Annotated in this window: 48 protein-coding genes and 1 tRNA gene (2 of these 49 cut by a window edge); 30 read left to right on the forward strand and 19 right to left on the reverse strand. The window is 69.6% G+C overall.

The annotated features are described in order from the left end of the window. Positions 1-447, forward strand: the 3' portion of a protein-coding gene (locus tag NVS89_RS09055) for a glutamine amidotransferase (RefSeq protein WP_258732288.1). Its footprint begins 294 nt before the window's first position; only the last 447 of its 741 coding nucleotides appear in the window; its start codon lies off the left edge, out of view; the stop codon is at positions 445-447. Between the two features lie 27 nt (positions 448-474). Here NVS89_RS09055 and NVS89_RS09060 read toward each other — a convergent pair whose 3' ends face one another. Continuing rightward, complete coding sequence (locus NVS89_RS09060) at positions 475-1,095, reverse strand: TetR/AcrR family transcriptional regulator (protein WP_258732290.1); 621 nt, start codon at positions 1,093-1,095, stop codon at positions 475-477. Positions 1,096-1,232: 137 nt separating this feature from the next. Between NVS89_RS09060 and NVS89_RS09065 the strand changes: the two genes are divergently transcribed. The 17 genes from NVS89_RS09065 (at position 1,233) to NVS89_RS09145 (ending at position 21,276) form a co-directional block, all read left to right on the forward strand. Then, positions 1,233-2,312: a putative urea ABC transporter substrate-binding protein gene (locus tag NVS89_RS09065; protein ID WP_258732291.1), complete on the forward strand. Its 1,080-nt coding sequence runs from the start codon at positions 1,233-1,235 to the stop codon at positions 2,310-2,312. Between the two features lie 127 nt (positions 2,313-2,439). Continuing rightward, complete coding sequence (locus NVS89_RS09070) at positions 2,440-3,258, forward strand: ABC transporter permease (RefSeq protein ID WP_258732292.1); 819 nt, start codon at positions 2,440-2,442, stop codon at positions 3,256-3,258. Further along, positions 3,259-4,095, forward strand: coding sequence for an ABC transporter ATP-binding protein (locus NVS89_RS09075; RefSeq protein WP_258732293.1), 837 nt, complete (start codon positions 3,259-3,261; stop codon positions 4,093-4,095). A gap of 5 nt (positions 4,096-4,100) precedes the next feature. Then, a complete protein-coding gene (locus NVS89_RS09080; RefSeq protein WP_258732294.1) occupies positions 4,101-5,414 on the forward strand; it encodes an NtaA/DmoA family FMN-dependent monooxygenase in 1,314 nt (437 codons plus the stop codon). A gap of 135 nt (positions 5,415-5,549) precedes the next feature. Then, positions 5,550-6,020, forward strand: a complete 471-nt coding sequence (locus NVS89_RS09085; protein WP_258732387.1) for a flavin reductase — start codon at positions 5,550-5,552, stop codon at positions 6,018-6,020. Between the two features lie 434 nt (positions 6,021-6,454). Next, positions 6,455-7,441, forward strand: coding sequence for an ABC transporter substrate-binding protein (locus NVS89_RS09090; protein ID WP_258732296.1), 987 nt, complete (start codon positions 6,455-6,457; stop codon positions 7,439-7,441). Positions 7,442-7,508: 67 nt separating this feature from the next. Beyond that, complete coding sequence (locus tag NVS89_RS09095; protein WP_258732297.1) at positions 7,509-8,312, forward strand: ABC transporter permease; 804 nt, start codon at positions 7,509-7,511, stop codon at positions 8,310-8,312. 56 nt (positions 8,313-8,368) lie between these two features. After that, entirely contained in the window at positions 8,369-9,220 is an 852-nt protein-coding gene (locus NVS89_RS09100) for an ABC transporter ATP-binding protein (RefSeq protein ID WP_258732298.1), read from the forward strand. Between the two features lie 137 nt (positions 9,221-9,357). Next, complete coding sequence (locus NVS89_RS09105) at positions 9,358-10,440, forward strand: serine hydrolase domain-containing protein (RefSeq protein ID WP_258732299.1); 1,083 nt, start codon at positions 9,358-9,360, stop codon at positions 10,438-10,440. Between the two features lie 57 nt (positions 10,441-10,497). Further along, complete coding sequence (locus NVS89_RS09110; RefSeq protein ID WP_258732300.1) at positions 10,498-11,268, forward strand: SDR family NAD(P)-dependent oxidoreductase; 771 nt, start codon at positions 10,498-10,500, stop codon at positions 11,266-11,268. A 120-nt stretch (positions 11,269-11,388) separates the two neighbouring features. Further along, the gene (hisD, locus tag NVS89_RS09115; protein ID WP_258732301.1) at positions 11,389-12,717 is read left to right on the forward strand and encodes a histidinol dehydrogenase; all 1,329 of its coding nucleotides are present in this window, start codon (positions 11,389-11,391) and stop codon (positions 12,715-12,717) included. A 3-nt stretch (positions 12,718-12,720) separates the two neighbouring features. Next, positions 12,721-13,752 (forward strand): zinc-dependent alcohol dehydrogenase, encoded by a 1,032-nt coding sequence (locus tag NVS89_RS09120; RefSeq protein ID WP_258732302.1) that lies wholly within the window; start codon positions 12,721-12,723, stop codon positions 13,750-13,752. Between the two features lie 2 nt (positions 13,753-13,754). Next, a complete protein-coding gene (locus NVS89_RS09125; RefSeq protein ID WP_258732303.1) occupies positions 13,755-15,059 on the forward strand; it encodes a hypothetical protein in 1,305 nt (434 codons plus the stop codon). After that, positions 15,056-16,201: an alpha-hydroxy acid oxidase gene (locus NVS89_RS09130; protein ID WP_258732304.1), complete on the forward strand. Its 1,146-nt coding sequence runs from the start codon at positions 15,056-15,058 to the stop codon at positions 16,199-16,201. Before NVS89_RS09125 ends, NVS89_RS09130 begins: the two co-directional genes overlap by 4 nt. A 131-nt stretch (positions 16,202-16,332) precedes the next feature. Continuing rightward, entirely contained in the window at positions 16,333-17,883 is a 1,551-nt protein-coding gene (gene glpD / locus NVS89_RS09135) for a glycerol-3-phosphate dehydrogenase (protein ID WP_258732305.1), read from the forward strand. 10 nt (positions 17,884-17,893) lie between these two features. Continuing rightward, the gene (gene glpK, locus NVS89_RS09140; RefSeq protein WP_258732306.1) at positions 17,894-19,393 is read left to right on the forward strand and encodes a glycerol kinase GlpK; all 1,500 of its coding nucleotides are present in this window, start codon (positions 17,894-17,896) and stop codon (positions 19,391-19,393) included. A 251-nt stretch (positions 19,394-19,644) separates the two neighbouring features. Further along, entirely contained in the window at positions 19,645-21,276 is a 1,632-nt protein-coding gene (locus NVS89_RS09145) for a B12-binding domain-containing radical SAM protein (RefSeq protein ID WP_258732307.1), read from the forward strand. Positions 21,277-21,297: 21 nt separating this feature from the next. Here NVS89_RS09145 and uraD read toward each other — a convergent pair whose 3' ends face one another. From uraD to pucL, 4 genes are read right to left on the reverse strand one after another with little or no spacing between them, the layout of a single operon-like run. Continuing rightward, on the reverse strand, positions 21,298-22,185 hold the full coding sequence (gene uraD, locus NVS89_RS09150) for a 2-oxo-4-hydroxy-4-carboxy-5-ureidoimidazoline decarboxylase (protein ID WP_258732308.1): 888 nt from the start codon (positions 22,183-22,185) through the stop codon (positions 21,298-21,300). Further along, complete coding sequence (locus NVS89_RS09155) at positions 22,182-24,962, reverse strand: molybdopterin-dependent oxidoreductase (RefSeq protein WP_258732309.1); 2,781 nt, start codon at positions 24,960-24,962, stop codon at positions 22,182-22,184. The genes uraD and NVS89_RS09155 overlap by 4 nt, the downstream gene beginning before the upstream one ends. After that, positions 24,959-25,783 carry an FAD binding domain-containing protein gene (locus tag NVS89_RS09160; RefSeq protein WP_258732310.1) on the reverse strand — a complete coding sequence of 275 codons (825 nt, stop codon included), beginning with the start codon at positions 25,781-25,783 and terminating at the stop codon, positions 24,959-24,961. The genes NVS89_RS09155 and NVS89_RS09160 overlap by 4 nt, the downstream gene beginning before the upstream one ends. A gap of 55 nt (positions 25,784-25,838) precedes the next feature. Continuing rightward, the gene (gene pucL / locus NVS89_RS09165; protein WP_258732311.1) at positions 25,839-26,678 is read right to left on the reverse strand and encodes a factor-independent urate hydroxylase; all 840 of its coding nucleotides are present in this window, start codon (positions 26,676-26,678) and stop codon (positions 25,839-25,841) included. Positions 26,679-27,038: 360 nt separating this feature from the next. Between pucL and NVS89_RS09170 the strand changes: the two genes are divergently transcribed. The 4 genes from NVS89_RS09170 (at position 27,039) to NVS89_RS09185 (ending at position 31,707) form a co-directional block, all read left to right on the forward strand. After that, complete coding sequence (locus tag NVS89_RS09170) at positions 27,039-27,872, forward strand: SDR family oxidoreductase (protein ID WP_258732312.1); 834 nt, start codon at positions 27,039-27,041, stop codon at positions 27,870-27,872. A 107-nt stretch (positions 27,873-27,979) separates the two neighbouring features. Further along, a complete protein-coding gene (locus NVS89_RS09175; RefSeq protein WP_258732313.1) occupies positions 27,980-28,633 on the forward strand; it encodes a TenA family protein in 654 nt (217 codons plus the stop codon). Between the two features lie 298 nt (positions 28,634-28,931). Continuing rightward, complete coding sequence (locus NVS89_RS09180; RefSeq protein ID WP_258732314.1) at positions 28,932-29,399, forward strand: Ros/MucR family transcriptional regulator; 468 nt, start codon at positions 28,932-28,934, stop codon at positions 29,397-29,399. 370 nt (positions 29,400-29,769) lie between these two features. Beyond that, positions 29,770-31,707 carry a c-type cytochrome gene (locus tag NVS89_RS09185; protein ID WP_258732315.1) on the forward strand — a complete coding sequence of 646 codons (1,938 nt, stop codon included), beginning with the start codon at positions 29,770-29,772 and terminating at the stop codon, positions 31,705-31,707. Positions 31,708-31,765: 58 nt separating this feature from the next. Here the strand turns inward: NVS89_RS09185 and NVS89_RS09190 are convergent, their stop codons facing one another. After that, positions 31,766-32,782, reverse strand: a complete 1,017-nt coding sequence (locus NVS89_RS09190) for an HAD family hydrolase (protein ID WP_258732316.1) — start codon at positions 32,780-32,782, stop codon at positions 31,766-31,768. A gap of 185 nt (positions 32,783-32,967) precedes the next feature. Then, the gene (locus NVS89_RS09195) at positions 32,968-34,581 is read right to left on the reverse strand and encodes an arylsulfatase (RefSeq protein ID WP_258732388.1); all 1,614 of its coding nucleotides are present in this window, start codon (positions 34,579-34,581) and stop codon (positions 32,968-32,970) included. A 384-nt stretch (positions 34,582-34,965) separates the two neighbouring features. Between NVS89_RS09195 and NVS89_RS09200 the strand changes: the two genes are divergently transcribed. Both NVS89_RS09200 and NVS89_RS09205 read left to right on the forward strand, forming a co-directional pair. Continuing rightward, positions 34,966-36,003: a helix-turn-helix domain-containing protein gene (locus tag NVS89_RS09200; protein WP_258732317.1), complete on the forward strand. Its 1,038-nt coding sequence runs from the start codon at positions 34,966-34,968 to the stop codon at positions 36,001-36,003. A gap of 311 nt (positions 36,004-36,314) precedes the next feature. Beyond that, positions 36,315-37,328 (forward strand): zinc-binding alcohol dehydrogenase family protein, encoded by a 1,014-nt coding sequence (locus NVS89_RS09205; protein WP_258732318.1) that lies wholly within the window; start codon positions 36,315-36,317, stop codon positions 37,326-37,328. Positions 37,329-37,343: 15 nt separating this feature from the next. Here the strand turns inward: NVS89_RS09205 and NVS89_RS09210 are convergent, their stop codons facing one another. Continuing rightward, entirely contained in the window at positions 37,344-38,273 is a 930-nt protein-coding gene (locus NVS89_RS09210; protein WP_258732319.1) for a LysR family transcriptional regulator, read from the reverse strand. 154 nt (positions 38,274-38,427) lie between these two features. Between NVS89_RS09210 and NVS89_RS09215 the strand changes: the two genes are divergently transcribed. From NVS89_RS09215 to NVS89_RS09225, 3 genes are all read left to right on the forward strand, one after another. Further along, the gene (locus NVS89_RS09215; protein ID WP_258732320.1) at positions 38,428-39,381 is read left to right on the forward strand and encodes a choline ABC transporter substrate-binding protein; all 954 of its coding nucleotides are present in this window, start codon (positions 38,428-38,430) and stop codon (positions 39,379-39,381) included. Positions 39,382-39,466: 85 nt separating this feature from the next. Next, complete coding sequence (gene betC / locus NVS89_RS09220; RefSeq protein ID WP_258732321.1) at positions 39,467-41,005, forward strand: choline-sulfatase; 1,539 nt, start codon at positions 39,467-39,469, stop codon at positions 41,003-41,005. Positions 41,006-41,098: 93 nt separating this feature from the next. Next, positions 41,099-42,478, forward strand: coding sequence for a flavin monoamine oxidase family protein (locus tag NVS89_RS09225; RefSeq protein WP_258732322.1), 1,380 nt, complete (start codon positions 41,099-41,101; stop codon positions 42,476-42,478). A gap of 58 nt (positions 42,479-42,536) precedes the next feature. On the opposite strand, the gene ytpR is transcribed toward NVS89_RS09225, so the two are convergent. From ytpR to NVS89_RS09255, 6 genes are all read right to left on the reverse strand, one after another. Further along, a complete protein-coding gene (ytpR, locus tag NVS89_RS09230; RefSeq protein ID WP_258732323.1) occupies positions 42,537-45,056 on the reverse strand; it encodes a YtpR family tRNA-binding protein in 2,520 nt (839 codons plus the stop codon). A 3-nt stretch (positions 45,057-45,059) separates the two neighbouring features. Next, positions 45,060-45,296 (reverse strand): hypothetical protein, encoded by a 237-nt coding sequence (locus NVS89_RS09235; RefSeq protein WP_258732324.1) that lies wholly within the window; start codon positions 45,294-45,296, stop codon positions 45,060-45,062. A gap of 21 nt (positions 45,297-45,317) precedes the next feature. Beyond that, positions 45,318-46,418 carry a phenylalanine--tRNA ligase subunit alpha gene (gene pheS / locus NVS89_RS09240; RefSeq protein WP_258732326.1) on the reverse strand — a complete coding sequence of 367 codons (1,101 nt, stop codon included), beginning with the start codon at positions 46,416-46,418 and terminating at the stop codon, positions 45,318-45,320. A 205-nt stretch (positions 46,419-46,623) separates the two neighbouring features. Beyond that, on the reverse strand, positions 46,624-46,992 hold the full coding sequence (gene rplT / locus NVS89_RS09245; RefSeq protein ID WP_258732328.1) for a 50S ribosomal protein L20: 369 nt from the start codon (positions 46,990-46,992) through the stop codon (positions 46,624-46,626). A 31-nt stretch (positions 46,993-47,023) separates the two neighbouring features. Then, complete coding sequence (gene rpmI, locus NVS89_RS09250; protein WP_258732330.1) at positions 47,024-47,224, reverse strand: 50S ribosomal protein L35; 201 nt, start codon at positions 47,222-47,224, stop codon at positions 47,024-47,026. Between the two features lie 257 nt (positions 47,225-47,481). Beyond that, a complete protein-coding gene (locus tag NVS89_RS09255) occupies positions 47,482-48,384 on the reverse strand; it encodes an SH3 domain-containing protein (RefSeq protein WP_258732331.1) in 903 nt (300 codons plus the stop codon). Between the two features lie 296 nt (positions 48,385-48,680). Between NVS89_RS09255 and NVS89_RS09260 the strand changes: the two genes are divergently transcribed. Then, the gene (locus NVS89_RS09260) at positions 48,681-49,487 is read left to right on the forward strand and encodes an undecaprenyl-diphosphate phosphatase (protein WP_258732332.1); all 807 of its coding nucleotides are present in this window, start codon (positions 48,681-48,683) and stop codon (positions 49,485-49,487) included. Between the two features lie 101 nt (positions 49,488-49,588). On the opposite strand, the gene NVS89_RS09265 is transcribed toward NVS89_RS09260, so the two are convergent. Then, positions 49,589-50,545, reverse strand: coding sequence for a complex I NDUFA9 subunit family protein (locus tag NVS89_RS09265; RefSeq protein ID WP_258732389.1), 957 nt, complete (start codon positions 50,543-50,545; stop codon positions 49,589-49,591). Positions 50,546-51,076: 531 nt separating this feature from the next. On the opposite strand from NVS89_RS09265, the gene NVS89_RS09270 reads away from it, so the two are divergent. After that, positions 51,077-51,161: transfer RNA gene (locus NVS89_RS09270), tRNA-Leu, on the forward strand. 167 nt (positions 51,162-51,328) lie between these two features. Here the strand turns inward: NVS89_RS09270 and NVS89_RS09275 are convergent. The 3 genes from NVS89_RS09275 to NVS89_RS09285 form a co-directional block, all read right to left on the reverse strand. Continuing rightward, positions 51,329-52,906: an FAD-dependent monooxygenase gene (locus NVS89_RS09275; protein WP_258732334.1), complete on the reverse strand. Its 1,578-nt coding sequence runs from the start codon at positions 52,904-52,906 to the stop codon at positions 51,329-51,331. A 97-nt stretch (positions 52,907-53,003) separates the two neighbouring features. Then, entirely contained in the window at positions 53,004-54,659 is a 1,656-nt protein-coding gene (locus tag NVS89_RS09280; RefSeq protein WP_258732335.1) for a Na/Pi cotransporter family protein, read from the reverse strand. A gap of 123 nt (positions 54,660-54,782) precedes the next feature. Continuing rightward, complete coding sequence (locus NVS89_RS09285; RefSeq protein WP_258732336.1) at positions 54,783-56,153, reverse strand: MFS transporter; 1,371 nt, start codon at positions 56,151-56,153, stop codon at positions 54,783-54,785. Between the two features lie 111 nt (positions 56,154-56,264). Between NVS89_RS09285 and NVS89_RS09290 the strand changes: the two genes are divergently transcribed. Beyond that, the gene (locus NVS89_RS09290; protein ID WP_258732337.1) at positions 56,265-57,170 is read left to right on the forward strand and encodes a LysR substrate-binding domain-containing protein; all 906 of its coding nucleotides are present in this window, start codon (positions 56,265-56,267) and stop codon (positions 57,168-57,170) included. Positions 57,171-57,191: 21 nt separating this feature from the next. Here NVS89_RS09290 and NVS89_RS09295 read toward each other — a convergent pair whose 3' ends face one another. Continuing rightward, a protein-coding gene (locus NVS89_RS09295; RefSeq protein ID WP_258732338.1) for a DUF1810 domain-containing protein crosses the window boundary here: on the reverse strand, positions 57,192-57,205 show its end. The gene runs 421 nt beyond the window's last position; only the last 14 of its 435 coding nucleotides appear in the window; its start codon lies beyond the right edge, outside the window — the gene reads right to left on this strand; the stop codon is at positions 57,192-57,194.

Here is a 57,205-nt window from a genome sequence, read left to right on the forward strand (position 1 = left end):
GGCGCGCGGGTGGCGCCCCATCCCGAGGGTCTGGTCGAGATCGGCTACTACCCGATCCGCGCCACCGGGGCGGCCGAGGCGCTGCTGGCGCCGCCGCCGGACGCCGAGGCCGACCTGTGTGAGCTCTGGCCCGATCACGTCTATCACTGGCACCGCGAGGGCTTCGAGCTGGCCGAGGGGGCGGAACTGCTCGCCGCCGGCGAGACCTTCCCGAACCAAGCCTTCCGCTACGGGCCGGCCGCCTACGGGATCCAGTTCCACCCCGAGGTGACGCACCAGATGATGTGCCGCTGGACCGTGCGCGGCAGCGAGCGGCTCAGCCTGCCCGGGGCGCGTCCCTCGCGCGCCCATTTCCTCGACCGGCTGCAGCATGACGGGCGCATCCGCCTGTGGCTCGACGCCTTTCTCGACCACTGGCTGGCGAGCGGGCGCGTCTCGCCGGCCTGAGCGGCGAGCGGGCGCACCGGGCCGGATTCAGGCCGCGTCCGGCTGGGGCGTGAGCATCAGGTCGAGGAACTCACCGAGATCGCGCACGTCCTCCTCGATCCGGTCGTCGCGGCGGCTCGCCGAGGCGTGGAAGATGCCGTCGAGCATCAGGCCGATGCGCCGCGCGGTCTTGGCGGTGTCGGTCGGCCGGAACAGCCCGGATTCGATGCCCCGCCGCAGCGCGCCCTCGAGCAACACCTTCTCGCGGGCGTAGAAGCCGGCGATCATGGCCTCGATGGCGGGGTCGCTGGTGCCCGCGCTCGCATAGTCCGACATCAGCTTCACCATCAGCGCGGTGGTGGGGGCGAAGCTGATATGGGCGTCCAGCCAGGCGTTGATCTCGTCGCGCGGGTTGCCGGTGGCGACGCGGCGCTGCTCGTAGCCGGCGACGAGCTGCTCGATCGCGTGGCCCAGCGCGCAGCGCACCAGGTCGTCCTTGTTCTCGAAATAGTGGTAGAGCAGCCCGACATTGATGTCGCACACCATGGCGATGTCGCGCACGGTGACGACCGAATAGTGCCGCTCGGCGAACAGCCGGAGCGCTTCCTCCAGGATCATTTCCCGACGCTCGGCCGGGTTGAGGCGCCGCCTCGCCGCCTTCGCGGTCATTGTGTCTCCTCCGTAGAACTACGGAATTTTTGCCTTGCCTGTATGCTATGCATGCCCATTTGTTGGGCTTGCAGTCGATATTAAGTCACCGTTTAATAGCCTGGTCCAGCCCAATTCAGCGACCAGGAGCTGCCCCGATGAAGCGTATCTTTCAGGCCGCGGCCCTCGCCGTCGGCCTCGCCGCCGCGACCTTTGCAGGTTCGCTTCCCGCAGATGCCGCGCCGAAGAAGAGTTTCAAGCTCGCCTACACGGTCTACATCGGCTTCATGCCCTTCGCCTATCTCAAGCAGTCGGGCATCATGAAAAAATGGGCCGACAAGTACGGCATCGATGTCGAGCTCATCCAGACCAATGACTATGTCGGGGGCGTCAACCAGTTCATCGCCGGCGACATGGACGCGGTCGGCGTCGCTTCGATGGACGGGCTGACCATGCCGGCGGCCGGCGGCGTCGATACTTCGGTCTTCCTCATCACCGACTATTCGAACGGCAACGACATCCTCATGTCGAAGACCGCCAAGAGCGTGAAGGATCTGGTCGGCCAGGACGTCTACCTGCTGCAGTATTCGGTCTCGCACTATCTGCTGAACCGCGCCCTGCAGATGAACGGCATCGAGGACACCTCCTCCGCCAAGGCGGTGAACATTTCCGACGCCGATATCTCGGCCGCCTATGTCTCGCAGGACACTGTGAAGAACGCGGTCTCCTGGAAGCCGCTGACCGAGGACATGGAGAAGGTGCCGGGCACCACGGTGCTGTTCGATTCCTCGAAGATTCCCGGCGAGATCATGGACGTGTTCATCGCCCATACCGCGACGCTGAAGGACAACCCCGAATTCGCCAAGGCGGTGATCGGCGCCTGGTACGAGGCGCTCGGCATCCTGAAGGCGGGCGGCCCGAAGGCGGACGAGATGCGCGCCATCATGACCAGCGCCATGGGCACGGATGCGAGCGGGCTGCAGTCGCAGATCGACACCACCCACTTCTTCTACACGCCGACCGAGGCCTACGACTTCCTGACCTCGCCGGACAACGAGAAGATCTGGGACAACATCCGCACCTTCTGCTTCGACCAGGGCCTGTTCGGCCAGGGCGCGACCAGCGTGGATTCGATCGGCATCGAGGTCGCCGACGGCAACGTGCTGGGCGACAAGGGCAACATCAAGATGCGGATCAACGCCAGCTTCACCAAGGAAGCGGCCGACGGCAAGCTCTGAGCGCGCCCAAGGCGCGGCGCCGGCGCGGCTCCTCCCGCGCCGGCCTGCCCGATCCCGACCGACGTAACCGCCCGACCCGTCCGTCTCCGGCCCCCTCGGCCCGCATTCCGGCCCGGAAGGCATGACCATGCGCCGCATCATCAACTACGCGCCCCGTCCGGGCGTGCGCATCATCCTCGCCGCCCTGCCCTTCATCGCGGTGCTGGCGATCTATGTGCTCGCCTCCAATGCGCGCCTCGCCGTCGAGCCGAACGACAAGCTCATGCCGGCGCTCGCGACCTTCTGGGCGACGCTGGTGCGCATGGCGACCACGGTCGACGTCGCCACCAAGACCTACCTGTTCTGGTGGGACACCTGGCTCAGCCTGTGGCGGCTGTTCCTCGGGCTCGGCATCTCGGCGCTGGTGGGGCTGGTGCTCGGCATCGTGGTCGGCTTCATCCCCTATCTGCGCTCGACCTTCGAGCCCTTCTTCGCCGCCTTCTCGCTGATCCCGCCGCTGGCGGTTCTGCCGATCCTGTTCATCATCTTCGGCCTCGGCGAGGTGTCGAAGATCGTGCTGATCGTGTTCGGCATCGCCCCCTTCATCATCCGCGACGTGATGCTGAGGGTGGCCTCGCTGCCCACCGAGCAGATCGTCAAGGCGCAGACGCTCGGCGCTTCCACCTGGCAGATGATCTCCGGCGTGGTGCTGCCGCAGGTGATGCCGCGCCTCATCGATTCGGTGCGGCTCTCGCTCGGCGCGGCGTGGCTGTTCGTCATCGCCGCCGAGGCCATCACCGCGGAGGGCGGGCTCGGCTACCGCATCTTCCTGGTGCGGCGCTATCTCGCCATGGACGTGATCCTTCCCTACGTCGCCTGGATCACCCTGCTCGCCTTTCTCATGGATTACGTGCTGCGCAGGCTCTCCGCCGCCGCCTATCCGTGGGACAAGATCAAGGCGGCCTGAATGACCAAGATCGTCATCGACAACGTCTGGAAGGAATATGACGACCGGGTCGTGCTGGAGCGCGTCAACCTCGCGCTCGACGACCACGAGTTCCTCGTCATCATCGGCCCTTCCGGGGTCGGCAAGACCACGCTGCTGCGCCTGCTGCTGAGCCAGGAGACGCCCACGCGCGGGCGCATCCTGATCGACGGCGAGCCGATCGCCCCCGAGCCGACCGCCGATCGCGGCGTGGTGTTCCAGCGCTATTCGGTGTTCCCGCACAAGACCGTGCTGGGCAACGTGATGCTGGGCCCGCAATGGGCCGCCTCGCCGGTGCTCGGCCGGCTGTTCGGTGCGCGTCGGCGCGCGCTCGAGGCGCGGGCAATGGGGCTGCTGGAGCGGGTCGGCCTCGCCGATTCGGCGGACAAGTACCCCGCCCAGCTCTCCGGCGGCATGCAGCAGCGCCTCGCCCTCGCCCAGGCGCTGATCATGAAGCCGAAGGTGCTGCTGCTCGACGAGCCGTTCGGCGCGCTCGACCCGGGCACCCGCAAGTCGATGCACGAGCTGGTGCACGAATTGTGGGAGGAGAACGAGATGACCATCGTCATGGTCACGCACGACCTCTCCGAAGCCTTCCTGCTGGGCACCCGCGTGATCGCGGTCGACCGCCCGCGCACCGACCCGCAGGCCCCCGAGCGGTTCGGCGCCACCATCGCCTCCGACTTCGAGGCCAAGATCCGCGCCGTGCGCGACTCCCACCGTTTCGAGAGTGAGCGCGAGAAGCTCCGCCTCACGCTCGTCTCCTCCCACGACCTGCCTGCGGATGGCCCGGCCGTCCGCGCCCTTGTGAAGGACTGACGTCAATGGCCGACAAGCGCTTCCATCTCGCCTGGTTTATGAACTTCACGCCCGACGAGTGGCGCGAGCCGTTCGGCCAGGGCGGCTATCCCTGGGACGGGCAGTTCTACATCGACATGGCGCAGTCGATGGAGCGCGCCTGCTTCGATCTCATCATGATCGAGGACAAGCTGATGGTGCCGGAGACCTATGGCGGCTCGCGCGACCTCTCGCTCAAGCACGCCATGATGGTGCCGAAGGCCGATCCGGCGCCGCTCGCCGTCGCCATGGGCATGGCCACCAAGCATCTGGGCGTGGTCGCCACCATGTCGACCATGGCCTACCCGCCCTTCATGCTGGCGCGCCTGTCCTCGACCATCGACAGCCTGACCAAGGGCCGCTTCGGCTGGAACGTCGTCACCTCGGCCGAGGACCTGATGGCGAAGAACTTCGGCATGGACAGGCTGCCCGCGCGCGAGGACCGCTACGCCATGGCGGACGAGTACATGGACGTGGTCGGCAAGCTGTTCGAGAGCTGGGAGCCGGACGCGGTGGTGCTCGACCGCAAGAACGGCGTCTATGCGGACGGCTCGAAGATCCACACCGTCGACCACAAGGGCAAGTACTACCAGGTGCGCGGGCCGCTCAACACCGTGCCCTCGCCGCAGCGCCGCCCGGTCTACCTTCAGGCCGGCGCCTCGCCGCGCGGGCGCGACTTCGCCGCCCAGCACGCGGACGCCATCGTCTCGGTGGCGAACGGGGTGGAGGGGATGAAGGAGTTCCGCAGCGACATCCGCGCCCGGGCCGAGAAGTTCGGCCGCAACCCGGACGACATCAAGGTGTTCTTCTGCATCTGCCCGAGCCTCGGCGAGACCGAGGAGGAGGCGCAGGCGCGCTACCGGAACGTCACCATGTCGGACAATTTCGTCACCGACGTGCTGATCTCGATTTCCGCCATCACCGAGATCGACTTCGCGCAGTTCGAGCTCGACAAGCCGCTGCCCGAGAAGCTCGTCACCAATGGCGAGTCCGGCACGCTCGACAAGTTCCAGCAATGGGGCTCGGGCAAGACGCTGCGCCAGCTCGCGGCCGATGGCGGCGGCGGCCTCGTCTCCTCCATGGAGCTGATCGGCACGCCGGCGCAGGTGGCTGAGAAGATGGGCGCGGCGATGGCCGAGGTCGGGGGCGACGGCTTCCTCATCACCACGCCGGTGCTGCGGGTCTCGCGCCGCTACATCACCGAGATCTGCGACGGCCTGGTGCCGGAGCTGCAGTCGCGCGGGCTGGTGCGCACCGAATACAAGCACCAGCTCCTGCGCGACAATCTGCGGGAATTCTGACGCCGCCCCATAGCCGCTTAGCCGGCTATCTGACGGAAGGGAGAGATGGACATGGTCCCGTCTGTTCAGGACGACGTCCCCGGCCCGGCGCCCGGGCGGATCGCCGGGGTGACGCGCCAGCAATATCGTGACGCGATGGCCCGGCTCGGCGCCGCGGTGAACATCGTGACCACGGACGGCCCGGCCGGGCGCCACGGCTTCACCGCCTCGGCGGTGTGCTCGGTGACCGACACGCCGCCGACCCTGCTGGTCTGCCTCAACAAGGGCAGCTCGGCGAGCGCGGTGTTCCACGCCAACGGCGTGCTGTGCGTGAACACGCTGGCGGCGGGGCACGAGGCGCTCTCCAACCTGTTCGGCGGGCGCACCCCGCCCGCCGAGCGCTTCGCAGCGGCGCAGTGGAAGGTGGCCGCCACCGGCGCGCCGATGCTGGTGGACGCGGTTGCGGCCTTCGACTGCCGGATCGTGCGCACGGTCGAGGTCGGCACCCATGACGTGCTGTTCTGCGAGGTGGTCGGCCTCGCCGAGGGCGGGGTCCCGCATGGCCTGATCTATTTCAGCCGCCGCTACCACGCCATTCGCGGCGGCCATGGCGGCGGGGAGGAGTGAGCCGTGTGGAGGCTCTCCGGGCCGCCACGCGCGCCGGGCGTAAAGATCAGGCATGCAACCGCGTGCGAGCTTACCTTGGCGGGAAAAATCCCCACGGCTGTGCGGTTTGAAGCTTACGTGCCGGGCGTGTGTGTGACACCAGAACGGGCGAGCATCGCCTAAAACATAGGCGTGCCTGCATAGTGGATTTGGCATAGCGTCAGACGTTGTTCCGTGTCGGTGGCGCATGACCGGAAAAGGAACCTAACCATCTGTAATCAGGTCGGTTTCGCGGTGCTAAGGATAGAAACAGTCGCGATGCGCGCGAAACCGCACCAACGCCCCGCCTCCGCCCCGGCCGATGCCGAGATCGGCAGCCGCAGGGCGGGGTGCTTTCACAAGGCGCCTGCGCGCCGGTTCGCTGCCCAGCGTCCTATTCCTCAGGGAGACCCATCATGCTGACTAAGAGCCTGCGCCGGTGCCTTGCCGGCGCGTTCACCGGGGCGGTCATGGCCGCGGCGGCGGCGCAGCCCGCCTCCGCCGGCAAGATCTCGATCGGTCACACGATCTGGGTCGGCTACGGGCCGCTCTACCTCGCCAGGGAGCTCGGCTACTTCAAGGACAACGGCGTCGACGTCGACTTCCAGGTGGTCGACGATTCCGCCCTCGCCATGGCGGCCCAGGCGGCCGGCAAGCTCGACGGCACCGCCACCACGCTGGACGAGATCCTGAAGTACCGCTCCGACAAGTTCTGCTTCAAGGCGGTGGCGCTGTTCGACGAGAGCCATGGCGGCGACGGCATGGTATCGGTGAAGGAGATCAACTCGCTGGACGACCTGAAGGGCAAGACGGTCGCCCTGAACGAGGGCTCGACCTCGCAGTTCTGGTTCTCCTACCTGCTGAAGAAGCAGGGCATCCCGCTCAAGGACGTCGAGGTGCTCAACATGAGCGCCGATGCCGCCGCGGCCGCCTTCATCGCCGGCCAGGTGCCGGTCGCCGTGACCTGGGAGCCGAACCTCACCCTGGTGAAGACCAAGAACGCCGGCAAGGTGCTGATGGACAGCGCCGCGACGCCGGGCGTCATCATCGACGTGCTGGAGATCTCCTGCTCGGTGCTGAAGGACCGTCCCGAGGACGTGAAGGGCTTCATCGCCGGGCTGCAGAAGGCGGTTGACTACATCAAGACCAACCCCGACAAGGCCTATGCCATCATGGCCAAAGGCGTCGGCGGCTATCTCACCGACCCGAAGGACTTCGCCGACGCCGCCTCGGGTGTGAAGTTCTACGATAAGCAGATGACGATCGACTATTTCGGCACGCCGGAGAAGCCCGGCCCGGCCGCGGACGTGATCAAGCTCGGCAACGAGATCTGGACCGACCTCGGCAAGATCAAGACGCCGATCACCTACGACCAGATCATCGACCCCAGCTTCACCCAGTGATCGCCGCCGGGGGCGCGCGCGAGGTCGCGCGTCCCCGGTTCCGATCCCGTGCCGGATGCGAGTTGCCATGGCCCGCAAGCGTTCCATCATCGACCTCTGCCTGACGCCCAAGGCCGAAGTGCCGGGCCCGCTGCGCTATGCCGTCGCGACCTTCGTCTGGGTGCTGGTCATCGCCATCTGGTCGATCCTGACCTATGGCGGCATCATGCAGGACATCTTCCTGCCCTCGCCGACCGCGGTGATGGGCGCCTTCTTCCGCCTGTTCGAGGACGGCACGCTCAGCCAGCACATCTGGGCGAGCCTGCAGGTGGTCCTCATGGGCTTCATCATCTCTTCTATCATCGCCGTGCCGCTCGGCCTGCTGATGGGCACGTTCCGCGTGGTGCAGGCGGGGCTCGAGCCGCTGGTGAACTTCATCCGCTACCTGCCCGTGACCTCCTTCGTGCCGCTGTTCATCCTGTGGATCGGCATCGGCATCGAGCAGCGGGTCACCGTCATCTTCTTCGGCACCTTCTTCCAGCAGCTCGTCATGATCGCCGACGTCTCGCGCGGCGTGTCGAAGGACCTGCTCAACGCGTCCTACACGCTCGGCGCCTCGCGGCGCGACGCGCTGCTCCACGTGCTCACCCCGGCGGCGCTGCCGGGTATCATGGACACGCTGCGCGTCACCATGGGCTGGGCCTGGACCTATCTGGTGGTCGCCGAACTCGTCGCCGCCTCCTCGGGCCTCGGCTACATCTCGATGAAGGCGATGCGCGGCTTTCAGGTCGACGTGATCTTCCTGGCCATCGCGGTGATCGGCCTGCTCGGCCTGTTCACCGACCTCATCTTCCGCCTGATCAGCAACCGGCTCGTCGGGTGGGCGAACTGAATGGGCCGGCCGTTCGCGGACTACCTGAATTTCCTACCGACCAGCGAGGCAATGCCATGAGCGTCGCGAATGTTCTGCGCGAGGAGCCGGTGCCGGCCGTCACGCCCGGCGAGGCGCCTGCCGCCAAGGCGCCGCCGCTCCTGCGCATCAAGGACGTGCGTCTCGAATACACCACCAAGACCAAGACCGTGGTGGCGATCGACAACATCTCGATCGACGTGCCGGACAACCAGTTCGCCGTCATCGTCGGCCCCTCGGGCTGCGGCAAGTCGAGCCTGCTCTATCTCGTCGCCGGCCTGAACGAGCCGACCTCAGGCGAGATCCTGCTCGGCAATGAGGAGATCGACGGGCCGGGGCCGGACCGGGGCATGGTGTTCCAGTCCTACACGCTGTTCCCCTGGCTCACCGTGCGCGAGAATGTCGAGTTCGGACTCAAGCGCCGCCACGTGCCGGCGGCCGAGCGCGAGGACATCGTCAACCGCTACCTCAACGAGACCGGCCTCGCCGCCTTCCACGACGCCTATCCCAAGCAGCTCTCGGGCGGCATGATGCAGCGCGTGGCGATCGCCCGCGCGCTCGCCAACGACCCGAAGATCCTGCTGATGGACGAGCCCTTCGGCGCGCTCGACAGCCAGACCCGCAACTCGATGCAGAAGCTGCTGCTGCGGGTGTGGGAGCAGCACAAGAAGACCGTGCTGTTCGTCACCCACGACATCGACGAGGCGATCCTGCTCGGCGACCGCATCTATGTGATGACCGCCCGCCCGGGCCGGCTGAAGGAAGAGGTGGTGGTGCCGATCGCCCGTCCGCGCAACATGGACATGGTGATGGACCCGTCCTTCATCGCCGTGAAGCGGCGGATCCTCGAGCTGCTCAAGAACGAGATCAAGGACGACGACGAGCATTGAGGCGCGCCGCGCCGCCTGGGGGCGGGCGGACCCAGCAGGGGGCCGGTGCTCCCGCGCCGTTTCCCCGTCCTCTTGCTCCGCCCGCGCGGCCGCCGCACAGTCGCGGCGGTCCCCCGATCCGGTACGCGGCGAAAGCGATGACCGACAATGCGCAGACCGGGCTCCCGCCTTCCGCGACGGGCTGGGAGCCGGCGCCGGCCGACACCCGCGCCCGGGCGGCGGCGCGGCTGTCCGGCCTCGCGGCGCATTTCGAGGGTTGGGCGGACGCCAATCTCCACGGCGTGGTGATGGTCCATCGCGGCAGGCTGCTCTACGAGCACTATTTCACCGGCGAGGACCGCGCCTTCGCCCGACCGCTCGGCCGGGTCGCCTATCATGCAGGGCTGCGCCACGACCTGCGCTCGATCACCAAGAGCGTCGTCTCGCTGCTGGTCGGTATCGGCGTCGGCGAGGGCTGGATCGGCGATCTGGACACGCCGGTGCTGGCGCTGTTTCCCGAGCCTGCCCGCCACGCGACGCCGGAGAAGGCCGCCATCACGCTCCGGCACCTGCTCACCATGTCGGCCGGCCTCGCCTGGAACGAGGATCTTCCCTACAGCGACCCCGCCAACAGCGAGCGCCGCATGATCGATGCGCCGGACCGCTGCGGCTATGTGCTGGCGCAGCCGCTGGTGCGCACGCCGGGTGCCGCCTATCGCTACAATGGCGGCCTCACCCTCTTGCTGGCCACGGCGCTGGAGCGCGGCTCCGGCCGGACCATCGACGCGCTGGCGCGCGACCTGCTGTTCGCCCCGCTCGGCATCGCGGATGTGGAATGGCACCGCTATGACGACGGCGCGGCCAATCCGGTGTCGGGCCTGCGGCTCGTCCCGCGCGACGTGGCGCGGCTCGGCGAACTGGTGCTGCGCGGCGGCCGGTACGCGGGCCGGCAGGTCGTGCCCGAGGGCTGGATCGCCGAATCGACGGCGCCGCAGATCCATGGCGAAGGGCTCTATTTCTACGGCTTCCACTGGTGGCTCGGCCGTTCGCTGGTCGCGCGGCGGGAGATCCGCTGGATCGCCGGCATCGGCTATGGCGGCCAGCGCCTCTACATCGTGCCGGAGCTCGACCTCGTGGTGGCGGTGACCGCCGGCCTCTATGACGAGCCGGTGCTCCAAGGCATGGTCGGCGACGTCGTCCTGCGCCGCTACGCGCTGCCCGCCGCACTGGAAGCGGGGTGACGCGCCGTGCTTCGCCCCGGATCCCCCTTTCCCGACCTTCGAGCCGATCGGTAGACCATGACCCGACCCTCCCTGTTCGATCTTGCCGGCCGCAAGGCCCTGGTGACCGGCGCCAGCCGCGGCATCGGCCGCCGGATCGCCGGCGCGCTCGCTGCCGCCGGTGCCGATGTCGCAGTGGCCGCGCGCGGGCTCGACGCGCTCGCCGACACGGCAAGCGACATCGCCGCGCTCGGCCGCCGCGCGGTGCCGCTGGCGCTCGACGTGACCGACGCCGAGCGCTGCCGCCTCGCGGTGGAGGCGGCGGCGGGCGAGCTGGGCGGGCTCGACATCCTCGTCAACAATGCCGGCATGGAGCAGGTCCGCCCCTCGCTGGAGGTGGACGAGGCGCTGTGGGACGCGATCCTCGACACCAATCTCAAGGGTGCCTTCTTCTGCGCCCAGTCCGCCGCCCGGCTGATGAAGGGGGCGGGCGGGGGGGCGATCATCAATCTGTGCTCGCTGACATCGCAGGTCGGCATCCCGACCGCCGTTCCCTATGGCTCGTCCAAGTCCGGCCTGCTCGGCATGACGCGCGCGCTGGCGGCGGAGTGGGCGGGGCTCGGCATCCGCGTCAACGCCATCGCGCCGGGCTATTTCCGCACCGCCATGACCGAGGTGTTCTACGAAGATGCCGGCTGGCAGGACGCGATGCTGGCCAAGATCCCGATGCGCCGCTTCGGCGAGCTGGCCGATCTCGACGGCATCGCGGTGTTCCTCGCCTCCGACGCCTCGGCCTACATTACCGGCCAATGCTTCCCGGTGGACGGCGGCTTCCTCGCCTCGATCTGAGGAACGGAGCCGGGCCGCGCCTGCCGATTGGGCAGCGGGAGCGACAAGTTTGGTCTCCCCTCGCCGTGATTAAGACTATACATATTTCCGTCCCGGATGAGGCGGCTGAGAGGTTCTGTCATGACCGACATCTGCAATTTCCACGAGCTCGCCACCATGGACGCGGCCGCCCGCGCCGGCCTGCTTAAGCGTTCGGAGACCGACCTCTCGACCTTCATCGAGAAGGTCCGCCCGATCGTCGAGGCGGTACGCACGGAAGGCGACGAGGCGCTGGCGCGCTTCGGCCGCGAGCTCGACAGGGCCGACGTCACGGCCGACCGGCTGAAGGCCAGCGAGGCGGAATTCGACGAGGCGTTCCGGCTGGTCGCCCCCGAGGTGATCGAATCGATCGAGTTCGGCATTTCCAATATCCGCAGCTTTCACGAGGAGCAGGCGCCCGAGCCGATGTGGCTGAAGGAGGTGCGCCCCGGCGCCTTCGCCGGCGACCGCTGGACGCCGATCGAATCCGCCGCGCTCTACGTGCCGCGCGGCAAGGGCGCCTTTCCCTCGGTGACGATGATGACCGCCGTGCCGGCGAGCGTCGCCAAGGTGCCGAACATCTCGATCGTGACCCCGCCGACCGAGACCGGCGGCGTCGACGCCGCGACCCTCGTCGCCGCCCGGCTCGCCGGCGTCGAGACGGTCTACAAGTGCGGCGGCGCGCAGGCGGTGGCGGCGGTCGCCTACGGCACGCAGACGGTGAGGAAGGCGATCAAGATCGTCGGCCCCGGCTCGCCCTGGCTGGTGGCCGCCAAGCGCCTGCTCTCCGACATCATCGACACCGGGCTCCCCGCCGGCCCCTCGGAGGCGATCATCTTCGCCGACGGCACGGTGAACGGCGCGGTTGCGGCGCTCGACCTGCTGATCGAGGCCGAGCACGGGCCGGATTCCTCCGCCTATCTCGTTACCCATTCGCGCGAGCTGGCGGAAGCCGCGCGCGCCGCCCTGCCCGGGCATTGGGGGCGGATGAGCGAGCAGCGCGTCGCCTTTTCGAAGGCGGTGCTGAGCGGCAAGTGCGGGGGCATCGTGCTGACCTCCTCGCTGGAGGAGAGCTACGACTTCGTCAACGCCTATGCGCCCGAGCACCTCGAGATCCTCTCCACCGACCCGTTCGCGCATCTGGGGCGGATCACCGAGGCGGCGGAGGTGCTGATGGGACCCTATACGCCGGTGACCATCGCCAATTTCACCCTCGGCCCCAATGCCGTGCTGCCGACCAGCCGCTGGGCACGCACCTACGGGCCGCTCTCGGTCACCGACTTCCTCAAGCGCTCCTCGGTCGGCTACGTCACCGGCACCGCCTATCCGGAATTCGCCGGCCACGCCCGCCGGCTCGCGCGCTATGAGGGCTTCTCCAGCCATGAGAACGCGGTCTCCGGGCTGCGCGACGACCTGCTGAAGGGCGGCTGAGGCATGAAGGCGGTCCGGCTCCACGGCGCGGGCGACCTGAGGGTCGAGGAGGTGCCGCCTCCCGGCACGCCGGCGGCCGGCTGGGTGCGGCTGAAGGTCGGCGCGGCCGGCATCTGCGGTTCGGACATCCACAATTTCCGCACCGGCCAGTGGATCACCCGCGCGCCGTCCATCGCCGGCCACGAGCTGACCGGGGTGGTGGTCGAGACCGGCGCGGGCGTCGAAGGCTTCGCGCCGGGCGACGCGGTGGTGGCGGATTCGCGCTTCTGGTGCGGGGATTGCCCGGCCTGCCGGGCGGGGCGGCATCATCTGTGCGAGAAGCTCGGTTTCGTCGGCGAGGCATGCGATGGCGGCTTCGCGGAGGAGGTGGTGCTGCCCGCGCGGCTGCTGCTGCCGGTTCCGGCCGAGCTCGCCCCGGCGGTGGCGGCGATGGCCGAGCCGCTGGCGGTGGCGCTGCACGCGGTGCGCCGGCTGGCGCCGCAACCGGGCGAGCCGGTGCTGGTGGTGGGCTGCGGGCCGATCGGCGGGCTCGCGGCGCTCGTCCTCGCGCGGGGAGGCGACGGGGTGCCTCATGACGGGCCGGTCCTCGTCGCCGACCGCAATGGCGCGCGGGCGGCTCTTGTGGCGGAGGTGACCGGCGCGCAGAGCGTCGCGCTCGACGCCGGCGACCTCCGCGCGGCGCTGGACGGCCGGCTTCCCGCCGCCTCCATCGAGGCGACCGGCAGCCCGGCGGCGCTCTCGGCCTTGACCGGGGTGATGGAGGGCGGCGGACGGGTGGCGCTGGTCGGCATCTATCACGGCCGTCTCGACCTCGATCCGAACCGGATGGTCGAGCACGAATTGTCGATGATCGGCTGCCACGCCTTCACCGACGAGCTGCCGCAGGCGGTGACGCTGCTACCCGCGCTCCAGAGCGACCTCCTGCGCCTCGTCGACCGCGAGATCGGCCTCGACGAGGTGCCCGCCGCCTATGAGCGGCTGATCGCGGGTGAGGCGGACGGGCTCAAGACCATCATCCGCCCGGGCCGGCCGTGAGCATGTCGAGCCGCACCGCGCAGATCCGCGCGCTGGCGCAGCGCGACCCGGCACTCGCCGAGGCGCCGCTCGCCGCGCTGCTGGCCGACCTGTTCGGCATCGCGCCGCGCAACGTGGCGATCAATCTCGACCGCTACAGCCTCAACTCGCTCAACGGCTTCTTCGAGACCGATGCGGAGGCCTTCTTCTTCAAGTTCCATCAGGAGGAAGGCGAGGAGGCGATGGCCGGCGAGTATTACCGTGCCGACATCCTCGCCCGCGCCGGCCTTCCGGTGGACCAGCCGGTGCATGTCTCGGCCGAGCCCGGCGAGCAGATCCTGGTCTATCGCCGCCGCGACGAGCCGCGCTTTTCCGACGTGCTGCGCGCGCTCGACATGGAGGACGACCCGGCGGCGCGGGCGGTGGCGGTGGAGGCCGAGCGCGGGCTCAGCCGCGCCCTCATCGCCACCTATCGCGCCAGCCTGCATCCCGTCACGGCGGGGGAGGTGGCGGCCGAGCCGATCCACCGGCTGTTCCACGAGCGGCTGGTCACGCATGGCGCGGCGGGGGAAGCCTATCCCGGCGGGCGCTACCGGGAGTTCTATCTCGGCCGCCGCTTCGCCTTTCCCGGCCTCGCGCTCGACTGGGCGGACCTGTCGACGCGGCGCTTCACCGTCAACGGCGTGACCTATGCCCGTACGCTCGGCGAGCTGTTCGACGCGGCAGAGGCCCGCCTGCGCCCGGAGCGGCTCGCCGATGCCGGTGGGGTGGTCGCTCATGGCGACGCGCACAACGCCAATGTCTGGTTCACTCGTGGCGACAGAAACGGCGAAGCGGGCGCGCGGCTCTCCTTCTTCGACCCGGCCTTTGCGGGGGAGAACGTGCCGGCCCTGCTGGCCGAGGTGAAGGCGACGTTCCACAACGTGTTCGCCCATCCGTTCTGGCTCTACGACCCGGACCTCGCCAGCACGCGCTTTTCCGCCGCTGCGCGGCTCGCCCCGGGCGAATTGATCGTCGAGACCGACTGGGCGCCGAGCCCGGTGCGCGCCGATCTCCTCGCCGTGAAGGCGGACGAGGTGTGGCGCCCGCTGCTCGCCGAGCTCGCGGCCCGCGCCCTGCTGCCGCCCGACTGGCGCGAGGTGATCCGCCTCGCCCTGTTCCTGTGCCCGACGCTGGTGATGGATCTGCGCGCCGGCGCGCGCACCCACACGCCGATCTCCTCATTGATCGGCCTGTCGGTCGCGGTCATGGTCGGCTCCCCGCCGCTCCAGGGCGCGGACGCCGTCACCCGTTTCCTCGACCGCATCGACCCGGACCTGCCCCGATGAGCCTCATCAATGTCGACGACGCCCGCGCCATCGCCCGGCGCCGTCTGCCGCGCATCTTCTTCGATTATGTCGACGGCGGCGCCTTCGCCGAGGACACGCTGCGGGCCAACCGGGAGGATTTCGGCCGCTGGACGCTGGTGCAGCGCGTGCTCAACGACATCTCGGTGCGCGATCTCTCGACCGAGTTCCTCGGCACCCGCCACCCGCTGCCCTTCATGCTGGGGCCGGTCGGCTTCCTCGGGCTCTACGCCGCGCGCGGCGAGATCGCGGCGGCGCGGGCCGCCCATGCCGCGGGCATCCCGCTGTGCCTGTCGACCTTCTCCATCGCCTCGCTGACCGAGCTCCGGGCGGCGACGCAGGGGCCGCTGCATTTCCAGCTCTATGTCATGTCGGACCGTGCCATCGGCGAGGAGCTGATCGCGCAGGCCCGCGCGGCCGGGGTCGATACGCTCTACCTCACCGTCGACACCGCGATCACCAGCGTGCGCGAGCGCGACCTGCGCAACGGCTTCCGCTCGCTCACCCGGATCACGCCGGGTCTCGCCCTGCGCCTCGCCACCCGCCCCGGCTGGTGCGTCGAGATGCTGCGCGCGGGGATGCCGGAGGTCGGCGCGGTCAAGCACCGGCCCGAGTTCGGCCGGGGCGCGCTGGAGCAGGCGAGCAACCTGTCGCGGCGGATCGACACCCGCCTGTCCTGGAAGGATGTCGACTGGCTGCGCGCGCGCTGGGACGGCAAGCTGGTGCTGAAGGGCGTGCTCGCGCCCGAGGACGCGATGACCGCCCGCGCGACCGGCGTTGACGCGATCGTGGTCTCCAACCATGGCGGGCGCCAGCTCGACGGTGCCTCCTCCACCATCGCCGCGCTGCCGGCGATCGCCGACGCGCTGGGCGGCGACCTCGACATATTGTTCGACGGCGGGGTGCGGCGCGGTGCCGACATCGTGAAGGCGCTCGCGCTCGGCGCCTCCGGCGTACTGCTCGGTCGGGCCTATGTGTTCGGCCTCGGCGCCGCCGGGGAGGCGGGCGTCGCCCGCATGATCGCGCATCTGCGCGAGGAGGTGGACATCACGCTGGCGCTGATGGGGCTGACCTCGATCGACGCGCTGAAACGGCTCGGGCGCGCGGCATTGAACCCGCGCTGACGCGCGGCGCGCTTTTCCGAAAGCAGGGAAGTTTCGTTCGAAGCATTGAAAAGCGTCATTCGACGCGTATAGCCTCCGCCCGAGGCGGGAAACGAAAGCGTTGCCGTCGGTCCAGCCTGCGGAGACGCCGTGTGACCCGTCAAGCCACCGATCCGATCTACGACATCGCCATCATCGGCGGCGGGGTGAACGGCTGCGGCATCGCCCGCGACGCCGCCGGGCGGGGCGCCTCGGTGGTGCTGTTCGAGCAGGGCGACTTCGCCGGCGCGACCTCCTCGGCCTCCACCAAGCTGATCCATGGCGGGCTGCGCTATCTCGAGCAGTACGAGTTCCGGCTCGTGCACGAGGCGCTCGCCGAGCGCGAGGTGCTGTGGAAGATCGCGCCGCACATCATCGGCCCGCTGCGCTTCGTGCTGCCGCACCACAAGGGGCTGCGCCCGGCCTGGCTGCTGCGGCTCGGCCTGTTCATCTACGACCATCTCGGCGGGCGCCGGCTGCTGCCGGCGACGCGCACGCTCGACCTCTCGAGCGACGTGACCGGCCGGCCGCTGCGCGAGGGCTACCGGCGCGGCTTCGAATATTCCGACTGCCGGGTCGACGACAGCCGCCTCGTGGTGCTGAACGCGCTGGACGCGGCCGAGCGCGGCGCCGACATCCGCCCGCGCACGCGCGTCGTCTCCGCCCGGCGCGAGAGCGAGTTCTGGCGCATCGAGGTGGAAGCGGGCGGCATCTCGCAGCTCGTCCATGCGCGCGTGCTGGTTAATGCGGCGGGGCCGTGGGTGCACCAGGTGCTGAGCGAGGTCGCCGGCGTCAGCTCGCCGGCCGAGGTGCGGCTGGTGCAGGGCAGCCACATCGTGGTGCGCAAGCTCTACGACCACGACCGCGCCTACATCTTCCAGAACCCGGACGGGCGGATCATCTTCGCCATTCCCTACCATGACGATTTCACGCTGATCGGCACCACCGACCGCGACTTCGGCCACACGCCCGGCGCGCCGGTCGCGAGCGCGGAGGAGATCGCCTATCTGTGCGCCGCGGCCGACGAGTATTTCCGCGCGCCGGTGAGCCCGGACGACGTGGTGTGGGCCTATTCCGGCGTGCGCCCGCTCTATGACGACGGCGCCTCCAAGGCGCAGGAAGCCACGCGCGACTACGTGCTGGAGCTCGACGACGCCGACGGCCAAGTGCCCGTGCTCTCGGTGTTCGGCGGCAAGATCACCACCTATCGCCGGCTCGCCGAGCACGCCATGCGCAAGCTCGCGCCGTTCCTGCCCGCGGCCTCGGCCCGGCCCTGGACCGGGGGTGCGCCGCTGCCGGGCGGGGATTTCGGCGTCGAGGACCGGGCGCGGCTGGAAGGCCAGCTGCGCCGCGCCCATGCCGGGCTCGACGAGCGGCTCGCGCGCCGGCTGGTGCGCAGCTACGGGACCCGGGCGATGCGCATCCTCGACGGCGCGCGCACGCCCGGCGACCTCGGCTCCGTGTTCGGCGCCGACCTGACCGAGGCCGAGGTGCTCCACCTCATGCGCGAGGAATGGGCGCTGACCGCCGAGGATGTGCTCTGGCGCCGCACCAAGCTCGGCCTGCATTTCTCGGCCGAGGAGACGGCGGCGCTCGAGGACTTCATGCGCAGGGCGGGGGAGATGGCCGGCTCCCCGCCCGCGACGCGCAGCGTTCCGGCATGAGTGCCTTTGCATGAGCAGCCATATTCTCGCGATCGACCAGGGGACGACCTCCTCGCGCGCCATCCTGTTCCGCCCGGACACCAGTATTGCCGCCGAGGCGCAGCAGGAATTCGCCCAGCACTTCCCCTCCTCGGGCTGGGTCGAGCACGAGGCGGAGGACCTGTGGAACACCACGGTCTCCACCTGCCGGCAGGCGATCGCCGAGGCGGGCATCGGCCCGGCCGACATCGCCGCGATCGGCATCACCAACCAGCGAGAGACGGTGGTGGTGTGGGACCGGCAGAGCGGGCGGGCGATCTACCGCGCCATCGTCTGGCAGGACCGGCGCACCGCCGCCCATTCCGCCCGGCTGAAGGGGGAGGGGCACGAGGAACTGGTCACGGCGCGCACCGGGTTGATCCTCGATCCCTATTTCTCGGCCACCAAGATCGGCTGGATCCTCGATCACGTGCCGGGGGCGCGCAAGCGCGCGGAGCGCGGCGAGCTCGCCTTCGGCACGGTGGATTCCTGGCTGCTGTGGCGCCTCACCGGCGGCAAGGTGCACGCCACCGACATCACCAACGCCTCGCGCACCTCGCTGTTCAACATCCATGAGGGCCGCTGGGACGACGACATGCTGGCGCTGTTCGGCGTGCCGCGCTCCATGCTGCCGGAAGTGAAGGAGTGCGCCGACGATTTCGGCGAGACCCTGCCGGAGCTGTTCGGCGGGCCGCTGCCGATCCGCGGCGTGGCTGGCGACCAGCAGGCGGCGACGATCGGCCAGGCCTGCTTCGAGCCCGGCATGATCAAGTCGACCTACGGCACCGGCTGCTTCGCCCTGCTCAACACCGGCGAGACCGTCGTCGCCTCGGCGAACCGGCTGCTCAGCACCATCGCCTACCAGATCGACGGGCGCCGCTGCTACGCGCTGGAGGGCTCGATCTTCGTCGCCGGCGCCGCGGTGCAGTGGCTGCGCGACGGCATCGGCATCATCGCCAGCTCGGCCGAGAGCGAGAAGCTGGCGGAGGCCGCCGATGCCGGCCAGCACGTCTATCTGGTGCCGGCCTTCGTCGGGCTCGGCGCGCCCTATTGGGAGCCGGAGGTGCGCGGCGCCATGTTCGGCCTCACCCGCGCCACCACCAGCGCCGAGATCGCGCTGGCGACGCTGGAGAGCGTGTCCTACCAGACCGCCGACCTGATCGACGCCATGCACGCGGACTGGCAGGCGTCGGGCGCCGGCGCGGCGCCGACGGTGCTGCGCGTCGACGGCGGCATGAGCGCCTCGAACTTCTTCGTGCAGCGCCTCGCCGACATCATCGCCGCCCCGGTCGACCGTCCGGTGGTGCGCGAGACCACCGCGCTCGGCGCGGCCTATCTCGCCGGCTACAAGTCCGGGATCTTCCCCGCGCCCGAGCATTTCGCTGACCTGTGGCGGCTCGAACGGCATTTCACCCCGTCCATGCCGGCGGTGACGCGCGAGCGCAAGCTGGCCGGCTGGCGCGACGCGGTGTGGCGGCTGACCATGGCGTGAAATCGCCCATTCGCGGGATGCTGAAGCGCGGAACGCGCGCGCGTGGCGAATCGATAGAGGTAATTAGATACGCCGACGTGATCGGCCGGCTGCTCTATAATGGATCGCAACAACGGCAAGATTATACAATTTCGGACGCAGGGTTTGGTAATTGTCTGACCTAGCGTCATCAGGGGGCTGGTGTGATGGACGTGGTTTGCGCAGAGGCGGATGCGGCTTCCGGCCTCGGCGGCGGGACGGCGGAGGCGTCTGTGCGCCGTCTGAAGGTCTGCCTGATCAATCCCCGGTTCGAGATTTCCTTCTTCGGCATGCAGCACGCGCTGCCGATCCTGCCGGGCGAGAGGAAGGCGATGATGCCGCCGGGCTCGCTGCCCCTGCTCGCGGCGCTGGTTCCGCCCGAGCACGAGGTGACGATCATCGACGAGAACGCCGAGGAGATCGATTTCGAGCGCCTGCGCTCCTATGACGTGATCGGCCTCACCGGGATGATCGTGCAGCGCCAGCGCATGGATGAGATTCTGCGCACCCTGCGCGAGACGACGGACGCGCTTTTGTGCGTCGGCGGGCCCTATGTGACGGTCGACGAGACGCATTTCGACGGGCTGTGCGACGTCGTTTTCCTGGGCGAGGCCGACGAGACCTGGGGCGTGTTCATCGCCGATTACGCGGCCGGGCGGCCGACGGAGCGGCGCTACAAGCAGGCCGAACCGACCAACATGGAGACGGTGCCCTGCCCGCGCTACGACCTGCTCGATCCCAAGCACTACGTGTCGGTGGCGATGCAGTTCTCGCGGGGCTGCCCGTTCCTGTGCGAATTCTGCGACATCATCGTGATCTTCGGGCGCAAGCCTCGCCTGAAGAAGGCGGCGCAGATCACCGCTGAACTCGACCGCCTGAAGGCGCTTGGCACCAGGGCGGTGTTCTTCGTCGACGACAATTTCATCGGCAACAAGAAGCTCGCCGCCGCCATGCTGCGCGAGCTCGTCGACTGGCAGGTGGCCAACGGCTACCCGATGACCTTCTCGACCGAGGCGAGCATCAATCTGGGTGACGAGCCGGAAATACTGGACCTGCTCTGGAAGGCGAATTTCCGCTCGGTCTTCATAGGTATCGAATCGCCGCGTCCCGAATCCCTGCTCGAGACCAAGAAGGTGCAGAACGTCCGCGGCGATTCCATCGACGCCAAGCTCGACCGCGTCCGCGATGCCGGCATCGTGGTGCAGGCCGGCTTCATCGTCGGCTTCGATAATGATGACGCCCGGGTGTTCGACGAGCAGTTCAACTTCATCCAGCGCAACGCGATCGGCATTTCCGTCGTGTCGATCCTCTCGCCGATCCCCTCCACGCCGCTTTACGAGCGGCTGGAGAAGGAGGGCCGCCTCATCGACGACGACGACATGGTCTGGTTCCAGCCCAAGGCGATGTCGCTCGACGAGCTGAAGCAAGGCTACATGGATCTGAACCGGCGGCTGTTCGATCCGTATGCCTTCTTCGAGCGGATCTACGGCAATCTGAGCCGCTCGCCCTCGTTCCGGCAGCGCTATGTCGAGCGCGCGGGCGGCCGGCGCACGCCAACGCTCGGCCAGCGCCTGGCCTATGGCAAGATGGTCGGCAACGTCACCTGGCGCCTCGGCAAGGCTCTGGCGGCCAAGGGGTGGCTCGGCAAGCTCTCCGTCGCCTATGCGCGCATCTACTGGACCTACAACGCGCCACACCGGCCCGACCGGCTGCCGCTTCTGGATTTTGTCTCCATGTGCGCGCGCCACTGGCACCATTTCGTCCTGTCTAACGAAACCGTGTCCTATTGGGGTCGCGCGGGCTTCAAGCGCGACGAGATGGCCGAGGCCGCCCCCCGTCAGCTGGCGGCGGGGGCCGAAGCGTAGACGCTGCCATGGTCGGCGCCGTCAGCTTCCACGATAGGTCGCGTAGCTCCAGGGCGTCACCACCAGCGGGACATGGTAGTGGCCTTCGGGATCGTCGATGCCGAAGCGGACAGGCACCTGCCCGAGGAAGGGCTGGTCCGGCAGCGCCAGCGCCCGCGTGCGGAAATACTCGCCAATGTGGAACACCAGCTCGTAGCTTCCCACGCGCAGCGGCGCGCCCGAGAGCAGCGGCGCGTCGGTGCGCCCGTCGGCATTGGTGAGCGCCTCGGCGAGCCGCGCCCGGCCGGAGGCACCGACCTCGAACAGTTCGATGCGCACATGCTGGGCCGGCCCGCCCTTGTGGGTGTCGAGCACATGGGTCGACAGGCGCCCGGCCACCGCCGGCATGCCGGGCCCTTCCACCCGCTCGACGAGGCGCAGCCGGGTGATATGGCCGATCTCGGTGAGGGCGGCGGCGAGCTCGGCCTCGGGGTCGTGGCCGAGCCGGCGCTCGAAGACGTCGAGCACCGCGTCGCGGGTCAGCCGGCGCACGCAGACCACGAAGGGAAAGCCGAAACGCGAGCGATAGGCGGCGTTGAGGGTCTCGAAGCGGGCATATTCGGCGTCCGACAGCCGGTCGAGCCCGAGCCCGGCCTGCTCGGCGACCGAGGCCGGCGCCATGTCGCCCGCGCGCGCCGCCTTGCCGGCGAGGTCGGGATGGGCCGACACGAAGGCCACCTGCGTCTCGCGCGAGGCGGCCCAGATCGGAGCCATCAGCGCCTCGTGCAGCGCCGTCACGCTGGCGAAGGGGCGCTCGCCGCTGGCCGCCGCCGCGACCCAGGGCGCGTGCTCGAAGATGCCGTCGAGGGCCGCGACGAAGCCGGCCTCGTCGAGGGCGTTCAAGGTGTCGAGGCTGAGGCGGTCGCTCACGGCGTGTCCTTCCGGTCGGCAGGGGGCGCGGCAGAGGGCGGGGCATGGGGCGCGGCGCTGGCCTGCTGGTCGGGCAGCAGGGCGTAGAGCGTGTCCGCCTTGAACGGCGTCGCCCGCAGCCGCACCCCGGTGGCGTCGAAGATGGCGTTGGCGAGCGCCGGGGCGACGGGATTGTAGGGGCTCTCGCTCATCGACTTGGCGCCGAGCGGGCCGATGCTGTCATGGGTGTCGGCGAAGAACACCTCGGTCGGCGGCACGTCGGCGAAGGCGGGGATGTGGTAGCCGCGGAAGGTGGGGTTGGCCACCGCGCCGGCGGCGTCGATGGCGAGGTCCTCGAACAGCGCGGCGCCGAGCGCCTGCGCCACCCCGCCCTCGACCTGGCCGCGGCACTGCATCGGGTTGATCACCACGCCCGCATCCGCGCCGTGGACCGAGCGCAGGACACGGATCTCCCCGCTCCGCCGGTGCACCGCGACTGCGAAGCCCTGCACGTTGAAGGCGACCGAGCGGGGCGAGCCGGCGGCGTTGCCCACGGCCTCGAGTGGCGCGAGGGTGGCGAGCGGCACGCGCTCGGGGCCGGCGACGACCACCTCGTCCTCGATGCGGCACGCGCCGGGCGCGACGCCGGTGCGGGCGGCGGCGGCCTCGCGGATGAGCACGGCCAGCGCCTGCGCGGCGCGGCGCGTCGCTTCCCCCGCCACCACCGTGCCGGTCGAGCCATAGGCGCCGGTATCGTGGCCGACATGGTCGGTGTCGGACTGGCGCAGCCGGATCCGCCCGGCCGCGGCGCCGAGCAGGGTGGCGGCGATCTGCCGGTGCACGGTGCTGGTGCCGTTGCCGAACTCGGCGGTGCCGGTGCTGAGCACGTAGCCGCCATCGGGCTCGAGCCGGAGACGGGTCTCGGCGACATGGCCGCGCGGGGGGATGGTGTCGATCATCGCCGCCGCCATGCCGTGCCCGACCATCCATTGGGGCCCGGGCGATTCCAGCGGACGCTCGAGCGCCGCCTCGACCTGGTCAAGGCACTGGTCGAGCCCGTAGCTGCCCATCTTCACGTCGTGCGGGCCCGCATCGTGGGAGGTCATCGGGTCGTTCGGACCGATCGCGTTGAGGCGGCGGAAGGCGAACGGGTCCATGCCGAGCCGGCGCGCCACCTCGTCCATCGCCGATTCGACCGCGAAGATGGTCTGGCTGAGCCCGTAGCCGCGAAAGGCGCCGCTCGGCAGGGTGTTGGTGTAGACGGCCATGCCGTCGACGCGCTTGTTGGGGCAGGAATAGAGCGCGATGCATTCCCCCGAGGCGTGGAACAGCACGCCCGCGCCGTGATTGCCGTAGGCGCCGGTGTTGGAGACCATGCGCATGGCGATGCCGGTCAGCCGTCCGTCGCGCCGCGCGCCGATCTTCAGCGTGACGCGGAACGGGTGGCGCGAGGTCGAGGCGGCGAACTGCTCGCTGCGGGTGTATTCCAGCTTCACCGGCCGGCCGGTCTTCAGCACGGCGAGAGCGACGATGTCCTCGGTCAACATCTCCTGCTTGCCGCCGAAGCCTCCGCCCACGCGCCCGGTGATGACGTGCACCTCGTCGCGCGGCAGGCCGAACAGGGTGGCGAGCGCGTCGCGGGTGAGGAACGGGGTCTGCGAGCTGGTGCGCAGGGTGAGGCGCCCCTCGTCGTCCTGCCAGCCAATGGCGCCGTGCGTCTCGAGATGGGCGTGCTGCACGCGCTGGGTCTCGTAGGTCGCCTCGTGGACGATGTCGGCCTCGGCGAACCCGGCCTCGACGTCGCCGACCCCGCCATGGACCTCGGCGACGACGTTGCGGGCGATGTCGGCGATGCGCGAGGAGGCGTCCTTGTCGCCATGCACCCGCGGCGCGCCCGGCGCCATCGCGGCGTCGGGGTTGAGCACGGCGGGAAGGATCTCGTAATCGACCTCGATCAGCGCGCGCGCGGCCTCGGCGACGGCTTCGCTGGTCGCCACCACGGCGGCGACGCGCTGGCCGGCGAAGCGCACGACGTTGTCGAGCACGCGCGTGTCGTCGACGTCGTCGGTGGGGTGGTGGTGGCGCGCGGTGGAGAACAGCCGCGGCGGGGCGTCCTCATGGGTCAGCACCGTGACCACGCCCGGCAGGGCGCGCGCGGCGGCCGCGTCGATGGCGCGGATGCGCGCATGGGCGTGCGGGGCGCGCAGGATCTTCATGTGCAAGAGGCCGGCGAGCTCGCCTTCCGGCAGCACGTCCATGGTGTAGCGGGCGGTGCCGGTGATGATGTCCGGGCCGGCGGGGGCGGGCAGGCTGCGCCCGCTGGAGCCGCCCGGCCGGTCCTCCTCGACGCTGGCGACGCCGGCCAGAGCGTCGGCGATGGCGCGGTAGCCGGTGCAGCGGCACAGATTGCCCTTCAGCGCGTTGGGCAGGTCCTGCTTCTGGGCCTGGTTGAGCGCGGCGGCGGTCATCACCATGCCGGCGGTGCAGAAGCCGCACTGGAAGCCCTGCGCGTCGAGGAAGGCGCGCTGCATGGGGTGCAGTTCGTCCGGCGCGGCGCGCTCGGGGGCGGTGGCGGCGATCCCCTCGATGGTGATGACGGTGCGCTCGTCGGCGCGATGGGCCGGCACCAGGCAGCTATGCACCGGCCGGCCGTCGAGATGGACGGTGCAGGCGCCGCAATCGCCGGCGTCGCACCCCTTCTTGACGCCGAGCCAGCCGAGCTCGCGAAGGAAGGTGCGCAGGCACTGGCCGGGCCGGGGCGCGGCGTCATGGAGCTTTCCGTTGACGAGAAAGCTCAAGCAGCAGCCTCCATCAGTTCCTCGCGGATCTCGTCGGCGAGCAGGTGCGTCATGTGCCGGCGCCAGTCCGGCCGGCCGTGCACGTCGTCATAGTAGAGCCCATCGGCTATGGCGTTGTCGATGGCGTCGGCGAGGGCGGCGCGATCGGGAAGCGCGGCGAAGTCCAGCCGGACCGGCCGGCGGGTGGCGGCCGTCACCGTCAGCGAAAACGCGCCCTCGCGCGCCTGCGTGCCGATGAGCAGCACGCCCGAGCGGCCGAGCGGGGTGAGCGATGCGCGCCGGAACGCGGCCCGCCGGAGCAGGCTCGCGGTGGGGATCTCGATCGCCCGCAGCACCTCGCCCTTGCCGAGGGCGGGGTCGAGGGGGCCGCGCACGAAATCGAGCACCGGCAGGCGCCGCTCCGTCCCGTCCGGCCGCCAGATCACGCAGACCCCGTCGAGCGCGGCGGTGAGCGAGATCATCGGGCCGGCGGGCAGGGAGAGGCAGAGATTGCCGCCGACGGTCGCCATGTTCCAGATCTTGAACGAGGCCAGGAAGGCGCGGCAGCACTCGGGGATCAGCCGCGCCGCCGGCCAGGCGGGTGGCGGCTCGAAGCCGTAGAGCGTGGCGACGGTGCAGGTGGCGGCGATGACGAGGCCCTGCTCGCCGGCCTCGAGTGCGGGCCAGCCGAGATCGGCGAGGTCGATCAGCCGCTCGACACCGGGCTGCGGCTCGGAGAACAGCCAGGTGCCGCCGGCGAGCCAGGCATCGCCCGGGCGGAAGCCGGCCAGCTCCGCGCGCCCGTGCGGCCTCACCACTTCCCTGACCGAATTGAGGTCCATGAACCGCCCGATGCCGTTCGCTGTGGGAAGCCCGCTCCCGTGCCTCCCGTGTCTCTCAGCCCCGGCCGACGGTGCAGGCGATCTGGCCGTGCGGCTCGTCGGTCGGCGTGAACACCTGCCCGTCGAAGGCGCGCCCGAAGGGCGACAGGTCGATGGGCAGATAATGCTTGTTGGGGCAGGCCATGGAAATCTCCGCGATCTCCGGCACCGCCGCCAGCACCGCCTCGCCCATCAGATACATGGTGTTCTGCACCCCCGGACTGTAGGTGGTGGCGAACACCTTGAGCGCGGCGTCGAACACGGCGGCGTTCGCGTCCGCATAGGAGGCGGGCACGGACGACCACGTCCACCCGGCATCCATCGCGGTCGCGAACATGCGGTCGGCGGTCGGCTTCAGCGTCGTCACCTCGTCGGTCCAGAAGTTCTCCCAGCCGGACTGGGTGGTCTTCAGGAAGGTGAAGCCGAGAATGCCGGAGGAGAGAGTGCTCGCCTCGCGGGTGGCGACAAGCTTGACCAGCGGCCGGCCATTGCCGTCGAGCGTGAAGGCGTGGTCGTGCGGCGCGCCGTCGATGGCGATCCGCGCCCATTTGGTCTCGGTGGCGGTGACCGTGACACCGGACACGTGGTCGTAGCGGTCGAGGAAGTAGCGGGCGATGATCTGAACGAATTCCTCGTTCTCGGCGCCGACATTGTCGCGGGCGAGGATGTTGATGATGTTCTTCACCGAATCGGTGGCGATGGCGGAGCTGTTGTCGCCCTCGGTGTAGGAGGCGTCGAAGGCGCCGGTCAGCAGCACCTCGACGGTCAGCTCCCGCACCTCGTGGCGCGCGCTGTCCCGCTTGACGCGCATGATGCGCACATGGCCCTTGCCGTGGCTGTTGCGAATGAGCGGCATGACGAACTCCCCGAAACCGATCCCGAACCGAGGCCCGGCCATGCGAAACCGATGCCAGAAGCCGTACCCCCGTAGTCAGGGCCGGCTATTTGGCACGATCTTCGCGGCGAGCGATAGCGCGAAGCGCGTGCCCGGCGCGTGATTGTCCGGCCCGCGATCGCCCGGCCGGCGCGGCGGATGGCGCGGCCGGGGTGGCCCGGTGTAAGCGAGGTCCGTGCGAGCCGGTCCAGGCCGGTCCGTCGTAAGCGGGTGGCGTGCGCCGGGGCGGGGCGCGACACTGCCGGCGACAGCCTTCCCGCCCCCGGCATGCCTCGCCCGAGCCATGCCGCCCGCCTTCCTCCAGCCGCCCGCGAGTGAGCCATGTCCGAAGCCAAGTCCTCAGCCAAATCCCCAGCCGAGCGTACCCCGCCTGCCGCCGCCTCGACCCGCCGGCCCGCCTTCCGCCTCGACGGCCGGGTGGCGCTGGTCACGGGGGCCGGGCGCGGTCTCGGGCTGGAAATGGCGAAGGCGCTGGCGGGCGCGGGTGCGCGCGTGGTGATCAACGGGCGCCGGGCGGCGGCGCTCGATGCGGCGGCCGAGGAAGTCCGGCGCGAGACCGGGGCCGAGGTGGCGGGCCTGCCCTTCGACGTCGCCGACATCGCGGCCGGGCGCGAGGCGATCGCCGAGGTGGCGGGCCGGTTCGGGCGCCTCGACATCCTCGTGAACAATGTCGGCGCCCGCGACCGCCGGCCGCTGAAGGACTTCTCGCCCGAGGAGGCGGCGGCGCTGGTGACCACCGACCTCGTCGCGCCGATGATGCTGGCGCGAGAGGCGGCCGAACTGATGGCGGCGCACCGGCACGGCCGGCTGATCGCCGTGACCTCCATCGCCGGGCAGGTCGCCAACCGGCACGACCCGGTCTACACCGCCTCCAAGGCGGGCCTCACCGGCCTGATGCGCGCGCTCGCGGTCGACTATGCGCGCAGCGGCGTGACCAGCAACGCCATCGCGCCCGGCATGTTCGCCACCGAGACCAACGAATCACTTGTGAAGGACGCCGCCTTCTCCGCCTTCGTCGATGTGCGGGTGCCGGTGGGCCGCTGGGGGCGCCCGCAGGAGATCGGGCCGGCGGCGGTATTCCTGGCCTCGGACGAGGCTTCCTTCGTCAATGGACACGTACTGGTTGTGGACGGCGGCCAGACCGTGCGGATGTGACCGCGGGTCGCCGGCGAAACCCTCGACGCGGGAGAGCGCACGGGCCATAGAACGCCGCGGGTCCGGCCTCGTCCGATCATGCCGGACCGCCGCAGGGAGGAGCCGCCATGACCCGCTTTACCGAGACGCTGCGCGCGGAAAACCAGCAGGACTGGACCGCCGCGCGCGACCATCGCTTCGTCGACGAGATCTTCCGCGGCGCCGTGCCGGCGGACGTCATGCGGCGTTACCTGGTGCAGGACTACCAGTTCATCGACCGCTTCGTGGCGCTGGTCGGGATGGCGATCGCCACCGCCGACCGCTTCGATTCGCGCATCCGCTTCGCCCAGTTCGCGGCGATGATCACCAGCGACGAGAACACCTATTTCGAACGTGCCTTCGACGCGCTCGGCGTGGCCCCGGCGGAGCGCGCGCACCCCGTGATCAGCGCGCCCACGCTCGGCTTCCAGACCCTGATGCGCGACGCGGCGGACAGCGGCGACTATGCCTGCTGCCTCGCCGTGCTGACGGTGGCGGAATGGCTCTATCTCGACTGGGCGGACCGCCCCGGCGCCGTGCTGCCGGAGGATTTCGTACACGCGGAATGGATCACGCTGCACAATAATGAGGGCTTTCGCGCTTTCGTGAACTGGCTGCGCGAGGAGCTCGACCGGGTGGGCGAGGCGGCCGACGAGAAGAGCCGGCAGGCGGCTTCCGCGTTCTTCCGCCGCGCCGTGGCGCTGGAGCGCGCCTTTTTCGACCATATTTATGCCGGATCATGAGCGTGACGCTTCGTAAACCGGTATACAGTCTTTCGTTTGAATTTGCATCCAATTAATCTATGGATTGAATCGGAAAATCCGAGGACGGCGATGTTCTCAAGTGTTTCCGGATGTATCCATTGTCATTGCGGTACCATTAGCGCCGTCCAATTCAACTGCAGCGCGTGGTGAATTGGAGAGGGTCCGGGCCCAGGTAGCGACGTTTTAAACTTGAGCGACGCCCGGTTTCTGCCTGAATATTGATTGACGTTTTAATGAATGATGTTACATCAGGCCATCTCATCAATGGAGGCAATAAATGTCGGAACAGGATAGCGCGTCGGTTGACTATCTGGGGCTCACTGCGGATGTCGTTGCGGCTTTTGTCGGTAACAATTCAGTTCCAGCCGCCGAGCTTCCCGACCTCATTGCCAAGGTCCACGGTGCGCTGCTTCAGCTGAGTGCCCCGGCGCCGGTCGTCGTCGAAGAAGTTCTGAAGCCGGCCATCCCGGTTAAGAAATCCGTGACCCCGGAGTACATCGTCTGCCTGGAAGACGGGCTCAAGTTCAAGTCCCTCAAGCGTCATCTGCGTACCAAATACAACATGACGCCGGAGGAATATCGGGCCAAGTGGAGCCTGCCCAACGACTATCCGATGGTAGCGCCGAGCTATGCCGAGGCGCGCTCCAATCTCGCCAAGAAGATGGGCCTCGGTCAGCAGCGCAAGAAGCCGGTCGCTCCGGCGCCGGCCAAGGGCCGCGGCCGCGCCAAGAAGGCGGCCGCCTGATACCACGCGGATTCAAGCCAAGCAAAAGGGCCATTCCCAAGGGGAATAGGCCCTTTTTCTTTGCCGGTGCCCCGGCCGGAAACGTGCTGCCGTATGTGGGGCGGCGGCACCCGTGCCCGAACCAAGTACCGCGCATCGCGAATACTTGCCGCCCGCCAGTCGTCTCGCCTCCCGGCAGATCCCGCCTTCGACGTTTGCGGAGCCCGTGCGGGGCTATCCGCCGCCCCGGTCGGACACGCCCGAACCCGCCTTGCGCGCCGCGGCGGGATGAGGCGCTGCCCAAAGGTCATCCTTTATTCGCGCAACTCTGGCGAATGTTCTCCCAACGTGGAATGATTCCATAAAAGTTAAACCGCGAGGGGGAGCGGACATGGCAGGCATTCAAGTAACGGCGAGGTTCGCCTCCCTGTTGTTCGGGGCGGCGGTGGCGGGCCTCGCCGGGCCAGTCCTGGCGCAGGACGCGCCGACGGACGATTCCGCGCTGGTGGCGCGCGGCGAATATCTCGCCCGGGCGGCGGACTGCATGCCCTGCCACACCTCGGACCCGAACAAGCCCTTCGCCGGCGGGCTCGGCCTCAAGACGCCGTTCGGCACGCTCTACTCGGTCAACATCACCTCGGACAAGGCGACCGGCATCGGCACGTGGAGCTACGAGGACTTCCGCCGCGCGCTGCATGACGGCATCCGCAAGGACGGCGCCTATCTCTATCCGGCGATGCCGTTCGACGCCTATACCGGCATCACCGAGGACGACCTGAAGGCGCTCTGGGCCTATGTGCGGCGCATCCCGGCGGTGGACGCGCCCAACCCGGAGAACGGCCTCGTCTTCCCCTTCGACGTGCGGCTCGGCATGCTGGCCTGGCGCGAGCTGTTCTTCCGCCCGGCCTTCTTCACGCCGACGCCCGGCAAGAGCGACGCGTGGAACCGCGGCGCCTATCTGGTCGAGGCGCTGGGCCACTGCTCGGACTGCCACAGCCCGCGCGACGTGATGGGCGCGATCAAGGGCAAGGCCGCCTTCACCGGCGCCGAGATCGACGGCTTCTACGCGCCCGACATCGCCTCGGCGGCGCTGGCGCGAAGCTGGACCAAGGATACGCTGGTCGAGTTCTTCAAGACCGGTTCGGCGCCGCACAAGACGCTGGTGTTCGGCCCGATGGCCGAGGTGGTGCGCGACAGCCTCTCCAGGCTCACCGATGCCGATCTCGCCGCCATGGCGACCTATCTGCTCGACAGCCCGCCGCCGCCGGACATGCCCGCGCCGCAGAAGGCCTCGCCCCTGCCGCCCGAGGTCTATGCCCGCGCCTCGAAGATCTTCATCGACAACTGCGCCGCCTGTCACCAGCAGCAGGGCACCGGCCTGCTCGGCGCCATTCCCTCGCTGGCGCACAATCCGGCGGTGACGGCGGCCGAGCCCTATAACGTCATCACCGTGGTGCTGCAGGGCCTGCCGGCGGACGGGCGCTACGGCGCCATGCCCTCCTTCGCCGGGCGGCTCTCGGACGAGCAGATCGCCGAACTCGCCAATTATGTACGCACGAGCTGGGGCAATGACGGCGCGCCCAATGCGACGGCGAAGATGGTGGCGACCTGGCGCGAGACGCAGAAGGTGCCGGATTACGGCACGCAGGCCGCCTCCGCCTTCGACTGCGCCGAGGTCGGCGGCGCGCCGGGTGCCTCCGGGCCGGACCCGAAGGCGGTGGCGGCGATCAGCTCGGTGCTGCAGGGCGGCGATGTCGACGTCGACGCCATGGTCAACAGCTATGAGGCGGCCGCGCCCGACGCCTCGCCGGCGCAGGTGGTGGACGCGCTGATGGCGGCCTACTGCCCGGTGGTTGCCGCCGGCGGCGGGGACGACTACCACAAGCTGGCGAAGCTGCGCCGCTTCACCCTGCAGGCGGCCGCGGCCGCGGCGGCGCCGACCGCTGCCACTCCCTTCCCGCCGGTGCCGGTGGTGTGGGCGGTGCAGGCCGGCACCTCGCTGGTCTCACGCGCGCCGAAGAGCCTCGCCGGCCCGCTCTCCTGCCCGGCCGACAACGGCAAGCTGGTGCCGAAGGCGCTGGTCGCTGACGCGTCCGGGCTGATCGGCACGCCGACCCTGCCGGTCGAGGGCTCGGCCGGGGCGGGCTGGGCGAAGGCGCTGGCGAAGAAGGACCCGAAGGCCCATCTTGCCGCGCTCGCCAATGCGCTCATCATCGCCTATTGCCGCGTGGTCGCCGATGCGCCGGGGCTCGAGGCGGCGCAGCAGCACGACTATGTCGAGAGCTTCGGCCAGCAGGTGATCCAGACCCTGCAGCTCGACCCCTCGTGAACGGGCGGCGGCGGCGGGCGTTCTGCCCGTCGCCACGCTGCGTCCTGCCGGCGCGGCTTTACTGTTCGGGCGGGAACACGGTCTTCCAGTCCGCCGCCATGTCCACCACCGTCCAGTCGTTCGCCTGCGCCGCCTCGAGCGCCTTGTCGAGATGGCCGATGCTGGAATCGCGGTCATAGGCCCATTCGCGCGCCGCGTCGGTGTGGTGGACGATGCCGCAGAATCGGGGGCCGGGCTTCAGGCAGGTATATTGGAGCATCTGCAGGTCGCCGTCGGAATTGCCGAAGGCGAAGATCGGCTCGCGGCCGATATTCATCTGGATGCCGACCGGCTTGCCGGGGCCGTCATCGACGAAGGCGATGTCCGGCAGCTTGACGAGTTCCGGCTTGCCGTCCTTCAGCTCGAACTTCAGCTTGCCCTCGCTGCCGATCACCTGCTCGGGCGGGATGCCGTAGAGCTCCTGGCTGAACACGCGCATGAAGTCGATACCGCCGCCCGAGACGATGAAGGTCTTGAAGGCGTTGGCGCGCAGATAGGCCAGAACCTCCAGCATCGGCTGGTAGTCCATGGCCGAGAACTTGCGGTCCTTCACCGGATTCCTGGCGTCGGCGAACCATTTGGCGACGATGTCGGCGAAGTCGTCCGTCGTCATGCCGGCATGGGTCGCGCCGACGATCTGCGCGACGGCGTGGGTGCCGCCGGCGAGCGCCGTCTTCATGTCACCCTTGAGGATCGAGGCGAAGGGTTCGGTCGTCTGCCATTCGGGGTGCTGCGGGGCCAGCTCCTTGATCCGGTCGATGGCGAAGAAGAGCTGGACGTAGACCGGCTGCTCGGCCCACAGCGTGCCGTCATTGTCGAACACGGCGAGGCGCTGGTCGGCGGGGACGAAATCGGCGCCGCCCTCGGTTGTGACGCGGGTCACGAAGTCGACGATGGCCTGCCTGGTGGCGCCCTCGTTCCAGGAGGGTAGCGGATCGGTGCGCGGCGCGTCGGCCTGCGCGAGGGCGGGCAGGGTGCACAGCACGAGCGCGGCGGCGGCGGCCAGCGCTTTCAGTCCGGCTTTCAGCGATGTCATGGCGGCGTCTCCCCGGCGGAGGGCTCGGGCGGAGGGCCTCTTCGGACGATCGGCCCAGCGACCGGCCCGCATGATCGGTTTGCGGATCGTTGCCGCCCCTTCCCCGTATGCGCACGGGCAGGAGCGGGACGGAAGACGAGCCGGACTCGAAAGCCCGGCTCGATGATGCGTCCGTCCGGCGGGGATCAGTTGCCGGTCGGCAGGCCGATCGAGAAGCCCTGCTCCTTGAGCTGCTCGCGCACGTTCTGGAACATCTGGTAGCGCGAGAGGGTGACCGGGCCGGTATAGACCTCACTCTGCAACTTGCGCGGCGGATAGTCGATATAGGTCTTCATCAGCTTGGCGATGGCGTCGTTGATGGAGACCAGGGCCCAGGTGCGCTCGGTGAAGTTGTTCATGAAGATGTCGTAGCGCTCCTGCGGGTCCTGCATCAGGTCGTAGACCTGAGGCACGGTCGCGGCGTACTTCTCCGGACCCTTCCAGCCGGAATTGGTGTCGACCGACAGGCCGCCGGTCTGCTGGCCGTTGTCGCCGCGCAGGTTGAACACCGCCTTGAGGTGGCCGACGCGCGCCGCACCCGGGGTGAGCTCGTTCTCGGTGAAGTAGAACCAGGACTTGCGGGTGGGTTCGCCCTGGCCGGTCCACACCGGCATCATGTCGTAGCTGTCGAAGATGATCGGCTTGCCGTCGCGATCATCCTTCGGCAGTTCCTTGAGGCCGGCCGCGGTGGCGAAGGTCTTCATCAGGTCGAGGCCGCCGACGATCGCCGAGCTCTTCGAATTGGGCTTCACATGGCCCGGCCAGCGCACCATGGCGGGCACGCGGCTGCCGCCTTCGCGGTCGGTGCCCTTGGTGCCGCGGAACGGGGTGTAGCCGGCATCGGGATAGACGTCCTGCCACGCGCCGTTGTCGACCGTGTAGAAGACGATGGTGTTGTCCTTCAGGCCGAGCTCGTCGAGCTTCTTCAGCACATCGCCGATCCGGGTGTCGAGCTCGACGACGGAATCGGCGTATTTCGACTTCGACAGCGACTTATGCTCGAAGTCGGGATGCGGCATGTTGGGCTGGTGGTTCTTCATGAAGTTGACGTTGATGAAGAACGGGGTGTCCGGGGACTTGGCGGCGTCCTCCAGGAACTCGGTGGCGGCCTTCTCGACATAGGCGTCGAGGAAGGGGATGCCGACGACGCCCTTCTCCGGCGTGTCGACATACTCGCCATTGACCTTGAAGTCCTCCTTGGCCGCCTCGCCGGCATTGCCGGACAGCGCGCCGCGCGTGACCCGCTGGAACATGGCGCGGTCCTCGTCGCTCATGTCCGGGAACCACTTCGGGTCGGCATAGGTGTAGGCGTTGAGATGATAGAGGAAGGCGTACTTCATCACGTCGTAGCCCTGTGCGTTGGGCAGCGCGTAGTCCGCCTCGCCCAGGTGCCACTTGCCGGTGAAGTAGGTCTTGTAGCCCGCCGTCTTGAGCACCGAGGCGAGCGTCCATTCCGCATGCGGCAGGCCGCCGCCCTGGCCCTGGAAGGCGACCGTGGTCATTCCCGAGCGGTTCGGGATGCGGCCGGTCTGCATGGCCGCGCGGCCGGGCGTGCAGCTCGGCTGGCCGTAGAAGGAGGTGAAGAGCATTCCCTCATCGGCAAGCTGGTCGAGATTCGGGGTCGGCATGCCACGCTCGGCGCCGCCGAGATAGGAGCCGAGGTCGCCATAGCCGGTATCGTCGGAGACGATCAGGAGAATATTGGGCTTGCGGCTCTCCTGCGCCGTGGCGACGCCGCCGACGCCGAGCGCGATCGCCATCGCCAGCACTAGTCGTTTCATTGAGGCCCCCTTCATTTGGGTTCGCGTTTCACTTCCCGGCGGCGCCTGTGGGCCGCCCTTTGCGGCGCCGATGCGGCGCCCGGCTTCGTCGGTCCGGCTGGGGGGGCGGTACCCGGGCCCCGCATTCCCCAACTGACGGGACGGCCCGGCATCGCCTGCCGGTGTCTTGCCGTCGACCTTCTCGAACGATTTTCGGTGAAAGAGCCAGAGATGCTGGCTGATACCTCCGGCTCGGGTCCTTCAACGGTGGACCAACACTTCACCGCAACAGTAATTTCCCGGATCGCCCGGGCGGTTAAGGTGCCGCAAGAGTAAGCTTGGTATATGTGAGGCGCTTGTCATTTCGCGTCAGGCAGGGGGGCCATGGCCTATTCGCGATCCTTCACCCTCGTCCGCGCCCGGGGTTTCGGCGCGCTGCCCGATCTGCTGGAGCAGCGCGCGGGCGAACGGGCGATGCTCGGCGTATTCGAGAGCGAGGGGCTTCCGATCGCGCTGAGGGACCAGCTCGACACGCCGATGCCGATCGGCGCGATGATGGGGCTGTTCGCGCGCTCGGCCGGCCTCCTGGGCCAGAGGACCTTCGGCCTCGACGTCGGCGCGCACATGTCGCATGACGGCTACGGCCTGTGGGCGCAGTACAGCAGCCAGGCCGCGACGCTCGGCCGGGCGCTGCAGCGGAGCGTGATCTCCAGCAGCGCGCATCTGAGCGGCTGCCGGCTGGAGCTGGTCCCGGAAGCCGGCCGCTATGTCTGGCGCTTCGTCACGCCGCGGTTTCCCCTGCGCATGATCGAGCATTCCGACCACGTGCTGCCGCCGATGCTGAATCTGGTGCGGGTGTATCTCGGCGAGACCTGGCGGCCGGAATGGGTCGAGGTGAACTACGCCCGCGACCCCGACGCGGGGAAGGTCGAGCGGCGGCTCCAGATCCCGATGCGGTTCGAGGGGCCGGGCGTCGGCTTCGTGCTGCGCCCGGAGGATCTGACGCGGCGCCGGCCGGTGCATGTGCCGCCGCCGCGCCGGGCGATCACGCTGCGGGACGTCGAGGCCGACGTGACGCTGAGGAACGCGCCCGAGCCCGCGCGCGCCCTGTCGGCGGTGATCGCGCTGCGGCTGCTCGACGGCGCCAGCGACATCGAGGGCGCGGCGCATCTGGTCGGCATCAGCGTGCAGTCGCTGCAGCGCCGGCTGCGCCAGCACGGCTACACCTATCGCGAGGTGCTGGACCTGGTGCGGCGCGACCGCGCGGTCGGGCTGCTCACCGAGACCCAGCTCTCCGTGCTCGAGATCGCGCTGGCGCTCGGCTACGAGGACCACGGCAACTTCACCCGCGCCTTCACCCGCTGGCTCGGCTGCACGCCTAGCGCCTTCCGGCGCATGCGGTGCTTCGATCCGCTGATCTGAGCACCTGTCCCTATCCGGCGAGGGTGGCCGGCCCGCCCGTCATTCCGCCGCCTTCATCCTCGCCCGTGCCGGGGTCGGCGACGGGGCGGTACGGGCGCCGATCGTGCCGCGCCTGCTGCCCCTCGATCCTCAGGGAGAGCCGCCCCCGTTGCCGCCGGGCGAGGATCGATCAGGATGCCGACTTGATGGCATTCGGACTATGCGTTTCCCTTCTCGAACCGCGCCCGCCATCTTGCCCGCCATCCTGCACCAGACCCGCAGCCGCGCCGCCTCGCGGGCCGCTGCCCATAAACCTTGCGAAGGACTGAGCGATGAAGGCCATCGGCTTCTACGAACCCCTGCCGATCGACGACGAGCGCGCGCTGGTCGAGATCGAGATGCCCATGCCGGAGCTGCGCCCGCGCGATCTGCTGGTCCGCATCGAGGCGGTCTCGGTCAACCCGGTCGACGTGAAGGTGCGCGCCAGTGCCGTTCCGCCCGCCGGGGAGCCGCGCATCCTGGGCTTCGACGCGGTCGGCGTGGTCGAGGCGGTCGGTGCCGAGGCGCAGCTGTTCAAGCCGGGCGACGCGGTGTTCTATGCCGGCAGCATCGACCGGCAGGGCACCAATGCCGAGTTCCATGCGGTGGACGAGCGCATCGTCGGGCGCAAGCCCGCGACGCTGACCAGCGCCCAGGCGGCGGCGCTGCCGCTGACCTCGATCACCGCCTGGGAGCTGCTGTTCGACCGGCTGCGCGTCTCCTATGGCGTGAAGGCGCAGGACGGGGCGATCCTCATCGTCAACGGCGCGGGCGGGGTCGGCTCCATCCTCACCCAGATCGCCCGCCGGCTCACCGGCCTCACCGTCATCGCCACCGCCTCGCGGCCGGAGACGATCGACTGGGTGAAGGAGATGGGCGCGCATCACGTCATCGACCACCGCCAGCCGCTCGACGAGGGGCTGAAGGCGATCGGCATTCCCGAGGTGCAGTATGTCGCCGGCCTGACCGCGACCGAGCACCACCTGCCGGCGATCGTCAACGCGCTGGCGCCGCAGGGTGCGCTGGCGCTGATCGACGATCCCAAGGTGCTCGACGTGGTGCCCTTCAAGCGCAAGAGCCTCGCCCTGCACTGGGAGCTGATGTTCACCCGACCGCTGTTCCAGACGCCGGACCTGATCCGCCAGCACCGCCTGCTCAACGAGGTGGCCGCGCTGGTCGACGAGGGCCTGCTGCGCACCACGTTCAAGCACGAGATCGGCCCGATCAGCGTCGACGGCCTGCGCGAGGCGCACAGGCTGCTGGAGAGCGGGCGCAGCATCGGCAAGGCCGTGCTCAGCGGGTTCTGAGCGCCCGGGAGTACGTCACTTTGCCGGCTTACCAAATCGGGTGGGGCCGGCATCGGCCTTCACCTCGCGCTCGATCCAGTCGATCAGGTCGCGCGCGGCGGGCGACGGGTCGGGCCCGGGGCGCAGCCAGTAGCCATGGTCGGCCCGCAGCAGCGGCGGGCCGATGGCGACCAGCGTGCCGTCTGCCAGCGCGCCGTCGATCAGCCCCGACCAGCCGAGCGCGACGCCCTGGTCGGCGATCGCCGCCTGTACCACGAGCCCATAGGTGTTGAGGCTGAGGTCGCTGGCGCTCGGCCCGCGCGCGAAGCCGGTGGCGGCGAACCAGTCGCCCCAGCCGAACCAGCGCGGGCGCGGCGTGCTCTCCAGATGCAGCAGCGGCACCGCGCCGATCCGCATGGGCTGCTCGGCGAGGCCGTGCCGCGCGGCGAAGCGCGGCCCGCACACCGGCACCACCTTCTCCTCGAGCAGCTGGACCGCGTTGGCGGGAAAGTCCGAGCGCGTGCCGAACAGCACCGCGACGTCCTCGGCATCGTCGCCGCTCGGCTCGGCGGCGGCCGAGGCGATGACGTGGACCTCGGTGTCGGGGCGCACCAGCCGGAAGGCGGCGACGCGCGGCATCATCCAGAACGAGGCGAAGCCATAGTCCGTGAACAGGCGGACCACCGGGCGCCGGCTCATGCGGCGGATGGCGCGGGCGGCGCCGTCGAGCTCGGCCACCGCCCCGGCCGCGGCGCGGTGCAGCGTCTCGCCGGCGGGGGTGAGCGTGCTGCCGCGATGGCCGCGCATCAGCAGCGGCGTGCCGAGCTGCTCCTCCAGCATGCGCACCGTGTAGCTGACCGCGGGCTGCGACAGGCCGAGCTCCTGCGCGGCCCGGGTCAGGCCGCCGAGCCGGCCGACGGCCTCGAAGATGCGCAGCCAGGCGAGCTCGAGAGGGCGCTCAGACATAAAGACGCTCTATGCCGGACATCCAAAATTGGCGACTTCACAGCATTTGACATCTAGATGTCTGATGAAGGCAAGATCAAGGGGAACGAAATGGCCGCACAAGCGCCGGACCCTTGGCCGCGACAAGCCTCTCCACCCTTCCAGAGGTCCCACGATGAATCGCTCCCTTCTGGCGGCCGCCGCCCTCTCCCTCGCCGTGCTTTGCCCCGTCCTGCTCGCCGCCCCCGCGCGGGCGGACGCGCCCTCCTGCAAGACCGTGCGCATGTCGGACCCCGGCTGGACCGACATCACCTCCACCAACGCCATCGCCGGCGCGCTGCTCGGCGGGCTCGGCTATGAGCAGGACGTGAAGACGCTCTCGGTGCCGATCGGCTACGAATCGATGAAGAACGGCAATATCGACGTCTTCCTCGGCAACTGGATGCCGGCGCAGCAGAAGTTCATCGACGCGCTGGACAAGGCCAAGGCGGCGGACGTGCTCGCCACCAACCTCAAGGGCGCCAAGTTCACCCTCGCCGTGCCGAGCTATGTGGCGGAAGCGGGCGTGAAGGACTTCAAGGATCTCGCCGCCCACGCCGACAAGTTCGGCAGCGCGATCTACGGCATCGAGCCGGGCGCGCCGGCGAACCAGAACATCCAGAAGATGATCGACGCCGACGATTTCGGCCTGAAGGGCTGGAAGGTGGTCGAATCGGGCGAGCAGGCGATGCTGGCCCAGGTCAAGCGCGCCACCAACGGCAAGGACTGGATCGTCTTCCTCGCCTGGGCGCCGCACCCGATGAACGCGAATTTCGACCTGACCTATCTCTCCGGCGGCGACGCCTATTTCGGCCCGAATTTCGGCGGCGCAGACGTGCGCACGCTCGCGCGCACCGGCTGGGCCGGCGAATGCCCGAACGCGGCGAAGCTGTTCAAGCAGCTTACCTTCGACCTGCCGATGGAGAACGCGATGATGGGTCTCATCCTCGACGACGGCAAGGAGCCGGCGGCCGCCGCTAAGACCTGGCTGAAGGCGCATCCCGACGTGCTCGGCCCGTGGCTCGAGGGCGTCACCACCTTCGACGGCAAGCCCGGCCTGCCGGCCGTCAAGGCCTCGCTCGGCCTCTGAGCCGACGCCGAGCGCCGGCGCCTCGCGATCGACGGGGCGCCGGCTCCGGCCGGCTTCCCCCGTCCGTCACATGACGTTGCGTGCCATGACAGCCCCGATCGACGTTGCGACGTGCCGTCCGAACATCCTCATCCTGATGGTGGACCAGCTCAACGGGACGCTGTTCCCCGACGGGCCGGCCGGCTTGCTCCACGCGCCGCATCTCAAGGCGCTGGCCGCGCGCTCGGCGCGCTTCGCCAACACCTATACGGCGAGCCCGCTCTGCGCCCCGGCGCGGGCCTCCTTCATGTCCGGCCAGTTGCCGAGCCGGACCCGCGTCTACGACAATGCGGCCGAGTTCACCTCGGACGTGCCCACCTATGCCCACCACCTGCGCCGCGCGGGCTACCACACCGCGCTGTCGGGCAAGATGCACTTCGTCGGGCCGGACCAGCTCCACGGCTTCGAGGAGCGGCTGACCACCGACATCTACCCGGCCGATTTCGGCTGGACCCCGGACTACACCAAGCCCGGCGAACGGATCGACTGGTGGTACCATAATCTCGGCTCGGTCACCGGCGCGGGCGTGGCGGAGATCACCAACCAGCTCGAATATGACGACGAGGTCGCCTACCACGCCGGCCGCAAGCTCTACGACCTCGCGCGCGGCCATGACGAGCGCCCCTGGTGCCTGACGGTGAGCTTCACCCACCCGCACGATCCCTATGTGGCGCGCCGCCGCTTCTGGGACCTCTATGAGGACTGCCCGGCGCTCGATCCGGTGGTGGCGCCGATTCCGTTCGAGGAGCAGGACCCGCACTCGCAGCGGCTGATGCTGGCGAGCGACCATGCGGCGAGCCATGTGACGGGGGAGGACGTGCGCCGCTCGCGCCGGGCCTATTTCGCCAACATCTCCTATATCGACGAGAAGATCGGCGACCTGCTCGACATCCTCGAGCGCTGCGGGATGGGCGAGAACACGATCGTCGCCTTCGTCTCCGACCATGGCGACATGCTCGGCGAGCGCGGCATGTGGTTCAAGATGAGCTTCTTCGAGGGCTCGGCCCGCGTGCCGTTGATGATCGCCGCTCCGGGTCTGCCTGCCGGGCGGATCGACGCGCCGGCCTCGACGCTCGACGTGCTGCCGACCCTCGCCGAGCTCGCGGGCATCGACCTGTCGGGCGTGATGCCCTGGACCGATGGCGAGAGCCTCGCCGGGGTGGCGCGCGGCACGGATGTGCGCGGGCCGGTGCCGATGGAATATGCGGCGGAAGGCTCCTACGCGCCGCTGGTGGCGCTGCGCGACGGGCCGTGGAAGCTGGTGCTGTGCGATCTCGACCCGCCGATCCTCACCCATCTCGCGGACGACCCCCATGAGCGGGTCAACCGCGCTGATGACCCCGCCTGCGCCGGCGTGCTGGCCGATCTCGCCGCGCGCATGCGCCAGCGCTGGGATCTCGCCCGCTTCGACGCCGAGGTGCGCGCCAGCCAGGCGCGCCGGCACGTGGTCTATGAGGCGCTGCGCAATGGCGCCTATTACCCGTGGGATTTCCAGCCGCTGCAGCGCGCCTCCGAGCGCTACATGCGCAACCATATGGACCTCAACATCCTCGAGGACGCGCAGCGCTTCCCGCGCGGGGAGTAGCGCCGGCCCCGGCGCGTCACGCTCCGACGAATGGCGTCGTTTCCGCCCGCGCGGGTGATTCCACCGGGCGGGAAAATTCTCTAGCGTGGCGGCATGAGTGAACGAGCCATCCGCGCCGCGCGCGCCCTCCCCGGACCCCTGAGCCGTCGCCGCTTCCTGGCCGGCGCCTCCGCCGCGCTTCTTGCCGGCCCCGCCCTCGCGCAGTCGGGGGCGACCGATGTGGATGTGGCCATCGTCGGCGGCGGCGCGGCGGGAATCGCGGCCGCGCGCCGGATCGCCGGCTCCGGGCACAGCTATGTGCTGCTGGAGGCCGGGCCACGGCTCGGCGGGCGCGCGCGCACGGTCGAGGCGCTGGGCATGGAGGTCGATCTCGGCTGCGGCCTGCTGCCGCGCGATTTCCATCCGCTGCTCGCGGCGGCCGACGCTGCGGGCGTCGCCGTGACCGACCTGTCCAACGGGCCGCGGCTCTATGTGGAGGGGCGCGAGGCGAAGGAGAGCGACTACGACCACTTCCTCGCCGCGCTCGGGCAGGCGCGGCGCGACATCCGCGCGGCCGCCGATGCCGGAAAGGACGTCGCCGTCGCCACGGTGATGCCCAAGCCCGAACCCGGCTCGAGGTCGGGCCCGTGGGAGGCGACCGCCGCCGACATGCTCGGCCCGCTCGGCTGCGGGCGCGGGCTCAATACGCTGTCGACGCTCGATCTCGCCCTGCGCACGCCGCCGGCGGGGAACGCCACCAGCCCGGTCGGCGTCGGCGCCATGCTGCAGACGCTCGGCGCATGGCTGAACCTGCAGACCGACGCGCCGGTGACGCAGATCACCCATGGCGGGCGGGTCCATGCGCTGCGGGTCGAGGGCCAGCGCGGGCTGATCCGCGCGCGGGCGATCATCCTCGCCGTGCCGGCGCCGGTGATCGCGGCGGGCGCCATCAAGTTCAATCCCGCGCTGCCCAGGCGGCTCGCGCAGGCGTTCGACGACTGCCCGGCGGGCGCGCTCGAGCAGGTCGCGTTCCTGCTGCCGGGAAATCCGCTGCGGCTCGAGGCGGACGAGCGCATCCTGCCGCGCGCGGGCAAGGTGCCGGCGCTGCTGCGCGGCCGGGTGAACGGCACCGATTTGCACATCCTCACCTTCGGCGACGGGCCGGCGCGCGAGATCGCGGCGAAGGGCAAGGAGGCGGGACTGCGGCTCGCCCGCGCCTTCCTCGGCGAGGCGTTCGCTCTGGCGCCGGAGACCGTCACCGAGGTCGCCTGCTCGGCCTGGACCGCCGATCCGCTGATCCGCGGCGCCATGGCCGCCGCGCGGCCGGGCAAGGGCGCCCAGCGCCGGCTGTTCGAGGACCCGGTGCAGACGCGCATCTTCCTCGCCGGCGAGTACACCTCCACCGATTCCTGGGGTTCGCTGGCGGGAGCGTGGGAGTCGGGCGAGGTGGCCGCCGCCAAGGCGCTGGCGCTGCTCGGCGACGGGCCGTCCTGAGGCGGACGCGCGGGGCGCCCGCCCTCCGGCGTGCGGGCTGAGCTTCCGGCCCGGCGGCTCAGCCGCGCAGGGTGGCGCCGGTCTTCTTCGTCACCTCGGCGACGATCTTCGCGGCGACCGCCTCGATCTCGGCATCGGTCATGGTCTTCTCGCGCGGCTGCAGCGTGACCGAGAGCGCGACTGACTTGGAATCGGCCTCGATGCCCGGGCCCTCATAGAGGTCGAACACGTTCACCGCCGTGATCAGCTTGCGATCGACGCCGGCGGCGGCCTTCACCATGTCGCCGGCCGCGACCGAGCGCGGCACCAGGAAGGCGAAATCGCGCTCCACCGGCTGGAAGGCGGCGAGCTCCAGCAGCGGCTTCACCCGCGTGGGCTTGGCCTTCGGGGTCGGAATGCAGTCGAGCAGCACCTCGAAGCCCACCAGCGGCCCTTCGACATCCATCGCTTCCAGCACCGAGGGGTGCAGCTCGCCGAAATGGCCGATGACGTTGGCGCCGAGGCGGAAGGTGCCGGAGCGGCCGGGATGGAACCAGTCCGGCGCGTCGGCCGAGATCTGGAGGTTCGCCACCGGCGCGCCGCAGGCCGCGAGCACGGCGAGCGCGTCCGCCTTGGCGTCGAAGGCGTCGACCGGCTGGGCCTTGGCCGACCAGTGGCGCCCGGCGCCCACCGGCTTCGCCAGCGCACGGCGCAGCCCGGTGGCGGCGGTGAACTGGTCCTGAGGGCGGTCGCCCTTGAACACCTGTCCGACCTCGAACAGCGCGCTGTCGCCGAGCCCGCGGTCCGCATTGGCCTGGCTTGAGCGCACGAGGCCGGGCAGCAGGCTCGGGCGCATGTCCGACAGGTCGGAGGCGATGGGGTTGGCGAGCGCGAGCTCGGGCGCGCCGCCGCCGAACAGCTCGGCCTGGAGCTTCGGCACGAAGGACCAGGTGACGGCCTCGACGAGGCCGCGCGTGGCGAGCGCGCGCTTGGCCTTGCGGGTGCGAAGCTGCAGCGTGGTGAGAACCGGCTTCAGGGCGTTCTCGTCGCGCTCGAAGGGCAGCGAGGGCACGCGGTCGAGGCCGAGGATGCGCACCACCTCCTCCACGAGATCCGCCTTGCCCTCGATGTCGCCGCGCCAGGACGGCGGGGTGACGTCGACCGTGCCCGAGCTGCCGGAGACCTTGAAGCCGAGCCGCGTGAGGACGTCGATCTGTTCGTCGTCCTCCGCCGCGAGGCCGGCGAGCCGGTCGGTGAGCAACAGCGGGAAGGCGATGGTGCGGGCGGTGTCGGGGATCGCGCCGGCGAGCTCGATCTCGGAGGCTTCGCCGCCGCACAGGTCGAGGATCAGCTTCGTCGCCAGCTCCAGGCCGGGAACGGTGAAGGCGGGGTCGATGCCGCGCTCGAAGCGGAAGCGCGCATCCGAGTTCAGCCCCAGCTTGCGGCCGGTGGAGGCGATGTTGATCGGCTCCCACAGCGCGGATTCGACCAGCACGTCGGTCGTCCCCTCGTCGCAGCCCGATTCCTCGCCGCCCATCACGCCGGCGAGCGATTCCACGGCACGGGCGTCGGCGATCACGCACATGGTCTCGTCGAGCGCGTAGGTCTTGCCGTCGAGCGCCAGCAGCGTCTCAGCATCAGGGAAGCCCACCCAATAATGGTTGGGATTCTCGGGATCAATCTTTACGGGATGGCCTAGGTCGATCCATTCGTTCGGATCGTCTGTAAAAAACTCATCGTATCGAACAGAGCTCTTCGCCCTGCGCACGACCAGATTGCCCTGGACCTTGCCGGCGTCGAACACGTGGAGCGGGCGGTTCTGGTCGAAGGTCAGCAGGTTGGTGACGTCGACCAGCGCGTTGATCGGGCGAAGGCCGATGGCGCGCAGCTTGTTCTGCAGCCATTCGGGCGAGGGGCCGTTCTTCACGCCGCGGATCAGGCGCAGCGCGAAGGCGGGGCAGGGCGCACCGTCGGCGATCGTCACCTTGACCGGGCAGGGGAAGGCGCCGGCCACCGGCGCGATCGCGTCCTCCACCAGCCGGCCGAGGCCGGCGGCGGCGAGGTCGCGGGCGACGCCGTGCACGCCGAGCGCGTCGGCGCGATTCGGCGTCACCGCGATCTCGATCACCGGATCGTCGAGGCCCATCCAGTCGACATAGGGAACGCCGACGGGGGCATCCTCGGGCAGGTCGATGATGCCGTCATGATCCTCGGAGAGCTCGAGCTCGGCCGCCGAGCACAGCATGCCCCGGCTCTCGACGCCGCGGATCGAGCCCACGCCGAGCGTGATGTCCTTGCCGGGAATGTAGGTGCCGGGCGGGGAGAACACGCTCTTCATGCCGGTGCGCGCGTTCGGCGCGCCGCATACCACCTGGACGGGCTCGCCCGCGCCGGTGTCGACCATGCACACGCGCAGCTTGTCGGCGTTGGGGTGCTTCTCGGCGGAGATGACATAGGCGATGGAGAAGCCCTTGAGCTTGGCCGCCTTGTCCTCGACGCCCTCGACCTCCAGCCCGATGCGGTTCAGCGCATCGAGGATGTCGTCCAGCGAGGCGGTGGTGTCGAGGTGCTCCTTGAGCCAGGAGAGGGTGAATTTCATGGCTTATTTGAACCCGTAGGTCTCTCTGAAGATCTCAAAAAGCTGTTTTGCTGCTTCCTCGCCAAACTGAATTGTTTGGCTTTGCTTTCCCGGATTCTCGCGGTCATCCGAGCCGTGCGTGTCGATCTGAACAATGGAGGTCGCATTCGCTGTGTCAAAGACCTTCACGACCGCCACGACCTCTGTCGGTTGAAGCTTTCCCTTGGCATCTGCACGCGCAATGGATTTTATCCAAGCCATTTCCGCCTCCAGCCCAGGGACTCAGTTCGACAGCCCGCCGGCCAGCGTCGGGAAGTCGAGCGGGCGGAAGCCGTAATGGGAGAGCCAGCGCACATCGGCCTCGAAGAAGGCGCGCAGGTCCGGCATGCCGTATTTCAGCATGGCGATGCGGTCGATCCCCATGCCCCAGGCGAAGCCCTGATACTCGTCCGGGTCGAGGCCGCAATTCCTCAGCACGTTCGGGTGCACCATGCCGCAGCCGAGGATCTCCAGCCAGTCGCTGCCCTCGCCGAAGCGGATCTCGCCCGGGCGCGAGCGGTCGCACTGGATGTCGACCTCCATCGACGGTTCGGTGAAGGGGAAGAAGGAGGGGCGGAAGCGCATCTTCACCCCGTCCACCTCGAAGAACGCCTTGCAGAACTCCTCGAGGATCCATTTGAGGTGGCCGAGATTGGAGCCCTTGTCGATCACCAGCCCCTCGACCTGATGGAACATCGGTGTGTGGGTCTGGTCGCTGTCGGAGCGATAGGTGCGGCCGGGGCAGATGACGCGGATCGGCGGCTTCTGCGTGAGCATGGTGCGCACCTGCACCGGGGAGGTGTGGGTGCGCAGAACCAGGCGCGAGCCGTCCTCCTTGGTGGGCAGGTAGAAGGTGTCGTGCATCTCGCGCGCGGGGTGCCCCTCGGGGAAGTTCAGCGCGGTGAAATTGTGGAAGTCGTCCTCGATGTCAGGCCCTTCGGCGACCGCGAAGCCCATATCGGCGAAGATCGCGGTCAGCTCGTCGATGACCTGGCTGATCGGGTGCACGCGGCCGAGCTCGGCGGGCGCCTCACGCACGGGAAGGGTGACATCGACGCGCTCGGTCTCGAGGCGCTTCGCCAGCGCGGCGGCCTTCAGCTCGGTGCGCCGGGCGGCGATGGCCTCGTTGAGGCGGTCGCGCAGGCCGTTGATGGCCGGGCCTGCGGTCTTGCGCTCCTCGGGGCTCATGCCGCCGAGGCTCTTCAGCAGCTCCGAGACCGAGCCCTTCTTGCCGAGCGCGGCGACGCGGACCGCCTCCAGCCCCGGCTCGTCGCCGGCCGCGGCGATGCCGGCGGTGAGGTCGCGCTCCAGCGCGTCGAGATCGGGAAGGGCGGCGACGGACATGACGGCTCCTCGGCGGAACGGCGGGCTCGGGCGGTACGGGCCGAACGCGGGCACAGCTCGCTCCGGCGCTGCGGCGGTTCGGGTGCGGCGCTTATAGCGGGGAGACATGACGCGGCAAAGCCGCTCCTGCTACGCCGCCAACGCGAAAAGCCCCGGGCGCTGGCGCGCGGGGCTTTCCTTGTTCGGTCCCGGCATTACGGGAAGATCAGGCGGCCTGCTTGTCCAGCGCGGCCTTCGCCTGCTCGACCAGGGCCTTGAAGGCCTCGGGCTCGTGGACGGCGATATCCGAGAGCACCTTGCGGTCGACCTCGATCCCGGCCTTGCCGAGACCGTCGATAAATCGGCCATAGGTGAAGCCGAGCTCGCGGGTGGCGGCGTTGATGCGCTGGATCCACAGGGCGCGGAAGTTGCGCTTCTTCGCCTTACGGTCGCGATAGGCGTATTGCTGCGCCTTCTCGACGGCCTGCTTCGCGACGCGGATGGTATTCTTGCGGCGGCCGAAATAGCCCTTCGCAGCCTTCAGCACTTTCTTGTGCTTGGCGTGCGAAGTGACGCCGCGCTTGACACGTGCCATGGGGGTCTCTCCTGGTACTGGCTAAGGGGCGTCAGTCGTTGGGCAGATAGAACTTGCGAACATTGTAGGCATCACGCTCGGACATGATCGTGGTGCCGCGCTGGTCGCGGATCTGCTTGTTGGTGCGCTTGATCATGCCATGGCGCTTGTTCGCCTGGGCCATGATCACCTTGCCGGTGCCGGAGAGCTTGAAGCGCTTCTTCGCTCCGGACTTGGTCTTCATCTTGGGCATTTGGCTCGTCTCCACGGCCGGCAGCGCCCTCTCGCGAGAGTGTCCGGCCCAATCTAGTGTGAGCATTCGAACCGCCACGGCAGCCCTTTTAGCCGGGCGGTTCGGGAAGGCCGCACCCCATACAGGAGCGGCGGGCCTATTTCAAGCGCCACACGCAAAAGCGGCCCGGAGAGGGCTCCCCGGGCCGCCGGCCGTCCGCCTCGACGGCGGACGGGATGGGTCTCAGGCCGGCCGCCGCTGCTGCGGCTCGGCCTGCCTCAGCTCTTCTTGCACCAGGGCAGGTTGGCCCCGCTGGCGCAGGGGTCCTGATCCTTGCGCGGTGCGCCCTGCTGCGGCCTTCCCTGAGGCGGTTGCGCCTGGGGCGGAGGACCACCCTGCGGCGGACGGCCCTGCGGGGGCTGTGCCTGCGGCGGGGGACCACCCTGGGGCGGCCGGCCCTGATGAGGCTGGCCCTGCGGCGGAGGACCGCCCTGCGGAGGCCCACCCTGCGGCGGGCCACCCTGAGGCGGACGTCCACCCTGAGGGGGAGGGCCGCCCTGCGGGTGACGGCCGCCACGCGGCGGGTAGGCGTCCGGCGGCGGTCCGCCCGCACCCTGCGGGGGTCCGTCCCAGCCGCGGCCATAGCCGTGCTGCGGCGGCGGGCCACCCCAGCCCGGCCCGGAGCCCGGAGGCGGCGGTCCACCCCAGCCCGGGCCATGGCCGGGAGGCGGCGGGCCACCCCAGCCGGGACCAGGTCCCGGGCCAGGCGGCGGCGGGCGGCGGTGAGGCGGAGGCCCGCCCCAGCGGTCATGCTCGGCGTACCACGGCCGGCCGCGATAGTAGCGATCCCAGTAGTTGCCGAAGTTGAAGGCGATGATCGGCACGCCGATCCGCGGCGCGTAGTCGTCGATCTCGACCCGCCGGCCGCGATAGTCGGATTCGAGGTACTGCGCGGCGACCCAGCCGCGATTGCCCCGCCAGTCGACGTCGCACCAGCTGTAGTCGTCGAGGCAGCCATGGATGCCGAGGCCGGTTCCGGCCTCCAGCACCACGACGACCGGATAGGAAGTGCTTGGGCCCGCCCTCAGATTGACATCCGTCGTTACGAAGCCGGGCTGCTGTGCCGCCGCGGCGCCGCCGAGCAACAGCACGAAGGCCGCGCTCGCCAAAACTCTTTTCATTCAACCGTTCTCCCAACGTTGTCAGAATCACAACGCCGACCGGCGCCAAATGGACCCATCTTGTTGGGCAGTTTCATGATGACGGAACGTCGGGTCCGCGACAGGTGGGGAAAACTGACGTTGCGGCGGCTGTGCGCGGGGTTCCGCGCCGGCGCCGCGTCACGTTGATTGTGCGTCGCGAAGCAGACAGGATGCGCGCGATCCGCGCTCCGGGTCCCTGATTCCGGCTCCATGATTCCGGCTCCAGGCCGATCCCTCGCCGCCCTTTCGCTCCCGCCATTGACGGACCCGATCCCATGTCGTTCGGCACGCTGTTCGAAGCCTTCCTCCTCGGCCTGCTGGAAGGCTTCACCGAGTTCCTGCCGGTCTCCTCCACCGGCCACATCCTGCTGGCCGGTCACTTCCTCGGCTTCGAGAGCCAGGGCAAGGTGTTCGAGGTGCTGATCCAGCTCGGCGCCATCCTCGCCATCGTCACCGTCTATTTCCAGCGCTTCTGGCATGTGCTGATCACGCTGCCGACCAGCGCGCGCTCGCGCCGCTTCGTGTTCGGCATCATCGTCGCCTTCCTGCCGGCGGCGGTGATCGGGGCGCTGGCGCACGACTTCATCAAGCGCGTGCTGTTCGAGACGCCGGCACTGATCTGCGTGACGCTGATCCTCGGCGGCATCGTGCTGATCTGGGTCGACACGCTGAAGATCCGGCCGATCCACACCGACGCCATGGCGTTCCCGCCCATGCTGGCGCTGAAGATCGGCTTCATCCAGTGCCTCGCCATGATCCCCGGCACCTCGCGCTCCGGCTCGACCATCGTCGGCGGGCTGCTGCTCGGCGCCAGCAAGCAGGCGGCGGCGGAGTTCTCCTTCTTTCTCGCCCTGCCGACCATGACCGGCGCCTTCGCCTACGACCTCTACAAGAACCGCGACGCGCTCAGCATGGATGACGGCATCATCATCATGGTCGGCTTCATCGCCGCCTTCGTCGCGGCGGTGGCGGTGGTGCGCAGCCTGCTCGCCTTCGTCTCCAAGCACGGCTACACCCCGTTCGGCTGGTGGCGCATCGCGGTGGGCGGCGTCGGGCTGGTGGCGCTGGCGCTGGTCGGCTGACCGGCGGCTCGCCACGCGAGACCGTTGGCACGCAAAAAGGCCGCCGGCGCGATCTGCGTCCGGCGGCCCTGAAGCGATAGCGGCTTGGTGGCGCGGAAGCCTCAGGCGGCTTCCGGCCGGGTGAACTGGCCCGCCTTGCGGTAGCGCCACATATAGCCCGGCAGGACGGCGCCGATCGCGGTCGGGTGGATGCCCAGCCCCTCGAGCGTGCGGCCCTCGGCCTTCGCCGCCTCGGAGACGATGTTGTCATAGGCGAGCAGGCGCACCTGGTCGCGGGTGAGCAGCGGGTTCGGCAGCAGCTCGAGCACCCGCGCCTTGAGCATGGCGAGGCCGCGCGGCACCGGCACCAGCAGGCGCTTGCGGCCGATCTCCTCCAGCATGATCTCCATGAGCTGGCGGAAGGTAAGCACTTCCGGCCCGCCGAGCTCATACACCGTGCCGGGCTTGGCCTCCTCGTCCACCGCCTTGGCGATGGCGGCCGCGACGTCGCCGACGAAGACCGGCTGGAACCGGGTTTCGCCGCCGCTGATCAGCGGCAGGAAGGGCGAGAGCCGCGACATGGCGGCGAAGCGGTTGAAGAAGTCGTCCTCCGGGCCGAACACGACCGAGGGGCGGAAGATCACCGCGTCGGGGCGCGCCTCGAGCACGCCGGCCTCGCCCGCCGCCTTGGTCCTGGCGTAGAGCGCGTCGGAGGCGGCGTCGGCGCCGATGGCCGAGAGGTGGATCATCCGCGCGCCGACTTCCTTCGCCGCCAGCGCGACCTGCCGGGCGCCGAAATCGTGTACGGCCTCGAAGCTCTGTCGCCCACTCTGGTGCAGGACGCCGACGGCGTTGATGACGACCTCGGAACCTTCCGCCGCACGCAGCACGGAGGCGGGATAGCGCAGGTTCGCCTGCACCGGGTTGACCTGGCCGACCGCACCCAGCGGCTGCAGATGGCCGGCAAGGTCCGGGCGGCGGACGGCGACGCGCACCCGCCAGCCCTGGCGCACCAGCGCGCGCACGACATGGCGGCCGATGAAGCCCGAGCCGCCGAAGACCGTGACGAGACGCTCCATCGGCGCCGCGCGCTTCAGCAGCTCGGCTTCGCTCTCAAGCGGCAGTTCGTCGGCATTGGCGGCGTCGACCATCGCATTCTCTCCCGGCCCGGCAGTGGCATGCCAGAGGATTAGCGCGGTGCCGGCCCAGCGTCCAGCGCGCTCGCGCATGGGAGGTGGCCGGGAAGGGTGCAGGGACGGGGATCGGGAGGGCGTGGGGTGGGCTTTGCCGGACGGCTGGAGCGGCTTTCGTGCCGGCTTCGGAGCGGGCTCGTGTGCAGATTCGCGAAAAGCCGCGCCGAAGCCCGCCATGATGGCATTCGCGATTTTGCGGGGCGCGCGCGTTCCGAAAGGAGCGGGATGCTGCCGGCTACGGGCATGGCGCTGGGCTTGGCGCCCCGTGCGCCTGCGCCGCCCGCCGGGGTTCCACCGACATTGGCGAACGCGCCGACGGGATGGCTGGCTCTCGTTCAAACGGGGACATCTGGAATGTCTCGTTGACAAGATGGATCGAGGCCGACTATGTGTCCCCGCCGTGCCCGCTGGGCGCGAGCCCAGGTGGCGGAATTGGTAGACGCGCTGGTTTCAGGTACCAGTGGGTAACACCGTGGAGGTTCGAGTCCTCTCCTGGGCACCATTCGATCATCCGACATGGTCAAATATCGTTCGAAAAGCCGCTGGAACGACGGGTTTCGGCGGCTTTTTCGTTTATGGTGCCTCGCGGAGCGGACCGGGTCCATCTCCCTCGCGCAGTGTTCCCCGCCTGCCAATCCCACCGACCTCCGCCATCCGCGGCGGCACGGCTCATTTCAGCCCGATGACTTCGGCGAGATAGGTTGGCACGGCGGCGGCGACCGTGGCGGCGGGGCCGCGCCAGGCGACGTGGTTGTCCGGCCGCACCAGCCATGCCTGTCCGTCGCCGAAGGTCGCGGCGAAGCGGCCGGCGGCGTCGCTCAGCAGTTCGACGCCCGGCGGCTCGTCGAGGCCCGCCTCGCCCGGTGCCAGCGCGACGACGCGCACGCGGCCCGGCCAGCGGCGGTGGATGTCGGCCGCCAGCGCCTCGACCGTGTCCGTCGTCCCGTCCACCGGCACCAGCAGCACGAAGCGGGTTCCCTTCAGCACGTCGAAGAGCCGCAGCGGGAAGCCGAACCCGTGGCGCCGCAGCCCCTCGACGTCGGGCATCCGGTCGCCGGCGGAAAGCCCGTCCCCCGCGACATCGGCGAGCGGGCCGCCGCGATAGCTCACCAGGACCTGGGTGTCGGCCAGCCGGTCGCCCTCGCCGCGCCGGCCCAGATTGACGCTCTCCTCGACGGTGTGGGCGATCACCGCTTCGGCCACGGGGCGCCGCTCGGCCTCGTAGCTGTCGAGCAGCCGCCGGCCGGCCTCGCCCTTCGCCACCAGGGCCAGCTTCCAGGCGAGGTTGTAAGCGTCCTGTATGCCCGTGTTCATGCCCTGGCCGCCGGTCGGCGGGTGGACGTGGCAGGCATCGCCGGCGATGAAGACGTTGCCGGCGCGGTAGTGCTCGGCGAGGCGGATCGAGATCCGGAAGATCGACGACCAGCGCAGGTCGCCGAGGCGCGGGCGGTCCGGCAGCAGGCGGTCGGCCACCTCCTGAAGGTCGGCGAGGCCGGCGCCGGGCCGCTCGGCCTGGATGCCGTGGTCGGTGCCATCCTTCGCCGGCGCCATGAGCCGCGCCGGGGCCATGGCCGAGACGCGGTAGCGCCCGCGCTCGGGCAGCGGCACGGCGACCAGCAGGTCCGGCGGCGCGTCCTCCATCGGGTGCACCGCGAACACGGCGAGCCCGCGCGGCACGTCCCAGTCGATCGATACGTCGCCCAGCATGAACTCGAACGGCCAGCCCTCGCCCTCGAACGCGATGCCGAGCGCCTTGCGCACCGCGCTGTGCGCGCCGTCGCATCCGACCACGAAATCGAACGTTGCCGACTCCCGGCCCTGCGGACCGTCGAGCTCGACATGAACGCGATCCTCCGCCTGCGAGAGGGCCGCGAGCGCGACCGCGCGCTCGGGCACGATGCCGTACTGCGCCAGACGCTCGGTGAGCACGCGCTCGGTCTCGTATTGCGGCACGCCGAGCGCCGCATAGGGCAGGTCGGAGAGGTCGCGCCGCTTGTCGCGCGGCGGCTGGCCGGGGAGCACCATGCGCATGCCGTCGAGCCACAGCCCGGCGTCGATCATCTCGCGCGCCAGCCCCATATCCTCGAACACTTCGAGCGAGCGCGGGGTAACGCCGATGGCGCGGCAATAGGGCGAGGGTGTTACGAGCTTGTCGACGAGGCGAACCCGCACGCCGTGGCGGGCCAGCTCGGCCGCGAGTGTCAGCCCGACCGGACCGGCGCCGACGACGAGTACGGATGCGTCCATGATCAGTCCTCCCCGGCTGCCTTTTTACAGGCGAGCGGGAGGGCGTGGCCAGAGCCGCTTCGGTTCTCGTCGCGGCCGCCGCCGGGCTGCCGGGTGTTCAGCCTCCGGCGACGCGGCTCGGCAGCAGCTCGCCGCTGCGCTCCAGCACCGGATAGGCGGCCGCGGCGACGATGTGGCTGTTGATCAGCTTGAGGTCGCGCAGCAGGTCGAGCTGCAGCGCGCTCGACTGCGCGGTGGCGAGGACGCCGCTGCGCAGCCGGTCGAAATGCGCCCGCGTCGCCCGCGCTTCGGCATCGCGGAACGCCACCTTTTCGTCGGCGAGCAGGCGCGCGGCCCGCGGGTCGTCGGTCATGAACAGCGAGGCGGCGGTGCGCAGATTGACGATGATGCGGTTGGTGAGGGCGACGAGCTCCTCGCGCCCGTCCTTCGGCACCAGAAGGCCGCGCTTCAGGCCCTTCGAGAGATGCGGCAGCAGATAGCGGTCCACCACGTCGCCGGCCTGCTCGAGGTTCATCGCGAAGGCGAGGATCTCGTTGAGCCGGCGATGGTCGTCATGGCTGAGCTCGTCCGGGTCGATCGAGGTCAGGTACGACTTGATGGCGATGTTCAGCCGGTCGAGCACGTCGTCCCGGCGCCGGGTCTCTGCGATCAGGCGGCGCTCGCTCTTCGCCAGCCCTTCGCGGGCGCCGAGCAGCATGGTCTCGAGCCCGTCGACGAGCCGCAGCGTCTCGCGCGCCGCGCCGCCCAGCGCGACGATGGGCGTCTCGCGGGCGGCCGGGTCGAGATAGATCGGCGCCGAGGGGTCGACCGAAGCCTGCTCGTCCGGCAGCAGGCGCCTCAGCAGTTGGGCGAGTGGGGTGAGCAGCGGCAGGAAGGCCAGCGCGACGGCGAGGTTGAACAGCGTGTGGAAATCGGCGACCGCGCGGATCGTGTCGGGCTGCAGCGTCACCATCAACCGGCCGATCGGCTGCAGGGCCGCTAGCGCCAGGGCGATGCCGACGAGGCGCGTCACCAGATTGCCCATCGGCACCCGGCGGGCGGCCGGGCTGGCGCCTGCCGCGCCTTCCAGCAGCGGATTGATGGCGGTGCCGAGATTGGCCCCGAGCACCAGCGCGAAGGCGGCGTCGGGCGGCACGATGCCGTGCGCGGCCAGCGACATGACCAGCAGCACCACCGCGACGCTGGAATGCACCGCCCAGGTCAGCCCCGCCGCCACCAGCACGTCGAGCAGCGGCGTGGTGGCGATGGAGCCGAGCAGCAGGCGCAGGCTCGGCGCGTCCTCGACGTCGACCAGCAGGCCGAGAAGCTGGTGGAGCGCCAGCAGCATCAGGCCGAGGCCGATCAGCACCCGCCCGAGATCATGGGCCGGCGCGCTGGCGCTGCGGCGGAACATCAGCACGCCGACCAGGATCAGCGCCGGCGCGACGGTCGAAATGTCGAAGGACAGGAGCTGGACGATCAGCGTGGTGCCGACATTGGCGCCGAGCATCACCGCGAGCGCGGGCACCAGCTCGACGAAGCCGCCGGCGGCGAAGCTCGTGACCATCAGCCCGGTGGCGGTGCTGCTCTGCAGGATCGCGGTAATGCCGAGGCCGGCCGCGAAGGAGCGCAGGCGGCCGGCGAGGGCATGGTTCAGGATCGCCTTGAGGCGCGGCCCGAAGGCGCGCTGCATGCCGGTCTGCACCATGTGGGTGCCCCAGAGCAGCAGTGCGATGAAGCCGGCGAGATCGACGAGGGTGACGGGAAAGCTCATGGGCGCATCCGGTGCCTGCGGCCGGCCGCGTTGGCCGCCCGGCTGCGTGAACGCTAAACCCCGCGGCGTGGCAGCATCAAGATCGACCCTTGGCCATTGCCGCCGACGCCGGACGGCCGGCGGTCAGGACAGCGACCCGACCGCGCCGCCGCCCTGGCGGGAGACGCGGGCCCCGCTAGACGGGCCGAGCGCGCTCTTGCCCTCGCCGCGCTGCTCCCCGCTGGTCAGCGCCACCAGCCAGCAGGCGCAGGCGAAGCCGGCGACAAGCAGGCCGCTGATCAGCATGACCACGCCGTGCCAGCCATGGCCGGTCCAGAACACGCCTCCCAGCGTGCCGACCACGCTCGAGCCGAGATAATAGGCGAACAGGTAGAGCGAGGAGGCCTGCGCCTTGGCGTGGTGGGCCCGCGCGCCGACCCAGCTCGAGGCGGTGGAATGGGCGCCGAAGAAGCCGGCGGTCAGCACCGCCATGCCGAGCACGATCACCGGCAGCCACGGCGCCAGCGTCGCCAGCACCCCCACCAGCATCAGCCCCAGCGACAGGCACAATATCGGGCCGCGCCCGAGGCGCACCGCGAGATCGCCGATATAGGCGGAGGAGACGATGCCGACGAGATAGACCGCGAAGATGAAGCTGACCGAGATCTGGCTCAGCGAGAAGGGCGGCTGCATCAGCCGGTAGCCGGTGTAGTTGTAGACGCACACGAAGCTGCCCAACAGCAGGAAGCCCTGCAGGAACAGCGCCCTGAGGCCGCCGTCGCGCAGATGGCCGGCGAAGGAGCCGGCGAGCACCCGCACCGAAGGCGAGCTGCGGCGGAAGTTCCGCGAGGCCGGCAGGGTGCGCCACAGCACCAGCGCGCAGGCGACGCCGACCACGCCGACCGCGAACAGGCCGGTGCGCCAGGAGACGAAATCGGCGACGACGCCGGCGATGGCGCGCCCGCCGAGCCCGCCGAGCCCGCTGCCGCCGATATAGAGCCCCATGGCGAGGCCGACGGATTCGGTGTGCATCTCCTCGCTGACATAGGCCATCGCCACGGCCGGCAGGCCGCTGAAGGCGATGCCCGCCAGCGCGCGCAGCACGACGAGGTCGTTCCAGTCGCGCACGAAGGCGCTCGCCATCATCAGGAGAGCCGAGACGAGGAGCGAGGTCACCATGACCGGCTTGCGCCCGACGATCTCGGACAGCGAGCTCGCCACCAGCATGGCGAAGGCGAGCGTGCCGGTGGTGGCGGACAAAGCGAGGCTGCTCTGGGCCGGGCCAATGCCGAACTCCTGCGAGAACACGGGCATCAGCGGCTGCACGCAGTAGATCAGCGCGAAGGTCGAGAAGCCGGCGGAGAACAGCGCGAGATTGGTGAGCCGGAAGCTGCGCGTGCCGCGCCGGATGCGGCTGTCGACGGCGGCTCCCGGATGGTCGGGAAGGGTGGCGTCGAGGGGCGAGGCGAGAGGCGCGGCGGCGCCGGCGTCGGGCAGAGCGGATATGTCGGTCATCGGGATCACTTCCGCGGCGCAACGGAACTGAAGGGCGCCGCGAGGATGCAGATGGGACCGCAAACCTATATTGTCCAATATCGGTTTGGTCCTGATTGATAGGTTCGGCGAATGGATCTGCGTCATCTGCGCTATTTCACGGCGCTCGCCGAGGAGCTGCATTTCGGCCGCGCGGCGCAGCGGCTCGGCATCTCGCAGCCCCCGCTCAGCCAGCAGATCCACGCGCTTGAACTGGAGCTCGGCGCCGAGCTGTTCATCCGCACCAGCCGCCGCGTCGAGCTGACCGAGGCCGGGCGCCTGTTCCTCGCCGAGGCACGCGCCGTGCTCTCCCGCGCCGAGCAGGCGCTGATCGTCGGCCAGCGCGCCGGGCGCGGCGAGATCGGCGAACTGCGCATCGGCTTCACCGCCTCCGCCCCGCTCGCCAGCATCATGCCGACGCTGATCCATACCTTCCGGGAGCAGCGACCCGACGTGCACCTCACGCTGAGGGAGATGCTGAGCCACCAGCAGATGCAGGAATTGCTGGACGGTTCGCTCGACGTCGCCTTCCTGCGCACCCCGGCCGATCCCTCGCTGATGGACCCGCGCATCGCCGCCATCGAGCTGCAGCGCGAGGAGCTGCTGGTGTTCCTGCCCAAGAGCCACCCGCTCGCGCGCACCAGCCCGCGCCACCGGATCGCGCTCGCCGAGCTGCATCAGGACGTGTTCGTGCATTTCTCGCGCGAGGCCGGCGCCATCACCTACGACCAGTTCATCGAGCTGTGCCGCGCCGCCGGCTTCCGGCCGCGGATCGGCCAGGAGGCGCGCGAGGCGGTGACCATCATCGGCCTCGTCGCGGCCGGGGTCGGCATCACCATCATGGCCGCCTCGCTGCGCAACATCCGTCTCGCCAATGTGGTGACGCGCCGGCTGGCGGAGCCCGCGCCGTGCCTGTCCACCTGGCTCGCGCATCTGTCCGAGGGCGCCTCGCCGACGACGCAGGCCTTCCTCGCCCTCGGCGCCGCCGCCCGCCCGTGACGGGCTTAAGCGGGGAGGCGTTCAGGACTGGCCGA

It is taken from the genome of Ancylobacter mangrovi, assembly GCF_024752355.1.
GTDB classification, from domain to species: domain Bacteria; phylum Pseudomonadota; class Alphaproteobacteria; order Rhizobiales; family Xanthobacteraceae; genus Ancylobacter; species Ancylobacter mangrovi.

Excerpts from the sequence above, each read along its gene's own strand:
- NVS89_RS09060 (WP_258732290.1), bottom strand. The coding sequence starts at position 1,095 with ATGACCGCGAAGGCGGCGAGGCGGCGCCTCAACCCGGCCGAGCGTCGG.
- NVS89_RS09065 (WP_258732291.1), top strand. The coding sequence starts at position 1,233 with ATGAAGCGTATCTTTCAGGCCGCGGCCCTCGCCGTCGGCCTCGCCGCC.
- NVS89_RS09070 (WP_258732292.1), top strand. The coding sequence starts at position 2,440 with ATGCGCCGCATCATCAACTACGCGCCCCGTCCGGGCGTGCGCATCATC.
- NVS89_RS09075 (WP_258732293.1), top strand. The coding sequence starts at position 3,259 with ATGACCAAGATCGTCATCGACAACGTCTGGAAGGAATATGACGACCGG.
- NVS89_RS09080 (WP_258732294.1), top strand. The coding sequence starts at position 4,101 with ATGGCCGACAAGCGCTTCCATCTCGCCTGGTTTATGAACTTCACGCCC.
- NVS89_RS09085 (WP_258732387.1), top strand. The coding sequence starts at position 5,550 with ATGGCCCGGCTCGGCGCCGCGGTGAACATCGTGACCACGGACGGCCCG.
- NVS89_RS09090 (WP_258732296.1), top strand. The coding sequence starts at position 6,455 with ATGCTGACTAAGAGCCTGCGCCGGTGCCTTGCCGGCGCGTTCACCGGG.
- NVS89_RS09095 (WP_258732297.1), top strand. The coding sequence starts at position 7,509 with ATGGCCCGCAAGCGTTCCATCATCGACCTCTGCCTGACGCCCAAGGCC.
- NVS89_RS09100 (WP_258732298.1), top strand. The coding sequence starts at position 8,369 with ATGAGCGTCGCGAATGTTCTGCGCGAGGAGCCGGTGCCGGCCGTCACG.
- NVS89_RS09105 (WP_258732299.1), top strand. The coding sequence starts at position 9,358 with ATGACCGACAATGCGCAGACCGGGCTCCCGCCTTCCGCGACGGGCTGG.
- NVS89_RS09110 (WP_258732300.1), top strand. The coding sequence starts at position 10,498 with ATGACCCGACCCTCCCTGTTCGATCTTGCCGGCCGCAAGGCCCTGGTG.
- hisD (WP_258732301.1), top strand. The coding sequence starts at position 11,389 with ATGACCGACATCTGCAATTTCCACGAGCTCGCCACCATGGACGCGGCC.
- NVS89_RS09120 (WP_258732302.1), top strand. The coding sequence starts at position 12,721 with ATGAAGGCGGTCCGGCTCCACGGCGCGGGCGACCTGAGGGTCGAGGAG.
- NVS89_RS09125 (WP_258732303.1), top strand. The coding sequence starts at position 13,755 with ATGTCGAGCCGCACCGCGCAGATCCGCGCGCTGGCGCAGCGCGACCCG.
- NVS89_RS09130 (WP_258732304.1), top strand. The coding sequence starts at position 15,056 with ATGAGCCTCATCAATGTCGACGACGCCCGCGCCATCGCCCGGCGCCGT.
- glpK (WP_258732306.1), top strand. The coding sequence starts at position 17,894 with ATGAGCAGCCATATTCTCGCGATCGACCAGGGGACGACCTCCTCGCGC.
- NVS89_RS09160 (WP_258732310.1), bottom strand. The coding sequence starts at position 25,783 with ATGGACCTCAATTCGGTCAGGGAAGTGGTGAGGCCGCACGGGCGCGCG.
- pucL (WP_258732311.1), bottom strand. The coding sequence starts at position 26,678 with ATGCCGCTCATTCGCAACAGCCACGGCAAGGGCCATGTGCGCATCATG.
- NVS89_RS09170 (WP_258732312.1), top strand. The coding sequence starts at position 27,039 with ATGTCCGAAGCCAAGTCCTCAGCCAAATCCCCAGCCGAGCGTACCCCG.
- NVS89_RS09175 (WP_258732313.1), top strand. The coding sequence starts at position 27,980 with ATGACCCGCTTTACCGAGACGCTGCGCGCGGAAAACCAGCAGGACTGG.
- NVS89_RS09180 (WP_258732314.1), top strand. The coding sequence starts at position 28,932 with ATGTCGGAACAGGATAGCGCGTCGGTTGACTATCTGGGGCTCACTGCG.
- NVS89_RS09185 (WP_258732315.1), top strand. The coding sequence starts at position 29,770 with ATGGCAGGCATTCAAGTAACGGCGAGGTTCGCCTCCCTGTTGTTCGGG.
- NVS89_RS09190 (WP_258732316.1), bottom strand. The coding sequence starts at position 32,782 with ATGACATCGCTGAAAGCCGGACTGAAAGCGCTGGCCGCCGCCGCCGCG.
- NVS89_RS09195 (WP_258732388.1), bottom strand. The coding sequence starts at position 34,581 with ATGGCGATCGCGCTCGGCGTCGGCGGCGTCGCCACGGCGCAGGAGAGC.
- NVS89_RS09200 (WP_258732317.1), top strand. The coding sequence starts at position 34,966 with ATGGCCTATTCGCGATCCTTCACCCTCGTCCGCGCCCGGGGTTTCGGC.
- NVS89_RS09205 (WP_258732318.1), top strand. The coding sequence starts at position 36,315 with ATGAAGGCCATCGGCTTCTACGAACCCCTGCCGATCGACGACGAGCGC.
- NVS89_RS09210 (WP_258732319.1), bottom strand. The coding sequence starts at position 38,273 with ATGTCTGAGCGCCCTCTCGAGCTCGCCTGGCTGCGCATCTTCGAGGCC.
- NVS89_RS09215 (WP_258732320.1), top strand. The coding sequence starts at position 38,428 with ATGAATCGCTCCCTTCTGGCGGCCGCCGCCCTCTCCCTCGCCGTGCTT.
- betC (WP_258732321.1), top strand. The coding sequence starts at position 39,467 with ATGACAGCCCCGATCGACGTTGCGACGTGCCGTCCGAACATCCTCATC.
- NVS89_RS09225 (WP_258732322.1), top strand. The coding sequence starts at position 41,099 with ATGAGTGAACGAGCCATCCGCGCCGCGCGCGCCCTCCCCGGACCCCTG.
- ytpR (WP_258732323.1), bottom strand. The coding sequence starts at position 45,056 with ATGAAATTCACCCTCTCCTGGCTCAAGGAGCACCTCGACACCACCGCC.
- NVS89_RS09235 (WP_258732324.1), bottom strand. The coding sequence starts at position 45,296 with ATGGCTTGGATAAAATCCATTGCGCGTGCAGATGCCAAGGGAAAGCTT.
- pheS (WP_258732326.1), bottom strand. The coding sequence starts at position 46,418 with ATGTCCGTCGCCGCCCTTCCCGATCTCGACGCGCTGGAGCGCGACCTC.
- rplT (WP_258732328.1), bottom strand. The coding sequence starts at position 46,992 with ATGGCACGTGTCAAGCGCGGCGTCACTTCGCACGCCAAGCACAAGAAA.
- rpmI (WP_258732330.1), bottom strand. The coding sequence starts at position 47,224 with ATGCCCAAGATGAAGACCAAGTCCGGAGCGAAGAAGCGCTTCAAGCTC.
- NVS89_RS09255 (WP_258732331.1), bottom strand. The coding sequence starts at position 48,384 with ATGAAAAGAGTTTTGGCGAGCGCGGCCTTCGTGCTGTTGCTCGGCGGC.
- NVS89_RS09260 (WP_258732332.1), top strand. The coding sequence starts at position 48,681 with ATGTCGTTCGGCACGCTGTTCGAAGCCTTCCTCCTCGGCCTGCTGGAA.
- NVS89_RS09265 (WP_258732389.1), bottom strand. The coding sequence starts at position 50,545 with ATGGAGCGTCTCGTCACGGTCTTCGGCGGCTCGGGCTTCATCGGCCGC.
- NVS89_RS09275 (WP_258732334.1), bottom strand. The coding sequence starts at position 52,906 with ATGGACGCATCCGTACTCGTCGTCGGCGCCGGTCCGGTCGGGCTGACA.
- NVS89_RS09280 (WP_258732335.1), bottom strand. The coding sequence starts at position 54,659 with ATGAGCTTTCCCGTCACCCTCGTCGATCTCGCCGGCTTCATCGCACTG.
- NVS89_RS09285 (WP_258732336.1), bottom strand. The coding sequence starts at position 56,153 with ATGACCGACATATCCGCTCTGCCCGACGCCGGCGCCGCCGCGCCTCTC.
- NVS89_RS09290 (WP_258732337.1), top strand. The coding sequence starts at position 56,265 with ATGGATCTGCGTCATCTGCGCTATTTCACGGCGCTCGCCGAGGAGCTG.